Origin of the sequence: Actinosynnema sp. NPDC020468, from assembly GCF_040642015.1 — a bacterium.
Classification (GTDB): Bacteria; Actinomycetota; Actinomycetes; order Mycobacteriales; family Pseudonocardiaceae; genus Actinosynnema.
On the sequence record NZ_JBFAEO010000001.1, the window covers coordinates 256,901 to 314,571 of the forward strand.

Below are 57,671 nucleotides of genomic sequence, written 5' to 3' on the forward strand. Positions count from 1 at the left end.
TCGGGCGCCGAACCTGCCGGGCCGGCGGAGCCCTCCGGGTGGTCGGGTGCGGAACCCGTCGTGCCGGAGCAGGCCTCGTCGTGGTCCGCTGCCCGACCTGTCGAGTCGGCGGAGTCGTCGAGCTGGGCGGCCACCGAACCGGTCGCGTCGGCGGAGGCTTCGGCGTGGGCCGCGGCGGAACCCGTTGTGCCGTCCGAAACCCCGGCGTGGGCGGCGGGTGAACCCGACGTGCCGCGCGCGGGGTGGTCGGCGGAGGTCGGCGCCGGTCGTTCGTGGACGGCCGACTTCCCGAGCCCCGTGTCCGACGTCGACACCTCGCCGATCGTCCCCGCGGCGCCCGAACCCGAGCCCGCGCACGGCATCCCGGCCCAACCCGCTTCCGCCGGGTTCGCCTCGCACTCCGCGGACGCCTCGTTCCTGGCGGACGTCTCGCACTCCGCGGACGTCTCGCGTCCAGCGGACGTCTCGTACTCGGCGGACGTCTCGCGCTTCGCGGACGTCTCGCACTCGGTGGACGTGACGCCGGGAGGAGAAGCGTCGCGCACCGACCACGAGTCGGCGCCGTTCGACGGTGGGCGGGTCCACGAGGCGGCGGACCACCGGGTCGTGCCCGAGGTCGAGCCCCCCGGCGCGCGGTGGCCCGAGGCGGAGTTGACGCCGTTTCCCACGCCCACGCCCTTCCCGACGATGAAGCCCGTGTCGCGCGAGGTCGAGGTGCCCGTCGCGGACAGCGTGCCGCAGGTGCCGGAACCCGACCCGGTGCCGGTGGTGCCCGAGCCGGACCAGGTGCCGGACGTGCCGGAACCGGACCAGGTGCCGTTCCCCGTCGAGCCGGGTGGGCCGGAGACGCCGCCCGGTGGGCTGCCGGTGCGGGGTTCCGGTTTCCTGGGCGCGGCCGACGTCGAGGACGACGGTGAGGAGCCGTTCGTCACCTCCGTCGTGGTCGGCGGGCGGTCGATCGAACTGCCGCCGATCGTGGAGCCGACACCCGTGCCGTCCGCCTCGCCCAGCGCCACGCGGGCGTCCCGGCGGCCCAAGAGCGACCTGTCCCTGGCCGAACTCCTGGCCGAGGCCCTGGTGGCCTACGAGGCGGGTCGGCGGGAGGACGAGGCCGCCGCGTCGGAGCACGAGCGGGACACCGCGCCGATCGTTCCGGTGGGCGCCGAGGAGACCACCGCGCCCCTCCGCCGGGTGGACACCTGGACTTTGCCCGGAACGTGAGAATTCGATTCCGGAGTTTAATGAGGTTGCCTGCCGGTAACCGTGGATCGGCCATCCGGAAAAATCGTCCGACGACTGGGAAAACCACTACTTTCCGGCAAGTTTTTCGATTCAGTCTCCGGTGCCGTCGGACCGCCCGGCACCAGTCTGGTTAAGTGGTGCGCGGACCCGGTACACAGAGGTACCGGATAGTGTGGAGTCGCCTGAACATGACCTCGACTGGAACCCCGACCCGTTCCGGAAACCGCCCCGATGCGGAGACCCGACCGGCCAGTCCCGAACAAGCACGAGACGAATTGATCGAACGGGCCGCGGCCAATGCGCCCGAGCTGGCCGAGCTGATCCGGTTGTACTACCGGCACGTGCCCGCCGAGGAAGTCATCGACGACGACCCGGTGGACCTCGTCGGCGCCGTGCGCGCCAACCAGCAGCTCGCCGAGACCCGCGTCCCCGGTCGTCCCCTCGTGCGCATCCTCAACCCCACACGTGCCCACGACGGCTGGACCTGCCCGGCGACAGTGGTGCAGGTCGTCACCGACGACATGCCCTACCTGGTCGACTCGGTCGCCTCCGAGCTGACCCGGGGCGGCGTCCAGGTCCAGCGCGTGGTGCACCCCATCGTGGTGGTCCGCCGCGACCCGGTGACCGGCGCGCTCCTGGAGGTCCTGCCCACCGCCGACCCGGCCGACCCGCCCTCGGGCACGCTCGCCGAGTCGTGGATGTACATCGAGGTCGACCTCCTCACCGACCCGGACCGGGCGCGTGAGCTGGAGACCAAGCTGCACACGGTGCTCAACGACGTCCGCGAGGTCGTCGAGGACACCGACCGGATGACGGGCACCGCCCGCGCGCTGGCCGACCACCTGGCCGAGAACCCCTGCACGCTGCCGAAGGACGACGTCGAGGACGGCGCCCGGCTGCTGCGGTGGCTCGCCGACGACCACTTCACCTTCCTCGGCTACCGCCAGTACGAACTCGTCCGCGACGACCCGGCCACCGACGGCGAGCCCGCCCTGCGCGCGGTGCTGGCCACCGGCCTCGGCGTGCTGCGGCAGGACAGCCTGGCCGCGCGCAGCCTCACCGCGGGTCCGGACGCGGGCGCGCAGGCGCTGTCGTCGGAACTGCTGGTGCTGACCCAGGCCAGCGCCCAGTCGAGCGTGCACCGCAGCGTCTACCCGTTCTACGTGGGCGTGAAGACGTTCGACGCGGCCGGCGAGGTGACCGGCGAGCACCGGTTCCTCGGCGTGTTCTCCACGACCGCGCTGCACGAGGACGTGCTGGACATCCCGGTGATCGCGCGCCGGGTCCGCGACGTGATCCACCGCGCCGGCTTCCCGCTGCACTCGTACTCGGGTCAGCGGATGCTCGAGGTGATCCAGAACTACCCGCGCACCGAGCTGTTCTCGGTCGACGCGGAAACCCTGTACGCCACGGTCACCGGCGTGATCGCGCTGGCCGAGCGCCGCCGGCTGCGGCTGTTCCTGCGCCGCGACCCGTACGGCCGCTTCTACTCGTGCCTGGTGTACCTGCCGCGCGACCGCTACACGACGACGTCCCGGCTCGCGATGCAGGAGATCCTGATCGGCGAGCTGAACGGCGTGAACCTGGAGTATAGCGCCCGGGTCGGCGAGTCCGCCCTGGCGCGCGTGCACTTCACCGTGCACACCGAGCCGAGCAGGCTGGTCGAGCCGGACACCGCGCGCATCCAGCAGCGCCTGGCCGAGGCCGTGCGCAGCTGGGACGACCTGATGGTCGAGGCGGTGCTCACCGAGCAGTCCGAGGGCGGCGCGAACGGCGGCCTCGGCACGGAGTCCTCCTCGGAGCAGGGCCTGCGGTTCGCCGCGGTGTTCCCCGAGGCCTACAAGGAGGACTTCACCGCGGCCGAGGGCCTGGCCGACTTCCGGCGCGTCGACGCGCTCGGTCCGGGCGAGCTGGACATGCAGTTCTACGTGCCGCGCGACGCGGACCCGGGCGAGCGGCGGTTCAAGCTGTTCCTGTCCGGCGAGCGGATCACCCTGTCCGACGTGCTGCCGATGTTGCAGCGCATGGGCGTGGTGGTGGTGGACGAGCGGCCCTACGAGCTGCTGGACGACGGTTCCGAGCGCTGGATCTACGACTTCGGCCTGCGCATCGACCAGGCGACCCTGGACCGGTTGTCGCAGGAGGACCTGGAGTCGGTCCGGACCCGCTTCCAGGAGGCGTTCGCGGCGGCGTGGCGCGGCGAGGCCGAGGTGGACGGCTTCAACACCCTCGTGCTGCGCGCCGGCCTGACCTGGCAGCAGGCGGCGATGCTGCGCGCCTACGCCAAGTACCTGAGGCAGGCGGGCACCCCGTACAGCCAGGACTACATCGAGGATGCCGTCCTGGCCCACACCGAGGTGGCGCGGGCGCTGGTGCGGCTGTTCGAGACCCGGTTCGACCCGGCGGCCGAGGACGAGCACCGGGCGACCCGGACCGATCACCTGGTCACCGAGATCGCCGCGCTGATCGACGACGTGACGAGCCTGGACGCGGACCGGATCCTGCGCAGCCTGCTGACGCTGGTGCAGGCGACGCTGCGGACGAACTACTTCGTGCGCGACGCCGACGGCCGGCCGCGCCCGTACCTCGCGGTGAAGCTGAATCCGAGGGAGATCCCGGACCTGCCGCAACCGCGGCCGCGGTTCGAGATCTTCGTGTACTCGCCCCGGATCGAGGGCGTGCACCTGCGGTTCGGCCCGGTGGCGCGCGGCGGGTTGCGCTGGTCCGACCGGCGCGAGGACTTCCGCACCGAGGTGCTGGGTCTGGTGAAGGCGCAGGCGGTGAAGAACGCGGTCATCGTGCCGGTCGGCGCGAAGGGCGGGTTCGTGGTGAAGAAGCCGCCGACGCCCACCGGCGACCCGAGCCTGGACCGCGAGGCGTTCCTGGCCGAGGGCATCGCGTGCTACCGCCAGTTCATCTCGGGCCTGCTGGACCTGACCGACAACCTGAACTCGGGCAACGTGGTGCCGGCGCCGCAGGTGGTGCGGCACGACGGCGACGACTCGTACCTGGTGGTGGCCGCGGACAAGGGCACCGCGTCGTTCTCCGACATCGCGAACGAGGTGTCGAAGTCCTACGGCTTCTGGCTGGGCGACGCGTTCGCCTCCGGCGGCTCGGTCGGCTACGACCACAAGGCCATGGGCATCACCGCCAAGGGCGCGTGGGAGAGCGTGAAGCGGCACTTCCGGGAACTGGGCGTGGACACCCAGTCCGAGGAGTTCACCGTGGTGGGTGTCGGCGACATGTCGGGTGACGTGTTCGGCAACGGGATGCTGCTGTCCGAGCACATCCGGCTGGTGGCGGCGTTCGACCACCGGCACGTGTTCCTGGACCCGAACCCGGACGCGGCGGTCGGTTTCCGCGAGCGCAAGCGGCTGTTCGAGCTGCCGCGCTCGTCGTGGGACGACTACGACCGCGCGCTGATCGGCGAGGGCGGCGGCGTGTGGCCGCGCACGGCCAAGTCGATCCCGGTCAGCGAGCAGGTGCGGGAGGCGCTCGGCCTGCCGGAGGGCGTCGCGAAGCTGTCGCCGCAGGAGCTGATGAAGGCGATCCTGCTCGCGCCGGTCGACCTGCTGTGGAACGGCGGCATCGGCACCTACGTGAAGGCCGCGACCGAGACGCACGTCGAGGTCGGCGACAAGGCCAACGACGCGATCCGGGTGGACGGCGCGGACCTGCGGGTCAAGGTGGTCGGCGAGGGCGGCAACCTGGGCCTGACCCAGCGCGGCCGGATCGAGTTCGCCCGCGCGGACGGCAAGGTCAACACCGACGCGCTGGACAACTCGGCGGGCGTGGACTGCTCCGACCACGAGGTCAACATCAAGATCCTGCTGGACGAGCTGGTCCGGGAGGGCGGGCTCGACCAGGACCAGCGCACCGAGCTGCTCGGCCAGATGACCGACGAGGTCGGCGACCTGGTGCTGGCCGACAACTACTCGCAGAACTCGGTGCTGGGCGTGTCCCGCGCGCACGCCGCGCCGATGCTGTCGGTGCACGCGCGCCTGGTGGCCGACCTGGAGCAGCGCGGCGTGCTGGACCGGACGTTGGAGGCGCTGCCGGGCGTCGCCGGGTTCAAGGCGCTGGAGAAGGCGGGCGAGGGCTTGACCTCGCCGGAGCTGGCGACGCTGCTCGCGCACGTGAAGCTGGCGCTGAAGGAGGAGGTGCTGGCGAGCGACCTGCCGTCGATCGACGTGATCGCGCGCAAGCTGCCGGAGTACTTCCCGACCGAGCTGCGCTCCCGGTTCGCCGACGCGATCGCGGGCCACCCGCTGTCCCGCGAGATCATCACCACGGTGCTGGTCAACGAGGTGGTGGACGGCGGCGGCCTGTCGTACGCGTTCCGGCTGGCCGAGGAGATCAGCGCGTCGGCGACGGACGCGGTGCGCGCCTACGCGGTGGTGACGGCGATCTACGACCTGCCGTCGCTGTGGCGGCGGATCGGCGAGCTGGACACCCTGGTGCCCACGGCCGTGCAGGACGACATGGTGCTGGAAACCCGCCGGCTGCTGGACCGCGCGTCGCGGTGGCTGCTGACCAACCGCCCGCAGCCGCTGGCCGTGGGCGCGACGATCAGCCGCTTCGCGGGCGTGGTCGCGGAACTGGCGCCGCGCACGTCGGACTTCCTCCAGGGCCACGACAAGGAGTCGGTGGTCGCGCACACCGCGAAGCTGACCGCGCACGGCGTGCCGGAGGACCTGGCGCGGCGGGTGGCCTCGCTGCTGTTCAGCTACGGCCTGCTGGACGTGACCGAGATCGCGGAGCTGGCCGAGCGCGAGGAGGGCCACGCGCTGGGCGCGGCCGAGCGGACCCACGTGGAGACGGCCGAGCTGTACTTCGCGCTGTCCGAGCACCTGGACGCGGACCGGATGCTCAGCTCGGTGTCCGAGCTGGAGCGCGGGAACCGGTGGCACGCACTGGCGCGGTTGGCGCTGCGGGACGACTTCTACTCGTCGCTGCGGTCGATCACGGTGGACGTGCTGCGCACGAGCGACCCGGGTGACCCGGCCGAGGTCAAGATCGCCCAGTGGGAGCAGACCAACGCCTCCCGCCTCGGCCGCGCGCGCGCCGCGCTGGCCGAGATCAACCGGGTGAGCCGACTCGACCTGGCCACGCTGTCCGTGGCGGCCCGCCAGGTCCGGAGCATGATCCGCTAGTCGCGCGCCACGAGGGCGGGTCCCGGAGCACGTCGGGACCCGCCCTCGTGGCGTCCGGGGGCACCGCCGACGCACCCGACGCGGGCAGCCCGACCACCCGACCCGCGCACCCGGCCCGCACGGCCGACGTGCCCGACCCGCACGTCCGGCGCACCCCGCCCGCACGACTTGCGCACCCCACCTGCACGACCCGCGCACCCGGCCCGCGCGACGCGTGGTCGTGGTGTCGACGTGGGCGGGCAGTGGCCGGCCGTAGAGTCACGCGGTGTGGCAGCGCGGCTCAGTGACATCGCGAACCAGGCGGGCGTGAGCGAGGCGACGGTCAGCCGGGTGGTCAACGGGAAGCCGGGCGTCTCCTCGACGACGCGCCAGGCCGTGGTCGCCGCGATGGACGTGCTCGGCTACGAGCGCCCGCACCGGCTCCGGCAGCGCAGCGCCGGGCTCGTCGGCCTGATCACCCCGGAGCTCACCAACCCGATCTTCCCGGCGTTCGCCCAGGTGGTCGAGCAGGTGCTGACCAGGGACGGGTTCACGCCGGTGCTGTGCACGCAGACGCCAGGCGGGTCCACCGAGGACCAGTTGACCGACATGCTGCTCGACCGGGGCGTGACCGGGATCGTGATCGTGTCCGGCGCGCACGCCGACACGACCGCCGACAAGGACCGGTACGTGAAGCTGGCCGGGCGCGGGGTGCCGTTCGTGCTGGTGAACGGCTACACCGACGAGGTGTCGGCGCCGTTCGTGTCGGTGGACTTCCGGGCCGCGGTCCGGCTCGCCCTCTCCCACCTGGTCGAACTCGGCCACGAGCGGATCGGGCTGGCGGTGGGTCCGCCCCGGTTCGTGCCCGCCCGGCGGATGGTCGAGGGTTTCGTGCTGGCCCGCGGCGACGCGACGTCCGTCGAGCACTCGCTGTTCACCGTCGAGGGCGGTCACGCGGCGGCCGGCGCGCTGCTGGACCGCGGCTGCACGGCCGTCGTGTGCGGCAGCGACCTGATGGCGTTCGGGGCGGTCCGGGCGGCCCGCGAGCGGGGTTTGGCGGTGCCGCGCGACGTGTCCGTGGTCGGGTTCGACGACTCGCCGCTGCTGGTGTTCGCCGACCCGCCGCTGACGACCATCCGGCAACCGGTGGAGGCGATGGGCCAGGCCGCCGTGCACGCGCTGCTGGAGGAGATCGCCGGTACGCCCGCGCCGCACGCCGAGTTCGTGTTCCGGCCCGAACTCGTGGTGCGCGGCTCGACCGGCGCGCGGTGCCGGTGACGGTCCCGGCGGCCCGGATGGCCGCGCAACGGCTGTCCCGCCCGGCCGAGGACCTCGCGTCGCTGCTCGCCGACGTGGTCGCGTTGCAGGCGCAGGACGTGCCGGCGCTCCGGCTGGCCGCACGGGCGCGCGGTGTGCGGGAGCTGACCGGTCCGGTGGTGCGCACGTGGGCCATGCGCGGCACGCTGCACCTGCTGGCCGTCGAGGACCTGTGGGTGGTGGCGCTGCTCGGTCCGGTGTTCCGGGCGGCCGGCCGGCGCCGGCGCGCGCAGCTGGGCCTCGCCGACGAGCTGTGCGCCCGGGCCCTGCCCGCGTTGCGCGAGGTGCTGACCGGACCGCTGGACCGCGCGGCGGTGGTGGCCCGGCTGGCCGAGGTCGGCGTGGTGGTCGACGCGTCGACCCAGGCGCCCGCGCACCTGATGGCGTACGCGGCGTTCTCCGGCGTGCTGAGCCGCGGCCTGGACGACACCTACGCGCTGCTGCCCGACCTGCCGGAGCCGCGCGGTGTGGACGAGCTGTGGCGGCGCTACCGGCGTGCCTACGGCCCGGCGACGCCGGACGACTTCGTGGCGTGGAGCGGCCTGCCGAAGCGGACGGCCCGGGACCTGCCCGATCTCGCGGCCGAGGATTTCCCACCTGATGGGACGGTGCGGATGCTCGGCCACTTCGACCCGTTCCTGCTCGGCTACCGGGACCGGTCGGCGCTGCTGGACCCGGCGTTCGCGAAGCGGGTGCAGACCGGTGGCGGCTTCCTCACACCCCACGTGCTGGTCGACGGCCGGGTCGTGGCAACCTGGCGGCGGGACGGGCGCGTCTTCCGGGTGGAGCCGTTCGGCGCGCGACCCGACGTGTCCGGCGAAGTCTCCGACCTGGGTGTCTTCCTCGGGCTGGACGCGGACTTAACCTGGGTGTAGCACGTCGATAGGGTCACCGTCACCGGATCGATCGCAGGAGGCGCTGTCAGTTGGGTGTGTTCGTCACTGGTGTCCGACCGCGCTGGTCGGACATGGACGCCTTCGGCCACGTCAACCACGCGAACACGGTGACACTGCTGGAAGAGGCGCGCGTCGACCTGCTGTTCACCGAGGCCGCGCGGCACGGGGTGGCGGACATGGCACACGGTGTCGTGGTGGCCAGGCTCGTCGTGGACTACCTCTCGCCGCTGGTGTTCACCGGCGCGGAGATCGTGGTGGAGATGTCGGTGCGGGAGTTGAAGTCCGCGTCGTTCACGCTCGTCTACGCGGTGCGCAACGGCCGGCTGGACGGCAGTCCTGTCGTCGCGACCGCGGAAACCCTTATGGTGCCCTACAACCTGACGGCCGGACGTCCGCGCCGTCTTCTCGAGGCCGAGCGCGACTTCCTCGCGGGCTGGCGTGCCGGAGGTAACGGTGGCTGAACTGGTCCTCGCTGATCCCGCCGAGCGGGACGACCTCGGCGCCTTCGTGGCGCGCGCGGTCCGGCTGGACGCGCAGGTCGCGGTCCGGCTGCGCAACCGCGCGTCGGGCGACCTGCTGGACGCCTGGGTCGCGACCCCGTTCGACACGCTCGCCACCCGGACGGTGCGCGGTGTCGTGACGCCGGGCGACGTGACGGTGTCCGGCGGCGACCTGCTCACCGGCCTCGCGGTGGTGCGCAGCGACACGGTCGACCCGGGCCCGGTCCGCGACCTGCTGTGGCGCTCGGCGCTGCCGCCCACGACGGGGTGGCTGCCGGTGGACCGGCTGCCCGGCGACGTGATCGCGGAGTTGGCCGACCAGGGCGTGGCGGTGGCGCGGGAGAACACCGGCCCGCACGGCACCCCGCCCGCGTCGCTGCTCGACCAGACCGTGCTCACGGTCAGCGGTTCGGGGCTGGACGTGAAGGTGCCGCTGCGCTGCCTGTTCGCCTTGTCCGGCATGGGTTTCCTGGCCGGCGACGACGTCCGCGTCACGGCCACCGACTCGTGGCTGCGCATCGACGCCCGCTACGGCGCGGTGGTCCGCCGCCGGCACTCCATGCTGCCGCTGCTGGTGTGACCCGGCCGGGGTCGGTCAGACCAGCCAGACGGCCGTGTCGGGCGGCAACTGGGCACCGTCCAGCGGCCCGCTGCTCAGCACGGCCTCACCCGGTGGCAGCGGCACGGGCCCGCCCGACGTGTTGAGCGCGCAGATCAGCCCGCCGCCCTTGCGCCGGAACGCGAAGCACCCGGCCGGCGCGCCGTACCACTCCAGTTCGACGCCGCGCATCGACGGGTGCGTCTTGCGCAGCTCCAGGGCGTGCCGGTAGAGCGACAGCATCGACTCCGGGTCCTCCAGCTGGGACTCGGCGGTCGACCCCGCCCACTCGTTCGGCTGCGGCAGCCACGTGCCGGGGCTCGCGGAGAACCCGAACGGCGGGGTGTCGCCCTCCCAGGGCAGCGGGACGCGGCACCCGTCGCGACCGCGCGTGGTGTGCCCGGACCGCTGCCAGATCGGGTCCTGCAACGCCCAGTCCGGCAGTTCCACGTTCGGCAGGCCCAGTTCCTCGCCGTTGTACAGGTAGACCACGCCCGGCAGGGCCAGCTCGACCAGCGCCATCGCCCGCGCCCGCTTGAGCCCGAGCGCGCCGCCGCCGTACCGCGTCACGTGCCGCGGCACGTCGTGGTTGGACAGCGTCCAAGTCGCCGGCGCGCCCTGGGTGCGCACCGCCGCGAGCGAGTGGTCGATCGCGGTGCGCACCGCGTCCGCGTCGAACGGCGCCTCGACCAGCCGGAAGTTGAAGCCCAGGTGCAGCTCGTCGGGCCGGAGGTAGCGGGCGAACCGCTCGTCGTCCTTGACCCAGATCTCGCCGACGGCCATCCGACCCGGGTACTCGTCCACCACCTTGCGGATCATCCGGTGCACCTCGTGCACGCCGTCGTCGTCGAACCTCGGGTCCAGCGCGTTGTCGTGCAGCACACCGGCGCCCAGTTCGGCGCGCGGGTCGAGGTCGGGCAGCCCGGCGGGCTTGGCCATGCCGTGCGCCACGTCGACCCGGAACCCGTCGACGCCCCGGTCCAGCCAGAACCGCAGCGTGCGCGCGAGGTCGGCTGGCACCTCGGGGTTGTCCCAGTTCAGGTCCGGCTGCTCGGGCGCGAACAGGTGCAGGTACCACTGGCCGTCGGGCAGCCGGGTCCACGCGGGCCCGCCGAACACGCTCGGCCAGTTGTTGGGCGGCTGCGAGCCGTCGAAGCCGCGGCCGTCGCGGAACACGTACCGGCCGCGCTCGGGGCTGCCCGGCGCGGACCGCAGCGCCTGCCGGAACCACTCGTGGCGGTCGCTGGTGTGGTTCGGCACGAGGTCGACGGTGACCTTCAGGTTGTGCCGGTGCGCCTCCTCGACCAGCCGGTCGAACGCGGCCAGGTCACCGAACAGCGGGTCCACGTCGCGCGGGTCGGCCACGTCGTAGCCGTGGTCGGCCATCGGCGAGGTGTAGAACGGTGTCAGCCACAGCGCGTCGACCCCCAGCAGCTCCAGGTAGCCGAGCCGGGAGCGGATGCCGTCCAGGTCGCCGACGCCGTCGCCGTTCGCGTCGGCGAACGAGCGCACGTAGACCTGGTAGAAGACGGCGTCACGCCACCAGGCGGACTCGTCGGCGATCTCTGGTTGGAGGTCGGAGGATCGTCGCACGTTGAGTCATCCTGCCATTCGCTCGGACAGCCGAAGCCCCGTTCGGGTGATCAACGATCAGGCCCACGCGTTCATGAGGCTGTTCGCGGCCATCTCCAGGTACGCCCACAGTTGCGCGCGGTGCTCGTCGGACAGCTCGACGGAGTCGACCGCGATCCGCATGCACCGCAACCAGGCGTCCCGCTCGACCGGCCCGATGACGAACGGCGCGTGCCGCATCCGCAGCCGGGGGTGCCCCCGCTGGTCGGAGTACGTGTGCGGGCCGCCCCAGTACTGCATCAGGAACAGCCGGAACCGCTCCTCGGCGGGCCCGAGGTCCTCCTCGGGGTAGAGCGGCCGCAGGATGGCGTCGGTGGCGACCTCTTCGTAGAAGCGGGCGACGATCCGGTGGAACGTCTCGTAGCCGCCCACCGCTTCGTAGAAGTTCTCCGGAGTGGTCACGCCATCATCCTGCCCTGCCGCCCGGAGGCGGTCGACCGGCGGTGGTCCGAATGCGGCGAACCGGCCACAACCGACCGGAGTGGACGACTCGCCCGACCGGGGGGCGCGACCCGGGCGCTACGTGGTGGATTTGACGGTGATGCCCGCTTCGTCCAGCGCCGGCATGAGCTTGGCCCGCAGCGCGCGCTGCACGGCCCACTGCCGGCCGGGCCGCACCTTCACCGTCACGCGCATGGTGATGCCCTCGGGGGTGACCTTCTCCACACCCAGCACGTCCGGCTTGTCGATCACGTCGGCGGCGAGCAGTTCCTCCTCCACCGCCTCGGTCACGGCGGCGGACAGCGCGGCGGAGGCCTCGGGCAGGTTCGCGCCGTAGGCCAGCGGCAGGTCGACCACGGCGATCGCGAAGCCCTGCGAGGAGTTGCCCACCCGCAGGATCTCGCCGTTGCGCACGTACCAGACGGTGCCGTTGGTGTCGCGGATCGTGGTGATGCGCAGGCCCACCGACTCGACCGTGCCGGTGGCCGGGCCGAGGTCGACCACGTCACCGACGCCGTACTGGTCCTCCAGCATCATGAACATGCCGGACAGGAAGTCCTTGACCAGGTTCTGCGCGCCGAACCCGATGGCGACGCCGAGGATGCCCGCCGAGGTGAGGATCGGGGCCACGTTCATCCCCAGCTCGGTGAGCACCTGGATGAACGCGATCCCGAACACCACGAACGTGACCACGGACTTCAGCACCGAGCCGATGGTCCGTGCGCGCTGCTCGCGGCGTTCGGACACCAGCGCGCCCAGGGCCTGCGGCGCGCGCTCGCGCAACGGCCGCAGGATCCCGGGCTTGCGCTTCTCCGACGAGCCGCGGGTCAGTCGGTCGATCAGCCGGCGCAGCAGGAACCGGACCACCACCGCGATCAGCAGCGTGAGCGCGATGCGGAGCGCGCCCTCGGCGATCTTCGGTCCGTTCTCCACCCACCACGACACGGCGAGCGTCGACTTCACGTCCACCACTCAACTCCTAACGGATCTCCAGACCGGTCGCCCAGGCCAGGAAGGCCAGTTGGTCCACCGCGAGCCCGACCGACCGGCTCACCGATCTCCCGGCGTGCCCCACCTCGGTCTCCCGGCGGAGCAGCACGGGGTGCTTCGTCGGATCGCTCGCCGTCGCGTGCTGTAGCGCGGCGCACATCTTGCGGGCGTGGTTCGGATCCACGCGACTGTCCGACTCGAACACCGTGAACAGCACCGAAGGGTACTCAACGCCTTCGCGCACCCGGTGGTACGGGGAGTAGGAGAGCAGCCAACCCAGCTCCTCGGGCACCGACGCGCTGCCGTACTCGTCCGCCCACAGCCGCCCGAGCAGGAAGTTCTCGTACCGCGCCATGTCCAGCAGTGGCGCCGAGCACACCACGGCCGCGTACAGCTCCGGGCGCTGGGTCAGCGCGGCGCCGACGAGCAGGCCGCCGTTGGACCCGCCGGTGATCGACAGCTGCTCCGGCGTGGTCCACCCGTCGGAGATCAGCTTCTCGGCGGCGGCGTGGAAGTCGTCGAACACGTTCTGCTTGCGCTCGCGCCGACCGGCCTGGTGCCACTGCTCGCCCTCCTCGTCGCCGCCGCGCAGCGACGCGTGCGCCCAGACCCCGCCGGCCTCGACCCACGCGAGGGTGGACGCCGAGTAGCCGGGACCGCGGCCGACGCCGAAGCCGCCGTACCCGGTGAGCAGCGCGGGCCGCGGCAGGTCGGGGTCGGCCGCGCCGGAGACGACGAACATCCGCACCGTCGTGCCGTCGGCCGAGGTGTAGGCGACCTGCCGGGTGGACACCTCGGGCAGGGTCACCGCGCCGGGCGCGGCCGCGTGCAGCCGGAGTTCCCGGTCCGCGGTGGAGAACCGGTACACCGACAGCGGCGTGGTGAAGTCCGACCAGCCGAACCACAGCACGTCCCGGTCGGCCTCGGTGCGGGCGTCCACAGTGGACAGACCGTGCACGGACCCGGTGCCGGGCAGCGGGATCGCGCCCCGCGGCGCGCCGTCGAGCCCGTGCAGCGCCAGCTCTGACACCGCGTGCCGGGTCCGCAGCACGACGAGCGCGTCGTCCAGCGGCACGGCCGCGTCGAGCACCGCGTCGGGGTCCTCGGGCACCAGTTCGGTCCAGTCCCGCGGCGCCGTCGGGTCGGCGACGCACAGCCGGAACCGCGGCGCGTCGAGGCTGGTCCGCAGGTAGAGCCGGCCGTCCTCGGCGACCCGGGCCGAGCACTGCGCGCCCTGCTCGGCGGTGATCACCGGCTCCAGCACGCCGGACCCGTGCAGGTCCGCGATCCACACCGAGTCCCGCCGCACGGTCCCGGGCGCGCCGTTGACCAGCAGCCACCGGCCGTCGGCGGACACCGACACGCCGTAGTAGTAGGTGTGGTCCAACCCGTCGCCGTGCACGTTCACGTCGGTCGCCGGGTCCGCGCCCACCCGGTGCCGCCACACCCGCCGGTGGAACTGCCGCTCGTCCTCGGGCACCAGCGCGGGGTCGACCCGGCGCACGTAGAAGAACTCCTCGCCGCCGGGCAGCCAGGCGACGGGCGAGTACCGGCAGCGGTCGATCGGGCCCTCGACCACCTCGCCGGTGGTCACGTCCAGCACGTGCAGCAACGAGTGCTCGTCGCCGCCCACCGACACCTGGTAGGCGAGCAGGTCGCCCTCCTTGGACGGCGCCCAGCGGTCGAGCGTGGTCCGCCCGGAGGGGTCGAGCGCGGCGACGTCCAGCAGCACCCGCTCCACGCCGTCGGGCTCGCGCACGTAGAGCACGGGGAAGTCCCGGTCGGGGTCGCGGCGGGTGTGGAACGACCGGCCGGCGCGCCACGTCGGCGCGCTCACGGACCCGGTGCCGGTGAGCTCGGTCAGCCGTTCGCCGAGGGCGGAACGGCCGGGCAGCGCGTCGAGCCACGACCGGGCGAGGTCGTCCTGCGCCCGCGACCACGCGCGCGTCGAGGGGTCCTCGGGGTCCTCCAGGGCGCGGTACGGATCGGCCACCGCGTGCCCGTGCAGGTCCTCGACGAGGTCGAGCCGTTCGGCGGGCGGGTAGCTGGTCGTCGCAGGCAGCGCTGCGCGGGAAGGCTCGGTCACCCGGCCGAGGGTACCGCCACTGATGAAAACGATGTCCGATAGGCCGCAGTTCACCCAGGATTCGGCGTCGAGTCCGCGACGCGTCCGCTATCACAGGTGATTTTTGGGGGTGTTCTGTGGTCTGCTATGGCTGAACCGGTGGAGGTGGTCGCGTGCCAGACCGACAACCCACCCCGATCGGCGCCCTGGTGAACGCCGGGCTCGCGCCGTTGGCCCCGTCCGGCCAAAAACAGCCCGGTGTGCACACCGTGGTGGACGGGGAAGGGACCGGTCAGGCACTGGTCCTGCCGTGGGGAAGACGCAAGGTCCTGCTGCTGAACGCCACGTTCGAACCCCTGACCGCGCTGCCCCTGCGCCGCGCGGTCGTGCTCGTGGTGTGCGGCAAAGCCGAGGTGGTGCACGGCGACCCGGACGGGTCGGTCGTCCACTCCTCGACGGCACAGGTGGTCGTGCCGTCCGTGATCAGGTTGAGCAACTACGTGCGCGTGCCGTACCGCGGTCGGGTCCCGCTGACCCGCGCCGGGTTGATGCACCGCGACCGGTACCGCTGCGCGTACTGCGGAGGTCGCGCCGAGACCATCGACCACGTGGTGCCGCGCAGTCGCGGTGGTCCCCACACGTGGACCAACTGCGTGGCGTGTTGCGCGAAGTGCAACCACCGCAAGGCCGACAAGCTGCTGTCCGAACTGGGCTGGCGCCTGCGCGTCGTGCCGAACGCGCCCCGAGGGCCGCACTGGCGGCTGCTCGCGGGCGTGACCGAGGCCGACCCGCTGTGGCTGCCCTACCTGGGCGAGCCCGCCGCCTGACACCGCCCGTACCGCCTCACGCCGCGAGCGCGTAGTCGTCGCGGCGCGCGGTGATGCGCACGGAGTCCCGCGCGGTGATGCGGACCGAGTCGCGCGCGGTGATCCGGACCGAGTCGCGCGCGGTGATCCGGACCGAGTCCCGCGCGGTGATCCGCACGGAGTCCCGCGCCGTGATGCGCACCGAGTCCCTGGCCGTGATGCGCACCGAGTCCCGCGAGGTGATGCGCACCGACGCGGTGATCCGGACCGAATCGCGTGCCGTGATGCGCACCGAATCGCGCGACGTGATGCGCACCGAGTCCCGTGCCGTGATGCGCACGGAATCACGCGCCGTGATCCGGACGGAACCCTTCGCGGTGATCCGCACCGAGTCGGCCGCCGGCACGAGCGAACCGGTGATCCGGACCGAACCGAGGGCCGTGATGCGCACGGAGTCCCGCGCGGTGATCCGAACGGAGTCCCGCGCCGTGATGCGCACCGAGCCGAGGGCAGTCGACCGACGCTGAACAGGCGTAACCGGTTCGGCCACCTGGGTGTACGACGAAAGGGTGAGACCGGCGGTCTGGAAGCGGTTCATGGTGCACATGTCGTGTCCTCCGGGACTCATTGGGCGTGAATTAGTATCCAGGTTCGAATGCGCAAGACCCGTACAGGTGAAAAGCTAGAAGCCGACTGGGCGGAGGACAAGACGCCAAACCGGCCGCCATTCGCCTCCTATCGGGGGAAGGCCGTACGGGTGTACCCACTGCGACAGTAGAGCGATTCCACTACGGCTTTCGGCCCGTATGGACACCGTGCGTAGCGTCATGTCCGGCAGCACGTAGTCCAGATCACAGCGAGGGCGCCGCGCGTGGGTAGATCGCTCCAGGGCCCGGGTGTCCGCACCGCCGATTTCCGCCGCCTCACCGCGGCGTGGACGACCTCGCTCGTCGGCGACGGGGTCCGCACCGCCGCCCTGCCCCTCTACACGGCCGTGAGCACGCGCAGCCCCCTGGCGGCGTCCGCGGTGGCCGTCGCCGCGGTGCTGCCGTGGCTGCTCGTGGCACTGCCCGCGGGCGTGCTCGTCGACCGCCTGAGACCCCGGCTCGTGGTGGCCGTCGCGCACGTCTTCCGGGCCCTCGTGACCGGTCTGCTCGCGGCGGCCGTTTTCACGGATAGAGCGGGTGTCGCGGTCCTCTGCGCGGCGGCCTTTCTCCTCACCAGTGCGGAGACCTTCGCCGACGGCGCGTCCCAGATCCTGCTCGTGGAGCTCGCCGGACCCGGTGAACTGGAGCAGGCGAACAGCCGTTTCGTGACCGCCGAGACCCTCGGCCTGGACCTCGCGGGCCCGCTCGCCGCGAGCGCGCTGTTCTGGTGGAACCCGGCCACCTGCTTCGCCCTCGACGCGCTCACGTTCGCGGTCGCCGCCTACTTCGTGCTGCGGTTGCCCGAAGTCCGCGAGGAGCGGTCGGCCGTCACCGGCACCCTGCGCGCCCGGCTCGTGGAGGGCGCCGGCCACCTCGTGCGCGACCCCGGGCTGCGGGTGCTGGTGATCGCGGTCTGCGTGACCGCGCTGTGCGCCGCCGCCGTCAACGCCATGCTCGCGCTCTACGCGATCAAGGTGCTGGGGCTGCCCGAGGCGTTCGTGCCGTGGCTCGTCGTGGTGATGGCGGTGGGCGGCCTGCTGGGCGCCCGGCTCAGCCCCGTGCTGGCTCCCCGGCTCGGCGCGGCGCGGGTGATGGTCGGCGCGTTGGCGCTGCTCGGACTGGCCTTCGCCACGTTCGGCGCGGTGCCCCACCTGGCCGGCGCGATCGCCGCCGCGTTCCTGTTCGGGCTGTGCTCGGCGGGCTGGAACGTGCTGTCCGCGTCCCGCCGCCAACGCCTCACGCCCGCGCCGCTGATGGGTCGGGTCACGAGTGCGTACCGGGTGCTGGCGTGGGGCCTCACGCCGCTGGGCGCGGGCCTGGCCGGGCCGCTGGCCGAGGCCACCTCGCTCGGTGCGGTGTACCTGGTGGCGGGCGGCGTCGTGCTGCTGACGGCGGTGCTCGTCGCACGCCCCCTCGCCCGGACCTGACGGGGACGATCGGTTACCGTAACCGCCGTGACCATCGTGGAGACCGTGCTCGTCTTCGCGCTGATTCCGCTGGCCATCTACGGCGTGATCGCGCTACTGACGCTGAGGCAGAAGGCCACCCGCATCGTGCGCTACCGCCCTGGCCAGGAGTGGGGCTACGCGCCCGTCTGGTGGAGCGCCAACCCGGCGGGTCTGACCGCGCACCACACCGCCGGCGAACCCGCGCCGGCGCAGGGTTCCACCGCCAAGGGAGGTGCCCGTGGCAACTGGTGAGCTCGTGAAGAACGTCGACCCGGCCACGTTGTCCGTCGGCGAGGCCGTGACGAACAGCGGCCGCGTGTCCGCCGCCCGCATGTACACCCCGTCCGCGCCCAGCCTGCCGTTCACCCCGGTGCAGCTGGCGAGCCTGGACGAGGCGCTGACGCTGGCCAGCCGCACCAGCGGCCTGGACTTCAGCGTGTACCTGGGCGAGCTGGGCGACGACCCCCGGGGTCGGGCCGAGCAGCTGCACGCGTCCACCCCGCGCCCGTCGCACGCCGTGGTGATCGCGGTGTCGCCGGGCGAGCGCAAGGTGGAGGTGGTGACCGGCGAGGAGTCCCACCGCCGGCTGTCCGACCGCAGCGCCAAGCTGGCCGTCATGAGCATGGTGGCCTCCTTCAAGGAGGGCGACCTGTCGGGCGGCCTGGTGAGCGGCCTCCGGATGCTGACCGACCAGGCGGGCCACGCGCCCAGGTCCTGACCCGCGACGAACGACGAAGGCCCCGGCTCCCACAGGGAACCGGGGCCTTCGTCTGTCAGCCGGGTGTCACGAGCGGTCGAACTCCTGGGCCGCCAGGGCGCGGACGATGCCCGCGCGGCCCTCGGACACCAGCCGGCGCAGTGCGGGCGGGCGGTCCTGCGCGAGCCAGCGGTCCGCGGCCGACACGGTGTCCTGCGCGATCGACCACGACGGGAACAGGCCGACCACCATGGACTGGGCGCGCTCGGAGGAGCGGCGCTCCCACACGTCGGCCACGTCCTCGAAGTAGCGCACCACGAACGGCTCCAGCAGCTGCTTCTGGCCCGGGTGCTGGATGCCGCCGATGATCGCCTCGCTGACCGCGTTCGGCAGGTCGTCGTCGTTCACCGCCCGGTCCCACGCCTCGACCTTGGCCTGGAGCGACGGCCGCAGCGCGCGGGCCGACTCGGCGCGCCGACGGCCGGTGGCGGTCGGGTCGCGCTCCTCCTCGGCGGTGATCTCGGCCAGGTCGGCGGCGCCGTGCGCGACCAGCGCCTGGAGCAGCCGCCAGCGCAGGTCGGTGTCCACGTCGAGGCCCTCGAGCCCGTCCGACCCGTCGAGCCAGCCGCGCAGCACCGTCACCGACGGCTCGTCGAGCACCGAGCCCGCCAGCGCGTTCACGAACGCGAGCTGGTGGTCCGAGCCCGGCTCCGCGGCGCGGGCCAGCTCCAGCGTCGTCGCGGTGAACCGGTGCCAGCCCTCCTCGCGCCACGTCGAGTCGGCGTAGGAGGACAGCGCGGTCTGCGCCTGGAGCAGCAGTCGCTGCACCACGCCGACCTCGGTCTCCGCGTGCAGCCCGCCCAGCACCAGGTTCACGAAGTCGCGCGCCTTCAGCTCGGCCTCGCGGGTCATCTCCCACGCGGCCGACCAGCACAGCGTGCGCGGCAGCGGCTCGGCGATGTCGCCGATGTGGTCCACCAGGGACGCCAGCGAGTCCGGGTCCAGCCGCATCGTGCAGTAGGTCAGGTCGTCGTCGTTGACCAGCACGAGCTTGCCGCGCGGCACGCCGACCAGCTCGGGCACCTCGGTCCGCTCGCCCGACACGTCCAGCTCGACCCGGTGCGTGCGCACGAGCTTGCCGTGCTCGTCCTGGTCGTACACGCCGACGGCCAGTCGGTGCGTGCGCAGCTCGCCCGCGCCCGGCCGCGCGCCGCCCTGGAGCACGGCGAACTCGGTGAAGCGGCCCTCGGCGTCCACCGCGAACCGCGGCCGCAGCAGGTTCAGGCCGGTCGTCTCCAGCCACTGCGCGCTCCACCACGACAGGTCGCGGCCGGACGCCTCCTCCAGCGCGCCCAGCAGGTCCGCCAGCGTGGCGTTGCCCCAGGCGTGCTTGCCGAAGTACACCCGCAGGCCCGCCAGGAAGTTCTCCAGGCCGACGTAGGCCACCAGCTGCTTGAGCACGCTGGCACCCTTGGCGTAGGTGATGCCGTCGAAGTTGACCTCGACCGCCTGCACGTCGGGGATGTCCGAGGCCACCGGGTGCGTCGAGGGCAGCTGGTCCTGCCGGTACGCCCAGGACTTCTCGATCTTGGCGAACGTGGTCCACGCCTGCCGGTACTCGGTCGCCGACGCCTGCGCCAGCACCGAGGCCCACGTCGCGAACGACTCGTTCAGCCACAGGTCGTCCCACCAGCGCATGGTGACCAGGTCGCCGAACCACATGTGCGCCATCTCGTGCAGCACGGTCTCCGCGCGCCGCTCGTAGAGGTAGCGGGTGACGCGCGACCGGAAGACGTAGTCCTCCAGGAACGTCACGCAGCCGGCGTTCTCCATCGCGCCCGCGTTGAACTCCGGCACGAAGCACTGGTCGTACTTGCCGAACGGGTACGTGACCCCGAAGGCCTGGTGGTAGAAGCCGAAACCCTGCTTCGTCTCGGTGAACAGCCGCTCGTGGTCCATGTGCGGCGCCAGCGACGCGCGGCAGTAGATGCCGAGCGGGATCGTCGTGTCGCCCTCGGTGTACTCGTCGCGCCACTCCGCGTAGGGGCCGGCGACCAGTGCCACGAGGTAGGTCGACATCGGCTTCGTGGTCGCGAAGACGAGCCGGTCCGCGCCGCCCTCGGCGTCGGAGGTGCTCTCGACGGCCGAGTTGGAGATGACCTTCCAGTGCGCGGGCGCGGTGACCGCGAGGTCGTAGACCGACTTCAGGTCGGGCTGGTCGAAGCACGCGAACATGCGCTTGGCGTCGGCGGTCTCGAACTGCGAGTAGAGGTAGACCTCGCCGTCCACCGGGTCCACGAAGCGGTGCAGGCCCTCGCCGGTGTTCATGTACCGGCAGTCCGCCTCGACGGTCAGCTCGTTGACCTCCGCGAGGTCCGCCAGCACGACGCCGTCCTCCTCGCGGTAACCGGAGACGTCCAGTTCCACGCCGTTGAGCACGGCGCGGTGGACGGTCGCGGCCACGATGTCGACCCACGTGGACGCGCCCGGCGTCCGGCTGCGGAAGACCACCGTCGTGGTCGAGCGGAACGTGTCCGAACCGGGCTTGCCGCCACCGTCGGTCAGGTCCAGCTCGACCCGGTAGGAGTCGACTTCCAGCAGTTGCGCTCGCTGCTGCGCCTGGTCGCGGGTGAGGTTGGGTGCCGCCACTGGTCACCTCGTCTGCCGGCGACCGGAGATGCCTGCGCGCCGACGTCGTAGGAATGGGAAACGTGTCGTGTCGGTGAACACGACAGTCGCATCCAATCACGTGGGACCGGGATAAGTGGACCCCGTCGGGGGGAAGACTCCGCGTGGTCGGTTCGTTGCTAGTTGACGGCACGCCGGTTCGGCGCACCACGGACGACATCCGCCTTAGAGGAGCAAGCACCATGTCGGCAGAGGCCTCCACCACGAAGGTCGACTTCTACTTCGACCCGACCTGCCCGTTCGCGTGGATCACGTCCCGCTGGATCCTGGAGGTGGAGAAGCACCGCGACCTCGACCTGTCCTTCCGGGTGATGAGCCTGGGCGTGCTCAACGAGGGCCGCGACATCCCCGAGGAGTACCGCAAGCTGCTGGAGGGCGTGTTCAAGCCGGTGCGGGTCGCGATCGCGGCGGAGAAGCACCACGGCAACGCGGTGCTGCGCGACCTGTACACCGCGCTGGGGACCCGGATCCACAACGAGGGCAACAAGGACTACGACGCGGTGATCAAGCTCGCGCTGGAGGAGGTCGGCCTGCCCGCGGAGCTGGCCGAGGCGGCCGACAGCACCGAGTACGACGAGGAACTGCGCGCGAGCCACCACCGCGGCATGGACCCGGTCGGCGAGGACGTGGGCACGCCCACCATCCACATCGACGGCGTCGCGTTCTTCGGTCCGGTCCTCCAGAGCATCCCGCGCGGCGAGGAGGCCGTGAAGGTGTTCGACGGCGCGGTGCTGCTGGCGGGCTTCCCCGAGTTCTACGAGCTCAAGCGGACCCGCAAGGGGGACCTCGACTTCTCCTGACCAGGCGTTGCGGCACGATTGAGGCATGCGTGCCGTGCTGGTGGGCGCGGCGGCGGTCGTGGTGACCGCCGTCGTCGTCGCCTTCGTCGTGATTCCCGGTGACGAGGAGAAGGGTGGTCTGGGCGCCGTTCCCGGGCTCTGGCCCACTCCCCGCCAGTCCTCGCTGACCGGGGGCGACGTGGCGATACCGGCGTCCGCGCTGGTGCTGGACTCGGTCGGCGACGAGCCGACCCGGCGGGTGCTGGTGGCGGCGCTGAAGGCGGGCGGCGCGACGACCGTGGACGTCGCCGGACCGGACGACAAGCGCGCCGCGGACCTCGTGGTGAAGGTCGTCAAGGGCGACCTGCCCGCCGAGAACTACGAGCTGACGGCGTCCGGCCGCGAGGTGTCGCTGTCCGGCGGTGACGCGGCGGGCGCGTACTTCGGGGCGCAGACGTTCGCCCAGCTGGTGAAGAAGGGCTCGCTGCCCGCCGTGTCGATCTCCGACGGGCCGGGCCTGGGCGCGCGGGGGGTGGTGGAGGGCTTCTACGGCCCGCAGTGGAGCCACCAGGAGGAGCTGGACACGATCGCGTGGTCGGGTCGGGCGAAGTTCAACTCCTACGTCTACGCGCCGAAGGCCGACCCGTTCCACCGGGACGACTGGCGCTCGCCCTACCCGGCGCAGCGGCTGGGCGAGCTCGGCGACCTGGTCCGCGAGTCGGCGGCCAACCACCTGCGGTTCACCTACGCGCTCGCGCCGGGCTTGTCGATCTGCTTCACCGCCGACGAGGACTGGACCGCGCTGACCGCGAAGCTGCGGCAGTTGTACGACGCGGGGGTGCGGTCGTTCTCGCTGCCGATGGACGACATCGACTACAAGGCGTGGCACTGCGACGGTGACGAGGACCGCTACGGGCCGGCCACGCCGAAGTCGGCCGCGGCGGCCCAGGTGGACCTGCTCAACCGGGTGCAGCGGGACTTCCTGCCCTCGCTGGGCAAGGACGTCGCGCCGTTGCAGAGCGTGCCGACCGAGTACTACGACATCGACGACAGCCCGTACAAGGCCGAGTACCGGGCCAGGCTCGACTCGCGGGTGATCATGATGTGGACCGGTGACGGGGTGATCCCGATCCGGATCACCACCGCGGACGCGCAGAAGGCGGACGAGGTGTGGGGCCGCAAGCCCCTGGTGTGGGACAACTACCCGGTGGACGACTTCCCGGAGACCGCCGGGCGGTTGCTGCTCGGTCCGTACGGCAACCGGGAGCCGGGCGTCGCGGGCAGGTTGACGGGGATCGTGGCGAACCCGATGAACCAGGCCTACGCGAGTCGGGTCGCGCTGTACGGGATCGCCGACTTCACCTGGAACCCCAAGGCCTACGACCCCGAGAAGTCGTTGAAGCAGTACGTGGCGGGGGTGGCGGGCGGCGACGCGGTGCTGGCCAAGGCGTTGACGGCGTTCATCGACCTCAACCGGTACGGCCCGGTGCCCGGCGACTCGTGGCAGCCGCAGGCGCCCGCGCTGGCCGGGGAGCTGGACGCGTTCCGCAAGGCGTGGAGCGGCGGCGACCGGCGGGGCGCGGTGGACCGGTTGCGCGCGTACGCGGACGTGCTGTCCTCGATCCCGGAGCAGATCAAGGGCACCGACTTCGCGCGGGACGCCAAGGAGTGGCTGGACGCGACCGCGGTGTGGGCGCAGGCGTTGCAGGCCGCGCTCGACGGGCTGGAGCAGCGGGTCGGCGGCGTCGGCGCCGAGGAGGTCGCGGCGGAGAAGTTCGCCGAGGTGGGTGAGTTGGTCGCGGAGGCGCAGGCGTTGCCGTCGCCTCCCGGGCGGACGAACGTCGAGGGCCCGATCAAGATCGGGGACGGCGTCCTCGACGCGTTCCTGGCCGCGGCGCCCGAGTTGTGACACTCTTGGCCTGAATTGACGTTCAGGTGTCACAACTTCGGGAGTGGTCATGATCGAGGTCGTCAACCCGACCACCGAGGAGGTCGTCGCCACGCTGCCGTCGGCCACGCCCGGGCTGGTGGACGCGGCGGTGACCCGGGCTGTAGCGGCGTTCCCGGGGTGGGCCGCGACGCCGGTGGCCGAACGGGTCGCGGTGGTGCGGGCGGTCGCGGACGGCATCGCCGCCCGGGCCGACGAGCTGGCCCGGACGATGACCACCGAGATGGGCACGCCGATCACGTTCGCCACCAGGGTGCAGGTGCCCAACCCCGTCGGGATCGCCCGCGGGGTCGCGGACGTGGTGGCGGACGGGTACTTCGACGGCGAGGAGATCGGGCACTCGCTGGTGCTGCGCGAGCCGGTCGGGGTGGTCGCGGCGATCACGCCGTGGAACTTCCCGTTGCAGCAGATGGTCGCCAAGGTGGTGCCCGCCCTGGCCGCCGGGAACGTGGTCGTGCTCAAGCCGAGCGAACTCGCGCCGCTGACCGCGGACCTGTTCGCCGAGGTGCTGACGGCGGCCGGGGTGCCCTCCGGGGTGGTCGAGGTCGTGCACGGCGCCGGCTCGGTGGTGGGCGAGGCGCTGGTGTCGCACCCGATGGTCGACATGGTGTCGTTCACCGGGTCGACGCGGGCGGGCCGGCGGGTGTCGGTGCTGGCCGCGGAGACGGTCAAGCGGGTCGCGCTGGAGCTGGGCGGCAAGTCGGCCAACGTGGTGCTGGACGACGCCGATCTCGGGCGGGCGGTGAAGATCGGGGTGGCCAACGCGTTCATGAACAACGGGCAGGCGTGCAGCGCCTGGACCCGGTTGCTGGTGCCCGCGGGGCGGCACGACGAGGCGGTGGAGATGGCGGTCGCGGCCGCCGCCCGGCACCAGCCGGGCGATCCGGCGCTGGCGTCCACCCGGCTCGGCCCGGCGGTGTCCGCGGCGCAGCGGGACCGGGTGCTCGACCACATCCGGCGCGGGGTCGCGGAGGGCGCCACGCTCGCGTTCGGCGGCGTCGACAAGCCGGTGGAGCGCGGGTACTTCGTCGCGCCCACGGTGTTCGGCGACGTGCGCCCGGACCTGGCGATCGCCCAGGAGGAGATCTTCGGGCCGGTGCTGGCAGTGCTGCCCTACGCGGACGAGGACGACGCGGTCCGCATCGCCAACTCGACGGTGTACGGGCTGGGCGGCGCGGTCTTCTCCGCCGACGACGACCGCGCCCTGCGCGTGGCCAGGCGTCTGCGCAGCGGTCAGGTCGACGTCAACGGCGCCGCGTTCAACACCGCCGCGCCCTTCGGCGGCTACCGGCAGTCCGGCAACGGTCGGGAGTTCGGCCGGTTCGGGGTGGACGAGTTCACCGAGGTGAAGTCGATCCAGCGCTGACCGGCGGCTACACCTCGATCACCGCGGGCGGGTCGCCGAGCGACCGCGATTCGCCCGCGTGCCACCGGTGTGCGGACCACGCGGCGGCCAGGGCGTCCAGCACGTCGTCGGTCGACGGCCCCTTCGGCAGGTCCGCCACCGCGGTCGGCACGTCCACGAACGCCTGCAACGCCGCGATCCGCTGGCCGACGCCGCGGGCGGTGCGCTTGCCGTCGGTGACGCGGGGGTCGAGGTGGCGGAACGTCGTCTCCGGGTGCACCTCGACCACGCGCGCCGGCAGCGGCAGCCGCCACTCGCGCATCTTCGGCACGATGAACCACGACTGCTTGCTGATCGCCTTGCCGTGCGACGCGCGCGACACGGCGCACGCCTCCTCGTAGGTCTCGCACGCCAGCACGGCCGCGATCGGCGCCATGAACATCGACGAGCGCGCCGCGCCCAGCAGTTCGCGCGCCGCGACGTCGGAGGCGCGGTACCCGGTTTCCGGTGAGCGCAGCGCCATGTCCACGCCCACGGCCGCGCACCCGGCGGTCACCTCCAGCACGTCGCGCGCGTGCGGCACCACGTGCCAGGTGACCGACGTCCTGCCCTCGACCAGTGCCACGACCCAGCCGCCGGGGGTGCCGTCCACACCGGCGATCATCCGCGCAGGACCCCGTCCACCAGGCGTGGCACGGCGGTGCTGACGTTCACCTGGGAAGCCAGGTCCACGTCGCCCGCGTGGCCGGCGGCGATCAGCTCGCGGCCGGAGACGCAACCCGCGACCACGTCCGGCACCGAGGAGCGGGCGAACATCTCGGCGGCCAGGGTGGCCTCCACCGAGGCGCTGCCGTAGCCCAGGAGCGCGGCGACGACGGCGCCGGCGCCCACCTGGTCCTCGGCGCTGGGCCGCAATGGGCCGAAGTGGGCGGATTTGGGGCTGTACAGGTCGATTCCCCAGCGTTCGCCGCCGGCGATGACGCCGATCGGCGCGCCCGCGGCGAGGGTGCGCGCGGCGGACGCGACCGCCTGGGCGTTGCGCAGGCAGCCGGCCAGCACGTGGGAGCCGGTGGCCGCGGCCGCGTCGCACAGGGTCGCGCCGTTGGGCGAGGGCAGGTCGACCAGCGCGCCCGCCGGGAAGTCCACCAGTGACGACGGGCGCAGGGACCACGACGGGTCGGCCGGCTTCGCGGCGCGCTCCCGGTCGGTCCACCGCACGGGTCTCACCGCGCCGCCCCGTGCCACCACGATGTCCACCGCGGTGCTGAACGACAGCACGTCGACGACCACGAGCACCGCGCACAGACCACCGAGCGCGGACACCCCTTCGCCACCCCATTCCAGCCTGAGCTGGTAGCCCTCTTGTCCGAACACCCGGCCAAGGATGGCAGACTTCCCGGACGTGCGCGTTTACCTGGGATCCGACCACGCGGGCTTCGAGCTGAAGGCCCACCTCGCCGAGCACCTCACCCGAGCGGGACACGAGGTGGTCGACGTCGGCCCCTCGGTCTACGACGCCGAGGACGACTACCCGCCGTTCTGCATCGAGGCGGCCCGGCGCGTGGTGGCCGACGAGGGCAGCCTCGGCGTGGTCATCGGCGGTTCGGGCAACGGCGAGCAGATCGCCGCGAACAAGGTGCCCGGCGCGCGGGCCGCGCTGGCCTACAACGTGGAGACCGCGACGCTCGCCCGCGAGCACAACGACGCCCGGCTGATCGGCGTCGGCGCGCGCATGCACACCGCCGACGAGGCCGCGGCGATCGTGGACGCGTTCCTCGCGACGCCGTTCTCCGACCAGCCGCGGCACGCCCGCAGGATCGCGATCCTGGCCGAGTACGAGCGGACCGGCGAGGCTCCGAAGCTCCCCTGATGATCCGCGAGCTGCTGTTCAAGGACGTCGACGGCGCCTACCACGCCGACCCGCACGTGGTGATCGACGGCGCGGTGGCCCACCCCGGCTACCGCGACCGGATCCCCGCGTTGCGCGCGGTGCTGGAGGACGCCGGAGCCGAGCGCTACCACCGGTTCCTCGCCGTGGTGGCGCTCGCCGCGTGGGGGCACGGCCCGGTGTACGGGTTGATCACCGGGCTGGCCGGGCTCGGCGAGGGGTCGCCGTGGTTCGGGATGCTGGCCGAGGACGGCCGGGACACCACGTTCGCGACCGTCGCCGGCGCGGTGGGGGAGGGCCGGGCGTTCACCGAGGGCGAGGACGAGCGGGCGCGGGTGGCGGCACTCCGGGCGCTGCTGGACCGGGCGGACGTGCTGGCGTTCGGGTGGGAGTTGGCGCACGCGGTGGCGGGGCCGGAGTTCGCTGACGACATCGCGGTGCTGGTGGACCGGGCGGCCGAGACGTCGCCGTTGCCGCTCCAGCTCGCCGACCTGGTCACCGCGCTGGCGCGGCACGACCGGGAGCGGGCCGTGCCGCTGGCCCGTCGGCTGCTGCGCCGCGACTCCGGCCGGTCGCTGCGGATCCACCTCGCGACGGTGGTGCCGTATGCCTGAGGGGCACACGCTGCACCGGCTCGCCCGGTTGCACCAGCGCCGCTACAAGGGCGCGGTGGTCCGGGTGTCCAGTCCGCAGGGGCGGTTCGCCGCGGAGGCCGTGGACGGCCGGGTGTTCGTGCGGGCCGAGGCGTACGGCAAGCACCTGCTGCACTTCTACGGTCCGGACACGACCGTGCACGTCCACCTGGGCCTGTACGGGACGTTCAGCGAGGCCGAGGTGCCGGTGCTCGCGCCGGTCGGGCAGGTGCGGATGCGGCTGGTCGGTCCGACGCATTGGACGGACCTGCGCGGGCCGACGCGGTGCGAGGTGCTGACCGACGTCGAGGTGAAGGCGCTCAAGGCCCGGCTCGGCCCGGACCCGCTGCGCCGCGACGCCCGGCCGGACCTGGCGTACGAGCGGGTCTCGCGGTCGAGGCAGTCGCTGGCCGTGCTGCTGATGGACCAGTCGGTGCTCGCGGGCGTCGGGAACGTGTACCGGGCCGAAGTCCTGTTCCGGCACGGTGTCCACCCCACGACGCCGGGCAACAGGGTCACGCGGGAGCTGTGGGACGCGCTGTGGGCGGATCTGGTGCTGCTGATGCGCGACGGGGTGAAGGTCGGGCGGATCGACACCGTGCGGCCCGAGCACCTGCCCGAGGCGACCGGCCGCGCGCCGCGCGAGGACCGGCACGGCGGCGAGGTCTACGTGTACCGGCGGACCGGGATGCCGTGCCTGCTGTGCGGGACACCGGTCGCGGCCGCCGAACTGGCCGGCCGCAACCTCTTCTGGTGTCCCACGTGCCAGGCCGGGTGACGGCGGTCGGTCAGAAGTCGAACCCGCCGAAGTCCCCGCCGCCGAAATCGCCGCCGCCGAAGTCCCCGCCACCCCAGTCGCCGCCGCCGTCGCCACCGCCCGCGTCGCCGCCGTAATCGCCTCCGGCGTCACCACCGTCGGCGCCCGCGCCGTCGGAGTAGCCGTCCGCGTAGGCGGCGTTCAGGGCGTCCGGCGAGACGCCGTGCATGCCCGAGAACATCGCGTCCATCAGCAGGAACGACCCGACGCCCCAGGCGCCCGCGACCAGCGCGGGCTTCCACCAGGGCTCGCTGTACCAACCCTGCGGCACCGGGCGTCCGGCGACCATGCCGCCGGGGTAGTAGTGCGGGGTGTTCGAGCCCGGCCGGGGCGACGCCTCGTAGGCGTGACCCTCGACGTCGACCTTGCGGTCCTCGGTGACCGTGCCCGCGCGCGCCCGACCGTCGAGGTCCGGCAGCTCGGGACCGGGGTCGAGGCCCATCGCGGTCCGCGCCGCGCGCACGTAGTACAGGCCCTCCATCGCGGTCCTCGTCACGAGGCGGGTCTGCTCGATCGTGCGGGCCTGCTCCATCTGCGACCCGGCGGCGGTGAACCGCTCGGACGCGTCGGCCATCGCCTGCTGCGAGGCCACGTCGGTGCCGGTCAGGTTCATCACCTGGCCGCCGAGCCGCTCGACCCAGCGGCGCGCGTCGGCCTGGGCGTCCTCCAGCTCCCGCTGCCTGGCCGCGGCCCTGGTCTTCGCGAAGAACAAGCCGCCGCCGACCACCACGACGAGCAGCACGAGCAGCACCACGGCGGTGCCCATGGGATCCTCCCGGCTGTCGCGGCGGCACGGTGCCGCCTGCTTGACCGGACAACGGCCCCGGACCGGTCGAGGTTCCCGGAACCGGTCAGAACACCTCCGGGCAGTGGGGGTCGTGGTCGCCGACGAACGCGCGTGACAAGGTCTCGAGCACACCCGGTGTGACCTCACGCACCCGTTGTGCGCGGGCCATCGTGGTCAGCCGCGTGCCGCCGAGGAACGCCGCGCCGAGCGCCTGCACGTCGAGCACCAGGTCCGCGTCGCCGTCCGCCCGCCGCGCGACCGCCTCGCCGCCCCGGGCGGTGAACCGCCACCGGCCCTCGTTCCACGGGCACAGCGGGTCCCGCACCTGGAGCACGGCGTCCGCGTCGGAGGCGTAGTGGCGCAGCGGCAGCGCGCGGTCCACGTCGACCAGTCGCACCCACAGCGAGTCGCCGCGCTGCCGGCGGACCGCGCGCGGGTCGGTCAGCAGGTGGGGCGCGGGGTCGTCGGAGGCGGTCCGGAAGGTGATCTCGCCCACCAGGTCCAGGTCGAGCAGGTACCGGTAGAGCGCGGCGAACGTGACGTCGTCGGCCGCGGTGAGCTCCACGACCTCCAGCCAGTGCCGCGGGCCCCGGTCGGTCCAGTCGCCCTTGACCCGGTAGACCGCGTAGCCGTCGGGCAGCACCACCCAGCGCAGCGCGCTCGCGCCGTGCCGGTCGGCCTCGTCGTCGCCGAACGCGACCTCCCAGTCGCCGGCCGAGCGGTCGAGCCACCCGGTCCGGGTCGTCCGGACCCGCTCGTAGACCTCCGTGACGAGCGGCATCGCCTCGTCCCGCGGCACCTCGCGCGGCCGGTCCGACCCGGTGTCCACCCCGCGCCGGAACGCCGCCCCGCGCGGGATCTCGAACCGGGCCACCTCGGCGGCGGACCCGTACCCGAACCGGTCGTAGATGCCGGCCTCGGACGCCCACAGCGCCGCGACCGGCTCGTGGTGCTCGTGCAGGTCGTGCAACTGCCCGCGCATCAACGCCGTGCCGACGCCGCGCCGGTGGTGCCCGGGCTTGACCCCGACCGACGTCACCGCGGCGACCGGCACGGGCCGTGCCTCGGGCAACGTCATCCGCCGCGGCAGCACCCCCGCCCCGCCGATCATCTCGTCGCCTTCGAACACCCCGTGGTGCCGCTCGGGCGCGAATACCGCCCGCCACCGCGCGATCTCGCCGGGACGGGGGTCGGCGAGGAACGACGCGGTGACGAGCCGCTGGAAGGCGTCGAAGTCGTCGGACGTGAGCGTGCGGACGGTGAACCCCATGAGTCCAGCTTCATACGCCGCCGCCGGCCCGCGCGCGACCGGGTTTCCCCCCGGGCAGCCGCCCTTCGCGTCCCCCGTCCGGACGCACCGGTTCCACCCCCGCGACCGCTGCCCGAAGCGCACACTGTGGCGATGACGAAAGTGCGGCTGGCCGCGAGATGCCTGGTGACCTTCGGCATCGGCTTCCTCATGGTCCTGCTGGCGGTCCGCTTCGGCGAGGCCCTGTGGCGAGCGTCCCTGACCTGGTCGAAGTAATCCCGGGGTCAGCCGTCCACGAAGCAGAACTCGTTCCCCTGCGGATCCCGCAACACCTGGAACGTCCCGTGCTCGTCGACCTGCAACCCCCCGACCACCACGGCGCCCAACCGGGCCGCCGACGCGGTGGCCGCGCGCACGTCATCGGCGAACACGTCCAGGTGCAGCCGGTTCTTGACCCCCTTCCCCTCGGGAACGGGCTGGAACGCCAACACGGGAAACCCGTCGGCCCGCACCTGGGCCCACCCGTCCTCCCGCTCCACCGCCACCCCGCCCAACAGCTCCGCCCAGAACCGCGCGAGCGCACCGGGTTCGAGTGAATCCACCACGATCTGATCGAGTCGCATACCCCATGATGTGCGCCCACCGCGCTCTCCCGAAACCCGCCGACCCTCCCCGCACACCGAATGAATCCACAATGGACACACACGCTCGCACCCACCCCGTGATGCCACCGCAGGCCAAGACCGCTACTGTCCACAGTGGACTTACGCGCGCTGCCTGAAGCCTGGTCCCCGACCGGACGGCGAATCGCGGGGGCGGATCCGAGGATCCTGGCGGGACGGGACCTGCCCCCGACGACTCCATCGACCGGCGTCCGCGTTCTCTTCCCAGGACGACGAGGATTCCGGCCCGTCAAGCGTAGCGGAGCGTTGGGCGCACACTCAAGCTGGTGCGTACACCCGACAGTGTGGTTGTCGGGAACGGCCCGGGGGTGTGACGAGGGCGCGCAGGCCGGTGAAAGCACAAAACCGTCCACAAGGGACGGTCGGAAGGCGTTCTACCAGCGAGGGGAGGCGAGAGCGGGTGACGGGAATCGAACCCGCATGACCAGCTTGGAAGGCTGGGGCTCTACCATTGAGCTACACCCGCGCGCGGCCACCGGGGTGGGCGCGTCGGTAGTTTAGCCGGTCGCGGTAAGCTCTTGTCGACCGGGGCGTGGCGCAGCTTGGTAGCGCACCCGCTTTGGGAGCGGGGGGTCGCAGGTTCAAATCCTGTCGCCCCGACGGTCTGCTGTGGCCCCCTTCCCGGGGGCCACGGCCCGCTCGTCCAGCGCGCCGTTCTTGAGCACACCGCGCCATGGGCGCTCAAGAACGGCATCCCCAGTGTCACGCCGGTGCGGCCACCTGTTCGCTGACCACCTGAGCCGCGGCCGACACCAGTGCGGTGACCGACGGGTTGGTGGCGTTGTCCTGTCGCCACGCGAACTGGGTGTACACCCGGAACGGCGGCACCCACGGCAGTCTGCACAGCCTGCCGTCGGCCAGCTCGGCGGCCACCGTCACCTCGGGGACCAGTGAAATCCCCAAGCCGGAGGCGACCGCGCGCTTCGCGGCGTCGATCGAGTCCAGTGCCAGCACCGGCGACCTCGACTCGGCGTCCTGCAACCCCAGTGCCTGCTCGAAGTGCTCGTAGTAGCTCGCGCCGTTCTCGGCCCGGATGAGCGTGCTCCCGCGCAGCTCGTCCTCGGTGATCACCGAACGCCTGGTGAGGGCGTGGGTCGGCCCGGCGACCATGACCAGTGGCTCCGGGCACAGCACGGTCGTCTCCAGCCCCTCCCGGGGCTCGATCGAACCGATGAAGAACGTGCAGTCCAACCGGCCTTCGCGGACCGACGCCAGGTTCGTCTGCGTGTTGCGCGAGTGCAGTGAGATCTGGACGCTCGGGTAGCGCCAGCACATGTACTCGATCAGTGGTAGCAGACGGTAGTCGGTCAGGCTCTGCGCGCTCCCGATCACCAGCTTGCCGTGCGGTTCGCCGTTCATCGTGATCGCTTTCCTGGCCTTGTCGGTCAGGGTGATGATGTTCCGCGCGAACGGTAGTAGTTCGACCCCCGCCGAGGTCATCTGAATGCCTCGGGGCAGTCGTCTGAACAGGGGCACGCCGAGGGTCTCCTCGAGTGCTTTTATCCTCGTGGTTATAGTGGGCTGCGAGCAATTCAGGGTGGCTGCTGCCTTGGTGAAACTGCCCGTTTGAACCACAGTTGTGAACGCCAAAAGCTGACGCGTCTCCATGGAGCTCCCCAACGGTGCGTGAAAGTGATCCACGAGAGGCCGGTGTGGGACGGCGTCGTGGTTTCCGTCGTGCGTGGCGGCAAAGTTGGTCTAGCTGCTGGTGAGCAGCCGGTCCGTGGTCAACATCGCCGCGCGGCCGTGTGGGGTGTAACCCGATGGTTGCGTTGTGCTGCCAGAACCTGTCGCGGACCGACGGGATCGTGTTCCGAGCCGGCGGCCGGTTCGGGTCCTGGATTGGTGCTGGGCAGCGGCGGAATGGCTCTCATCGGGTCATCGGCACCTTGTCTGGTAGGTGGTTAAGAAGCTCGATGACATTGTCTCGCTCGTTCCTCTGGTCCTGGTTGCCGGTTGCGTCCGCTGCTTGACCCCCCAGAACGTCCGGCAACTTTGGAATTTATTTCATGGCTCAGCGATGCAGGTCCGGGCGTCACGCTACCTGAAACCCACACTAATGGACTACGGCGAGTGGAGTCATCTCGACAAGTGAAACTTTTCTGTCGGAGGCTACTCCAAACGGCCTCAATTCACCCCTTGTGACCAACCCCCTCCGGTGCACGGTCGCCGAACGTAAGTCGTCGTTGCGGCATCCGTGTTACAGGATGTCAGGACGGCTCCGGTGAGTGATCATCGACTTCCGAGAGTCAGCAACCGTCTCGTTCACTCGAACGGACCAGCAATCGTGGCGCTGAGTGGTCCGTTGGGCGGAACGGGTGCCGCCGACTCGCCCCCGACGGCGGCACGCGTATCTCCTTCACGTTAACCGCCGCGCCACGTCCGGCACCACTGCGGTGACGTGCAGACATCCGAACCTCCTATGGCTACCCGGCCGGCGCCGCCCGCCGTCGGAGTCCCTCGCGCGAGTGACCCAGGGAGGCCTGCGGGCCGGACCCCTCAAATGCCCGTCGAGGGGATTGAGGGGTGCATTCGCGCCGACCACGCTCGCAGACGGGTGACGCACATTCGCGAAAGCTGAGAAAAATAGAGTGAATTGTGAATACTCTCGGTAATGGAACGCCGTCACGCCCGTCGCCCACCGCCCGGCACGGGGGCAAGCCCGCCCCGGGATCGGGGACCGCCTAGACTCGTCCGGAATCCCGACGTCCACCACGACGTTCGGGGTGTTCCGCACGTCCTGCCCCAACGAGGAGACCACGTTGAAGAGCACCGTCGAGCACCTGAGCCCGACGCGGGTCCGGATCAACGTCGAGGTGCCGTTCGACGAGCTCAAGTCGGACTTCGACCGCGCGTACCGCAAGCTGGCCAAGCAGGTCCGCATCCCCGGCTTCCGCCCCGGCAAGGCGCCCGCGAAGGTCCTGGAGAGCCGCATCGGCCGCGCGCCCGTCCTGGACGAGGTCGTCCAGGAGGCCGTGCCCGCCAAGTACCTGGAGGCGGTGAACTCCGGCGAGCTGCGCACCCTGGGCCGCCCCGAGTTCGAGGTCACCAAGATCGAGGACGGCGAGGCGCTGGCGTTCACCGCCGAGGTCGACATCCGCCCCGAGATCACCGTGCCCGCCTTCGGCGAGCTGACCGTCACCGTCGACGACCAGGAGGTCACCGACGAGGACGTCACCACCCAGCTGGACGAGCTGCGCGCCCGCTTCGGCACGCTGACCGGCGTCCAGCGCCCGGCGCAGACCGGCGACTTCGTCGTGGTGGACCTGTCCGCCACGGTGGACGGCGCCGAGGTCGAGGAGGCCAAGACCTCCGGCCTGTCCTACGAGATCGGCTCCGGCCAGCTCGTGGAGGGCATCGACGACGCGCTCGTCGGCGCCTCCGAGGGCGAGTCCCGCACCTTCACCAGCACGCTGGTCGCGGGTGAGCACGAGGGCCGCGACGCCGAGGTGACCGTCGTGCTGAACACGGTCAAGGAGCGTCAGCTGCCCGAGCTGGACGACGAGTTCGCCCAGCTCGCGAGCGAGTTCGACACCCTGGACGAGCTGAAGGCCGACCTCCGGGTCCGCCTCGGCCGGGTGAAGAAGATGCAGCAGGGCGTCCAGGCCCGGGACAAGGTGCTCGAGGCGCTGCTCGACAGCGTCGAGGTGCCGCTGCCCGAGGCCGTCGTGCAGGGCGAGGTCGACGCGCGGGCGCACGACGCCGTGCACGCGTTCGACCACGACGAGGCGCGCTTCGCCGAGTGGCTGACCGAGCAGGGTCAGACCAAGGAGGAGTTCGACGCCGAGGTGCGCACGGCGGCCGAGCAGGCCGTCCGGACGCAGCTGGTGCTCGACGCCATCGCCGACGCCGAGCAGCTGACCGTGAGCGACGCCGAGCTGACCGAGCGGATCATCTACCAGGCGCAGCGGTTCGGCATCAGCCCGAACGAGTACGTCGAGCGGGCGCAGCAGTCCGGCCAGCTGGGCGCGATCTTCGCGGACGTGCGCCGCGGCAAGGCGCTGGCCTCGGTCGTGCGCCAGGCGAAGGTGCTCGACTCGGCCGGCGAGGAGCTGGACCTGGACGAGCTTTTCGGCGAAACGCCGTCCACTGAGGAATCCGCGACGGAAGAGTGAAGCCCTGAGCGAACGCGGGCGGTGTCGGGAAGGCGACGCCGCCCGCCTTCGTTAAGGTCGTTGCTACGAGACTCTTTTCGGCACAGTTAGGCAGGCAGACGTGACGCAGCACTCCTTCCCGACGCCCGAGATGCGGTCGTCCTCGGGGATGAACCTCAACGACTCGGTCTACGAGCGCCTGCTCCGAGAGCGGATCATCGTGCTGGGGTCGCAGGTCGAAGAGGGCATCGCCAACCAGATCACCGCGCAGTTGCTCCTCCTCGCGGCGGAAGACCCCGAGAAGGACATCACGCTCTACATCAACTCGCCCGGCGGTTCGGTGACCGCGGGCATGGCGATCTTCGACACGATGCAGCTCATCGAGCCGGACGTGGCCACCTTCGCGATGGGCCTGGCCGCCTCGATGGGGCAGTTCCTGCTCTCCGCGGGCACGCCCGGCAAGCGGCACGCGCTCCCGCACGCGCGCATCCTCATGCACCAGCCCTCGGCGGGCGTCGGCGGCACGGCCGCGGACATCGCCATCCAGGCGGACATGCTCACCCGGACCAAGCACGAGATGGCCGAGCTGATCGCGCAGCACACCGGTCAGCCGGTCGAGCGCATCGTGGCCGACTCGGACCGCGACCGCTGGTTCACCGCCCAGGAAGCCCTGGAGTACGGCTTCGTGGACAAGGTCATCACCCGGGCCAGCCAGGCCGCGACCAACTAGCCGGCTAGCACAGGACCAGGAGAGATCAAGTGAGCCAGTTCCACGCGCCGCAGTCCCGGTACGTGCTGCCGTCCTTCGTCGAGCGCACCAGCTACGGCATCAAGGAGTCGAACCCGTACAACAAGCTGTTCGAGGAGCGCATCATCTTCCTCGGCGTGCAGGTGGACGACGCCTCGGCCAACGACGTGATGGCCCAGCTGCTCGTGCTGGAGTCCGAGGACCCCGACCGCGACATCCTGATGTACATCAACTCGCCGGGTGGCTCGTTCACCTCGCTGATGGCCATCTACGACACCATGCAGTTCGTCCGCCCGGACATCCAGACCTACTGCCTCGGGCAGGCGGCCTCGGCCGCCGCGGTCCTGCTGGCCGCCGGCACGCCCGGCAAGCGCCACGCGCTGCCGAACTCGCGGATCCTGATCCACCAGCCCGCGACCGAGGGCGTCTACGGCCAGGTCTCCGACCTGGAGATCCAGTCGAACGAGATCCAGCGGGTCCGCCGGCTGCTGGAGTCGACGCTGGCCAAGCACACCGCGAAGACCCCCGAGCAGGTGCGCACGGACATCGAGCGCGACAAGATCCTCACCGCGGCGGAGGCCCAGGAGTACGGCATCGTGGACACCGTCCTGCCGTACCGGAAGCTTTCCGCCAAGTAGCTCGCCGGTGGCGTCCGACACGCCGAGCCGACCAGGGGTTCCGGGCAGGCTCGACGTGTCGGGGGCACGCTGGTCCTCCCGCACATGCGGGTAGGGCAGGTACCGTCGAGGGGAACGGGCGGACCCCGCACCCAGCGGGCACTCGCCAACCAAGCAGTCAGGCACCCGTCACCAGGACGCGTGCCGGAGGGGACAGAGGTCAGCGGTCATGGCGCGTATCGGTGACGGCGGCGACCTGCTGAAGTGCTCTTTCTGCGGCAAGAGCCAGAAGCAGGTGAAAAAACTCATCGCCGGTCCCGGTGTGTACATCTGCGATGAGTGCATCGACCTCTGCAACGAGATCATCGAGGAAGAGCTCGCGGAGGCCGGTGACGTCAAGCTCGACGAGCTTCCCAAGCCCGCCGAGATCCACGAGTTCCTCGACCAGTACGTGATCGGCCAGAACGAGGCCAAGCGCACTCTCTCGGTGGCGGTCTACAACCACTACAAGCGCATCCAGGCGGGCGACCGCGGGCGCGAGGGGCGCGACGACGGCGTGGAACTCGCCAAGTCGAACATCCTCATGCTCGGCCCGACGGGTTGCGGCAAGACCTACCTGGCCCAGACGCTCGCCAAGATGCTGAACGTGCCGTTCGCGATCGCGGACGCCACGGCGCTCACCGAGGCGGGGTACGTCGGCGAGGACGTCGAGAACATCCTGCTCAAGCTGATCCAGGCCGCGGACTACGACGTGAAGCGCGCCGAGACCGGGATCATCTACATCGACGAGGTCGACAAGATCGCTCGAAAGAGTGAAAACCCGTCGATCACCCGCGATGTGTCGGGCGAGGGCGTGCAGCAGGCACTGCTGAAGATCCTGGAGGGCACCACCGCGTCGGTGCCGCCGCAGGGTGGCCGCAAGCACCCGCACCAGGAGTTCATCCAGATCGACACGACGAACGTGCTGTTCATCGTGGCGGGTGCCTTCGCCGGCCTGGAGAAGATCATCCAGGACCGCGTGGGCAAGCGCGGGCTCGGCTTCGGCGCCGAGGTGCGCACCAAGGCCGAGGTCGACGCGGCGGACTACTTCGCCGACTCGATGCCCGAGGACCTGATCAAGTTCGGGTTGATCCCCGAGTTCATCGGCCGCTTGCCGATGGTCGCGAGCGTCACCAACCTGGACAAGGAATCGCTCGTCCGCATCCTCACCGAGCCGAAGAACGCGCTGGTCAAGCAGTACCAGAAGCTGTTCGAGATGGACGGCGTGGAGCTCGAGTTCACCAAGACCGCCATGGAGGCCGTCGCCGACCAGGCGATCCTGCGCGGTACCGGTGCGCGCGGCCTGCGGGCGATCATGGAGGAGGTCCTCCTCCCGGTGATGTACGACATCCCCAGCCGCACGGACGTGGCGAAGGTCGTGATCACCGAGCAGACGGTCAAGGAGAACGTGAACCCGACGATCGTCGCCCGGCAGCCCAGCCGTCGCGAGCGCCGCGAGAAGTCGGCCTGAGTTCTTCGCCACCGGCCGTCCCGCAGCACGCGGGGCGGCCGGTGGTGTATCCACAGCACATGTCGTTGCCCTACACGCTGATCCTGCACGGCCTCAACGGCTCGGGTCCCACGCACTGGCAGAACTGGCTGGCCGGGGAGCTGGCCCACCACGGCGGTCTGGTCGACCTGCCGGAGTTCCCCTCGCCCGACGCGCCGGACCTGGCGGTGTGGCTGGCCGGGCTGCGCGCGCACCTCGCGGCCATGCCCACGTCCGCCGAACGGGTGGTCGTGGCGCACTCGTTGGCGTGCCTGCTGTGGCTGCACCACGCGGCGGGGGAGTTCGACCCGGCGCTGCGGGTGGACCGGGTGCTGCTGGTCGCGCCGCCGGCGCCGGACTTCGCCGACGAGCCGCTGATCGCGGACTTCCTGCACCCCGTGACGAGCCCGGCGACCGTGCTCGGCGCCGCCGCGTCCACCCGGCTGGTGCTGGGCGAGGGCGACCCGTACTGCTCGTTGGCGAAGGGCAAGGAACTGGCCGAGGCGCTGCGGGTGGACGTGGACGTGATCGTGGGCGGCCGCCACCTGAACGTGGACTCGGACTACGGCCCGTGGAGCGCGGTGCTCAAGTGGGTGCGCAGCGACCGGGTGCCGCTCACCCCGCGCTGACCGGGACCCGCTTGCCGAGGAACCGCACGACGTCGCCGGTGATCTTGCGCCAGAACGCGTCGTCGTGGCCGCCCGGCAGCACGGAGGCCACGGCGGGCTTGGCGGCGGCGATGAACCTGCGGGTGCCCTCGATGAACTTGTCGTGGTCGCCGATCCACACCCCGATCGGGGCGTCGCCGAGCTTGTCCAGGTTGCGCAACGGGTCCAGCGAGGCCCACTGCTCGGCGCTGCGGAACGCGTCCCGCTTGTTCATCTCCGGCCACGTGGTGATCAGGCCGGGTGACACCGCGGCGATGGCCGTGGTCTTCTCGTGGCGCTCCCAGCGGCGGCGGCCGTAGAGCAGGGCGCCGAAACCGCCCATGGACACGCCCGCGCAGCCGAAGACCGGGCCGAACCCGCGTTCGGCGAGCCAGCCGGGCACCTCCTCCAGCAGGGCGCCCATGGGGTCGTCGCCGGGGTGGTTCTCGTGCCAGTAGTTGTCGCCGCCGTCGATCGCGACGAACCCGAACGCGGGCACCGCCTTCCGGTCGACGGCGCTGACCAGGGCCTCGGGCAGGTTCGCCACGGCGGCGTAGCGGGCGCTGCCGTGCAGGCCGTGCAGCAGCACGGCCATCGGCAGCCCCCGCGTCGGCACGCCCGGCGGCACGAGGGTGAGCAGGTCGATCTCCCGGCCCCGGTACTTCGAGCGCACCCGGTCGACCTGGACGACGGCGCGCTTGACCGTGGGCACCGGACCGAGGACGCCCAGCACCGAGCGCAGCGCGTCGCCGAACGGGGCGTTGCCGCCGTTCAGCGTCGCCGCGACCCCGACCGCGGCCACACCGCTCGCGCCGAGCGCGGCCAGCACCGTGCGCCTGGTGATCATCGACCCCTCCAGCGGAAACCCCTCCTCCAGATCGCGTGCGGGGCGCCCGGCGTTTCCGCTCAGACGACCGCGTTCGCGCGGAACTCCGCGATCCGTCGCTCCGGATAACCGAGCCAGGCCAGGATCCGTTCCGTGTCCCCGCCCACAGCGGGCACCGGCGCGGCGTCCCAGGACCAGGCGGTGGAGTCCACCGGTGGTTTCAGGAGCGTGATGCCACCACCGGGGACGGTCGTGGTGGCCCGTCGGTTGCGCGCGAGGACCTGCGGGTGCTCCGTGAGCTGCGCCACGCTCCGGGTGCGCGCGGCGGGCACGTCGGCGGCGTCCAGCGCGGCGAGCAGCTCCTCGGCCCGCCACCGGGTGACGTCGAGCTCCGCGTGCAGCGCCGGGCGGTGCGCCACGCGCAGGCTCACGGTGGTGAAACGCGGGTCGTCGGCGAGGTCGGTCCGCTTCAGCACGGCGCACAGCCTGCGCCACTGGCCGTCGTTCTGCACGGCCAGGTGCACCGTGCCGTCCGAGCAGGTGAACGGGCCGTAGGGGGCGATGCTGGGGTGGTGCGCGCCGGTGCGCGGCGCGGCCTCGCCGGTGCCCTCGGCGTAGAGCATCGGCTGGTGCATCCACTCCGCGAGCGCGTCGAACAGGGTCAGCCGCAGCGTCGCGCCCTCGCCGGTGCGGGCGCGCTGGAGCAGGGCCGCCAGCACGGCCGCGTGCAGCTGCACGCCGGCGGCGATGTCGGCGACCGAGATGCCCGCCCGCGCCGTCACCGGTCCGTCGCCGGTCAGCTCGACCAGGCCCGCCTCGGACTGCACGAGCGCGTCGAACGCCTTGCGCCCGGCGTACGGGCCCTCGGCGCCGTAGCCGGACAGCTCGCCGACCACGAGGGTCGGGCGGGAGGCCCGCAGCGTCGTCGCGTCCACACCCAGTCGACGTGCCGCGCCCGGCGAGAGGTTGCACAGCACCACGTCGGCGCGGTCCACCAGTCGGGCGAGGACCTCGCGGCCGGACGGCTGCTTCAGGTCCAGCGTCAGCGACTCCTTGCCGACGTTGGTCCAGGCGAAGTAGGACGACACCTCGCCGCACGCGGTGTCGTAGTGCCGGGCGAAGTCGCCGCCGCCCGGTCGTTCGACCTTGACCACCCGCGCGCCGAGGTCGGCCAGGAGTCGGGTGGCGTAGGGCACCGCCACGGCTTGTTCGAGGCTGACGACCAGGACACCGTCGAGTGGTTTCACGCCACGATTCTCGTCGCCCCGGTGTAGACGTTGAACGAGTCGCCGCGCAGGAAGCCGACCAGCGTCAGGCCCTGCTCGTCGGCCAGGTCGGCGGCCAGCGACGAGGGCGCGGACACCGCCGCGAGCACCGGCACACCCGCCATCGCGGCCTTCTGCACGAGCTCGAAGGACGCCCGTCCGGACACCATCAGCACCGCGCCCACCAGTGGCACCCGGCCGGCCATCAGCGCCCAGCCCAGCACCTTGTCGACCGCGTTGTGCCGGCCGACGTCCTCGCGGGCCACCAGGAGTTCGCCCGACGGGGTGAACAGCGCGGCCGCGTGCAGGCCGCCGGTGGAGGCGAACACCTTCTGCCGGGCGCGCAGCGCGTCGGGCAGGCCGGCCAGCACGTCGACGGACACCCGGACCGGGTCGGCGGCGGGGGAGAAGCGGGTTTTGAGCTTCACCGCGTCCAGCGACGCCTTGCCGCACACCCCGCAGGACGACGTCGTGTAGAAGTTGCGCTCGACACCCACCTCGGGCGGGGCCACGCCGTCCGCGAGCGCGACGTCCAGCACGTTGTAGGTGTTGAGCCCGTCCGGGCCGGTGCCCTCGCAGAACCGCGCCACGGAGACGTCGGCGAGCGCGCCGATCACGCCCTCGCCGAGCAGGAAGCCGTGTGCCAGCTCCACGTCGTGCCCCGGTGTGCGCATCGTCACGGTGAGTGCGCGCCCGCCCACCCTCAGCTCCAGCGGCTCCTCGGCGGCGAGCGAGTCCACCTTCGTGCGGTGGGCTCCCCGCGAGTAGGCGACCACTGGGCGACGCACGGTGACCCGCCCCATGGGTGAACTCCTTCGTCGAAGCCGGGTGCTCTCGTCACCCCAGGTTAGGCGCGGCGCGCGGGCGGCCGGGGATCGGGATCCCGACGCGAACCCCACCACGCGCGCCGGCGGGCCGCTAGGTTTGCGCGGGTGGACTCCTACGACGTGGTGGTGGTCGGCGGCGGGCACAACGCCCTGGTCGCGGCGGCGTACCTGGCCCGGGCCGGCAAGTCGGTGCTGGTGCTGGAGAAGCTGCCGCACGCGGGCGGCGCGGCGGTGTCGGAGGAGGCGTTCGCCGGGGTGCCGGCGCGGTTGTCGCGCTACTCCTACCTGGTGAGCCTGCTGCCCGACCGGATCGTCGCGGACCTGGGACTGCGGCTGGACCTGCGGTCGCGGTCGGTCTCGTCGTACACGCCGGAGGGCGACCTGCTGGTGGAACGCGAGCCCGGCGCGGCGACCGCCGAGTCGTTCCGCAGGCTCACCGGCTCGTCCGCCGAGTGGGACGCGTGGACGCGGTGGTACGACGGGATCGCCGCCTTCGCCCGGGTGCTCGCGCCCGGCGTGCTGGAACCGCTGCGCGCCAAGGAGGAGCTGCGCGGCCTGGTCGAGCCCGAGGTGTGGGACCGGGTGGTCGAGCGGCCGCTGGCCGAGTCGCTGGAGGAGCTGTTCGCGCACGACGTGGTGCGCGGCGTGGTCGGCACGGACGGGTTGATCGGCACGCACGCCTCGCTGTGGTCGCCGGCCGCGAACCGGTGCTTCCTCTACCACCTGGTGGGCAACGGGACCGGCGAGTGGCGGGTGCCGGTGGGCGGCATGGCGTCGGTGACCGGCGAGCTGCTGCGGGTGGCGCGGGAGGCGGGCGCGGAGGTCGTGACCGGGGCCGAGGTGTCCACTGTGGACGTCGACGGCACGCGCGCCGAGGTCGGGTACGACGGGCGGCGGGTCGGTGCCCGGTTCGTGCTCGCCGGTGTCGCGCCCCGGACGCTGGACGCGTTGCGGGGCAAGGAGGTCCGGCCGGTCGCCGAGGGGTGCCAGGTCAAGGTGAACATGGTGCTGGAACGGCTGCCGCGGCTGCGGTCCGGAGTGGACCCGAGGGTCGCGTTCGCCGGCACGCTGCACCTGGACGAGTCCTACTCGCGGCTGGAGGAGGCCTACCGGCAGAGCGCGGCGGACGTGATCCCGTCCGTGCTGCCGGCCGAGATGTACTGCCACACGCTGACCGACCCGTCGATCCTGGCGCCGGACCTGGTGGCGCGCGGGTGGCACACGCTGACGTTGTTCGGCCTGCACACCCCGGCCGCGCTGTTCGACGCCGACAACGACGGGCTGCGCGCGGACCTCGTGCGCCGGTACCTGGCGGGCTTGGACGAGCACCTGCTCGACCCGGTCGAGGAGTGCCTGGCGCGGGACGCGGACGGCCGGCCGTGCGTCGAGGCGCGGACGCCGCTGGACCTGGAGCGCGAGCTGGGGTTGCCGCGCGGCAACATCTTCCACGACGCGTTGGCCTGGCCGTTCGCCGAGGACGACGCCGACGTGGGCCGCTGGGGCGTGGAGACCGACGAGCCGAACCTGTTCGTGTGCGGCGCGGGCGCCCGGCGCGGCGGCGGGGTCAGCGGCATCGGCGGCCACAACGCCGCGCGGGCGGTGCTGGAGCGGTCCTGACCCTCGCCGGCGGGTGCTCGTCTCGACTGGTCCGATTCCTTGACAACGCTTGCGGCACAAGCGAATCGTGGGCTCTTTCGATGCCCGGACGCCCTCATCCGAGAAGGAGCAGCGATGCGTCGTCATCGAAGGCCGCCGCGGCGGCGAGCACACCCGTGGCGCGGAATCCCGGCCACCGTCCTGACCGCGATCGCGTGCGCGGCCCTGGTCGCCGGCACCGCGACGGCCGCGCCGCGCTCCGGCCGGCCGTTGACCACCCCGCCCGACGCGCCGGGCGCGACGGCCGCCGCGATCAACGACGCCGGCGTGGTCGTCGGCAGCACGCGGGGCAAGCACGACCGGACCGGCGTCGCGGTGCGGTGGGACGCCGACGGCCGCGTCACCCGGCTGCCCGGCCTGCCCGACGGCGGCGCGAGCGTGGCCTGGGCGGTCGACGACCGGGGCACCGCCGTCGGCGTCACGGCCGGCGGCAGGTTCGACCAGGTGGCGACCCGGTGGGACGCCGACGGCTCGGTCCGGGCCCTGCCGAGCAGCCGCCCGACCGACACCGCGACCTGGGCGTTCGGGGTGAACGACGAGGGGACCGTCGTCGGCGCCGCGCAGTCCGCGCCCCGGGCCGGGCACCGGGCGCTGAGGTGGGACCGCCGCGGCGTCGTCACCGAACTCGCCGCCGAGGGCGAGGCCAGGGCGGTCAACCGGCACGGTGTGGTCGCCGGCACCGCGCGCCTGGCCGGTGCCGACCACGCGGTGCGGTGGGCGCCCGACGGCACCGTCACCGACCTGGGCGTGCCGCCCGGCTTCGGCGGCAGCGAGGCCCTCGCGATCAACGACCGCGGCGCCGTGGTCGGGCGCGTGTTGCCCGCGGACAACGGGGTCATCCACGCGCAGCTGTGGGAGCCGGACGGCCGGGTGACCGACCTGGGCACCCTGCCGGGCGGCGGTTCCGCCTGGGCGACCGGGATCAACGACCGCGGTGTGGTCGTCGGCCACGCCGAGGTCGGCGGCACGGCGCACGCGGTGCGCTGGGACCGGGGCGGCATCACCGACCTGGGCGCGCTGCCGGGCGCCGACGCGGGCGAGGCGACGGGGATCAACGACCGCGGTGTGGTCGTGGGCTGGTCGCTGACGTACTCCGCGTCGATCCCGCAGGCGGTGCGGTGGGACGCCTAGAGGGCGGAAACCCCACGGGTGCGGCCGGTTCCGGTCGCACCCGGTCGCGCCGCCTCAGAGCCCTTCGAGCAGCGTGGCCACCAGCTTGCGCTCCTGCTCCTGGTTCGCGCCCGAGGTGACCGCGACCTCGGTGGAACCCTTGCGCGCCACCACGGTGTGCTGCACGACCTCGCCGGTGCCCAGCGTCGTCGCGTACGCCTCGTCGCCGAGCCCGGTCAGGTCGGTGACCTTCTGCTTCTTGTTCTCGTAGTCGAGCTTGCCCTTGGCGAACCCGGTCGCGTCGACCTTCGAGCGGAAGACGACCGAGGTGACCGCGCCGCCGCCGTCGTAGGAGCACGTGACGGTGTCGCCGTCGACGGTTTGCCTCGGGTGCGACAGCCGCAGCGACAGCGCCGCGCCGACCACGTCCTCCGGCGCCTTGTCGCAGGACAGGCCGGCGGGCGGCGCCGCGGAGGTGGTGCCGCTCGGCGCGGCGGAGGTCGTGGACGTGGGCGCGGGTGTCGCGGTGCACGCCGCCAGTGCCAGCAGGCCCGCGGCCGCGAGGGCGGTTCTGGTGATCACGTTCGTTCCCGTCGTCGACTACCCGGTCGTTCGCGCGACCCGCCGTCGACGTTACCGGACGTCACCACCGGCGGAGCGGGCGCGACCGGTGGTGTCCGCGGTCGCGCCGCCCGCCGCGTCGGGCCTAGTCGCGCAGCCGCTCCAGCCGCACCACGATCGACTTGGACGTCGGCGTGCCCGAGATGTCGGCCGTGGAGTCCAGCGGCACCAACGGGTTCGCCTCCGGGAAGTACGCCGCCGCGCACCCGCGCGCGGTGGGGTAGGAGACCACCCGGAACCGCTCCGCGCGCCGCTCGGTGACACCCGTCGGGTCGTCCGGCCACTCGCTGACCAGGTCGACGTGCTGGCCGTCCAGCAGGTCGAGGTCGTCCAGGTCGGACGGGCTCACGAACACCACCCGGCGACCGTCCTTCACACCCCGGTAGCGGTCGTCCAGGCCGTAGATCGTGGTGTTGTACTGGTCGTGGCTGCGCAGGGTCTGGAGCAGCAGCCGACCCGGCGGCACCCGCAGCACGGTCAGGTCGTGCGCGGCGAAGTGCGCCTTGCCGGTGCGGGTGCCGGTGAACTCGCGGGCGTCGCGCGGCGCGTGCGGCAGCACGAACCCGTCCGGCCGGCGGACCCGCTCGTTGTAGTCGTCGCAGCCCGGCACCACCCGGGAGATGCGGTCCCGGATCAGGTCGTAGTCCTTCTCGAACTCCTCCCACGGCACCGGGTGCGCCGCGCCGAGCACCGCGCGCGCCAGCCGGCACACGATGGAGATCTCGGACAGCAGCACGTCGCTCGCGGGCGCGAGCCGGCCGCGCGACCGGTGCACCACCGACATCGAGTCCTCGACCGTGACGAACTGCTCGCCGGAGTGCTGGAGGTCGCTCTCCGTGCGGCCCAGCGTGGGCAGGATCAGCGCGGTGCGGCCGTGCACGACGTGCGACCGGTTCAGCTTGGTGGACACGTGCACGGTCAGGTCGAGCGACCGCATCGCGCGCTCGGTGACCGGCGTGTCCGGCGTCGCGGAGACGAAGTTGCCGCCCACCGCGAAGAACACCTTCGCCGCGCCGTCGCGCATGGCCCGGATCGACGCGACCGTGTCCATGCCGTGCTCGCGCGGCACCTCGATGCCGAACTCGGTCTCCAGGGCGGCCATGAACTTCTCCGGCATCTTCTCCCAGATGCCCATGGTCCGGTCGCCCTGCACGTTGGAGTGCCCGCGCACCGGGCACAGCCCCGCGCCCGGCTTGCCGATCATGCCGCGCAGCAGCGCCACGTTCGCGATCTCGCGGATGGTCGGCACCGAGTGCTTGTGCTGGGTGAGGCCCATGGCCCAGCAGAAGATGGTGCGCTCCGAGTCGGCCAGCATCCGGGCGAAGTTCTCGACCTGCTCGCGCGGCAGCCCGGTGGCGGTGTCCACGTCGTCCCAGTCGAGCCTGCGGACCTGCTCGGCGTAGTCGGCGAACCCGTCGGTGGACTCGGCGACGAACCGGGTGTCGACGGCCTCCCAGGACAGCAGCAGGTTGCCTGCCGCGGCGAACAGCGCCTGGTCGCCGCCGAGCCGGATCTGGAGGAACTCGTCGGCCAGCTGGGTGCCCGCGCCGATCAGGCCGCGCACGTTCTGCGGGTTCTTGAACCGCAGCAGTCCGGCCTCGGGCATCGGGTTCACCGCGACGATCTTCGCGCCGTTCTTCTTGGCGCTCTCCAGCGCGGAGAGCATCCGCGGGTGGTTGGTGCCCGGGTTCTGCCCCACCACCACGATCAGGTCGGCGCGGTCGAAGTCGGCGATGCTCACCGAGCCCTTGCCGATGCCGGTGGTCTCCGACAGCGCCGCGCCGGACGACTCGTGGCACATGTTCGAGCAGTCGGGGAGGTTGTTGGTGCCGAACGAGCGCACCAGCAGCTGGTAGAGGAACGCGGCCTCGTTGCTGGTGCGACCCGAGGTGTAGAAGACCGCCTCGTCCGGCGAGGCCAGCGCGGTGAGCCGGGACGCGACCAGCCCGAACGCCTCGGCCCACTCGATCGGCTCGTAGTGCGTGCCACCGTCGCGCAGCACCATCGGGTGAGTGAGCCGGCCCTGCTGTCCCAGCCAGTAATCGGTCTTCTCGGCCAGCTCGGCCACCGGGTGGGCGGCGAAGAACTCCGGTCCGACCCGGCGCCTGGTCGCCTCCTCGGCCACCGCCTTGGCGCCGTTCTCGCAGAACTCGGCCAGCTTGCGGTGACCCTGCGGCTCCGGCCAGGCGCACCCCGGGCAGTCGAAGCCCTCGCGCTGGTTGAGCAGCCGGAGCGTGGTCGCGGTCCGCGTCACGCCCATCTGCTCCACGCCGCGCTTGAGCGACACGGCCACGCCGGGGATGCCCGCCGCCCAGCGCTTCGGCGTGCCCACGTCCAGAGCGCCTTCGTCGATGTCCTGCTCGGGTGCCTTGCGGTCCATGACCGCCATTGTGACCCTCGCGGCGCCGCCGGCGCGCCCCGCGCGAGCGCACCGGCGGTATCGCGACCCACCGGCGGGGCACGGCGCGGGTCGGACCGCTGTCACGGGCCCCAAGGGGTTGTCACGGGTCCGTGAATCCGACCGGGCGCCCTGGCGCGACCGGGTGATCACGGTTAATTGTGATCGGCGCCACTCTTGGACAGAATCGTCCGAACGAGTGACCCCCTATGAGGTGCAGCTGTCACCGATTTGCAGCGAGTGCGCCGGGTCGAAGTACGCCTCCCGGGGCTCGGCCGCGGCGGACGGGTCGAGGTCGACCTTCGTCTCGGTGATCCACGGCGCCAGGAAGCCCTGCTCGGCCGCCTTGCACGCCATCGAGTAGGTGTACCCGCCGCTGCGACCCGACCACACGCCGTCGCCGCCGCGCACCGCGTAGATCGAGTCCACCCGGCTGACCACGACCACCTGCATCGGGTCGGTCACCGGCCGGTCGGTGTCGAACGCGTAGGCGAAGACGTAGCTGGTGTGCACCTGGAGGTCGCCCGAGGAGCCCAGGACCACGCTCATCGCGCCCTTGGCCTTGGGTTCGACCGGCAGCAGCCGCTGCCCCGCGGCGACCCGGGTCGCGTACCCGCCCGCCTCGCGGTCGTGCCCGCCGTCGAAGTAGCCCCTGACCTCGTCCCGGATCGCGGGCGCGTAGAGCGCGAGCACCGGCTCCACGTCGTGGTCCTGCACGACCCGCCGGTCCAGCCGGGTGGTGACGACCGCGTTGCGCGCCAGTTCGTAGGCCGCCGCGACCTCCTCCGCGCCGAAGTCGCCGAGCGGCTCGGCCACCGGCGCGACGACGCCCGCCGCGCCGTCCGCCCAGTTCTCCGCCGGCGTGCCGACGAACGGGTGGTCCCGGTCGAACCCGCGGACGTCGGGCAGGGCCTCGGACAGCGCCAGGTCGCCGAACACGCCCTGCCGGTACAGCCCGTACCCGAGTCCCCCGATGGCCAGCAAGGCGACCAGCGACACCACGACGCCGCCGCGCGCCCGCAACCGCGCTCGTCGCCGCGAGGCGCGGATCTCCTTCCGGGCACGGCGGTTCGCCGCCCGGATCCACTTCTCGTCCTTGATGTCCGGGTGGTCGTCGAACTCGTGCACTGCGGTTCCCCCTGGAACGTTCCGGTGTCGGCGGCCGAGGCCGGGTCGGGGGTCGGCAGTCGGCCGGTCGCGCACGTCGGAATCGCGCACGGCGAATCAAGCCCCCCAAGGCACACGTGTCCCCCTGACACGATCGGGCTAAGCGTAGCCGGCCCTACCAGGTATCTGGTTCGAAGTCGACACCTCGGTTTCCGTAGACTCGCCGCGTGACCGAAACCCCCACCGCACCGCAGCGTTCCGAACTCCCGTCGGCGTGGATCCCGGCCGAGGTAGAGGCCGGGCTGTACGAGCGGTGGGTAGAGCGCGGGTACTTCACCGCCGACGCGCACAGCGACAAGCCGCCGTTCTCCATCGTGCTGCCGCCGCCGAACGTCAACGGCAGCCTGCACATGGGCCACGCGCTCAACCACAGCGTGATGGACGCGCTGTCCCGCCGCCGCCGCATGCAGGGTCACGAGGTGCTCTGGCTGCCCGGCACCGACCACGCCGGCATCGCCACCCAGACCGCCGTGGAGCGCGCGCTCGCGAGCGAGGGCGTGTCCCGGCACGACCTGGGCCGCGAGAAGTTCGTGGAGCGGGTGTGGGAGTGGCGCGAGGAGGTCGGCGGCCGGATCCTCGGCCAGATGCGCCGCCTCGGCGACGGCGTCGACTGGTCGCGGGTGCGCTTCACCATGGACGAGGGCCTGTCCCGCTCCGTGCAGACGATCTTCAAGAAGCTGTTCGACGACGGCCTGATCTACCGCGCCGAGCGGATCATCAACTGGTGCCCGCGCTGCCAGACGGCGTTGTCCGACATCGAGGTCGACCACTCCGAGGACGACGGCGAGCTGGTGTCCATCCGGTACGGCTCGGGCGAGGCCTCCATCGTGGTGGCCACCACCCGCGCCGAGACCATGCTGGGCGACACGGCCATCGCCGTGCACCCGGAGGACGAGCGGTACCGGCACCTGATCGGCACCGACGTGGAGGTGCCGCTGACCGGTCGGTTCGTGCCGGTCGTGGCCGACGAGCACGTGGACCCGAAGTTCGGCACCGGCGCGGTCAAGGTGACCCCGGCGCACGACCCGAACGACTTCGAGATCGGCCGCCGGCACGACCTGCCCGCGCTGACCGTCATGGACGGCCGCGGCGTGATCACGGTCAAGGGCCCCTTCGAGGGCCTCGACCGGTTCGAGGCGCGCCCGGCGGTCGTGGCGGCGCTGCGCGACCAGGGTCGGATCGTGGCCGAGAAGCGGCCGTACAAGCACAGCGTGGGCCACTGCTCGCGCTGCGACACGGTGATCGAGCCGCGCCTGTCGTTGCAGTGGTGGGTGAAGGTCGAGCCGCTGGCCCGGGAAGCCGCCGCCGCCGTGCGCGACGGGCGCACCACGATCCACCCGCCGGAGCTGGCCAAGCGCTACTTCGACTGGGTGGAGAACCTCAACGACTGGTGCATCTCGCGCCAGCTGTGGTGGGGCCACCGGATCCCGGTCTGGTACGGCCCCAACGACAAGGTGATGTGCGTCGGCCCGGACGACGAGCCGCCGGGTGAGGGCTGGACCCAGGACGAGGACGTGCTCGACACGTGGTTCTCCTCGGGCCTGTGGCCGTTCTCCACGCTGGGCTGGCCGACGGCGACCAGCGACCTGGCGAAGTTCTACCCGACCAGCGTGCTGTCGACCGGCTACGACATCCTGTTCTTCTGGGTCGTCCGGATGATGATGTTCGGCCTGTACGCGATGGACGGCAAGCAGCCGTTCGACCACGTGTTCCTGCACGGCCTGATCCGCGACCAGCACGGCAAGAAGATGTCGAAGGCCCGCGGCAACGGCATCAACCCGCTGGACTGGATCGACGCCTACGGCGCGGACGCCACCCGGTTCACCCTGCTGCGCGGCGCGAACCCGGGTTCGGACCTGGCCATCGCCGAGGAGTGGGCGGCCGGCTCCCGCAACTTCACCACGAAGCTGTGGAACGCCACCAGGTTCGCGCTCGCCAACGGCGCCACGGTGGCCCGCCCGCTGCCCGCGCGCGAGGAGCTGACCGACGCGGACCGCTGGATCCTGGACCTGCTCGACCGGCTGGTGTCCGATGTGGACGGTCAGTTCGAGGCGTTCCAGTTCGGCAAGCTCTCCGAGGGGCTCTACCACTTCGTGTGGGACGAGTTCTGCGACTGGTACCTGGAGCTGGCCAAGGTCCAGATCGCCGAGGGTCGGGTGGAAGCGACGCAGTCCGTGCTCGGGCACGTGCTCGACGTGGTCCTGCGGCTGCTGCACCCGTTGACGCCGTTCATCACCGAAACCCTGTGGACCACGCTGACCGGCGGCGAGTCGCTGGTGGTCGCGGAGTGGCCGAAGGCGACCGGCGGCGAACGCGACGCGGTGGCGGCGACCCGGATCGAGGGCTTGAAGAAGCTCGTCACCGAGATCCGCCGGTTCCGCTCCGACCAGGGCCTCAAGCCCGCGCAGAAGGTGGCGGGCAAGGTGCGCGGCGCGTGCTGCGTCGACCTGCTCGACCAGGTGCCCGCGGTGCGCACGCTGACCAGGATGACCGAGCCCGGCGAGGAGTTCGCGGTGTCGGCGTCGCTGGAGGTCGGCCTGCCCAAGGGCGCGGTGAAGGTCGAGCTGGACCTGTCCGGCACGATCGACGTGGTGGCCGAGCGCAAGCGGCTCAACAAGGACCTCGCGGTGGCGGAGAAGGAACGCGCCCAGTGCGAGGGCAAGTTGAACAACACCGCGTTCACCGCGAAGGCGCCCGCCGACGTGGTCGCGAAGATCGAGGCGAGGCTCGCGACGGCCAACGCCGACATCGAGCGCATCCACGCTCGCCTCGAGTCGCTGCCGCAGTCGTGAGCACCGTCGAGGGGGTCGAGGAGCTGCGCCAGGTCGAGGCGGAGCTGAACCAGCGCTGGCCCGAGACCAAGATCGAGCCGGACCTGTCCCGGATCCGCCTGCTGGCGGAGTTCCTCGGCGACCCGCAGGCGTCCTACCCGGTCGTGCACGTCACCGGCACCAACGGCAAGACGTCCACCTCGCGCATGGTCGACGCGCTGTTCACCCGCGTCGGCCTGCGCACCGGCCGGTACACCAGCCCGCACCTCCAGCTGGTGACCGAGCGGATCAACGTGGACAACGCGCCGATCCCCGCCGATCGGTACGTCGAGGTCTACCGGGACATCGAGCCCTACGTGGCGCTGGTGGACGGTCGGTCCGAGGTGCCGATGTCGAAGTTCGAGGTGTTGACCGGCATGGCGTTCGCGGCGTTCGCGGACGCGCCGGTCGACGTCGCGGTGCTCGAGGTCGGGCTCGGCGGCCAGTGGGACGCGACGAACGTCGCCGACGGCCGGATCGCGGTGATCACGCCGATCGGGCTGGACCACGTCGACTACCTCGGCCCGACGCTGGAGGGCATCGCGACCGAGAAGGCCGGGATCATCAAGCCCGGCGCGGTCGCGCTGCTCGCCGAGCAGGACCCGGTGGCCGAGCAGGTGCTGCTGCGGCGGATCGCCGAGGTCGACGCCTCCGTCGCGCGCCAGGGCTCCGAGTTCGGCGTGCTCCGGCGCGATGTCGCCATCGGCGGCCAGATGCTGCGGCTGCAAGGGCTCGGCGGCGTCTACGAGGACGTGTTCCTGCCCCTGCACGGCGCCCACCAGGCGGCGAACGCGGCGCTCGCGCTCGCCTCCGTGGAGGCGTTCTTCGGCGCCGGGCCGGACCGGCAGCTCGACGTCGACGCGGTGCGCGAGGCGTTCGCCACGGTGTCCTCGCCCGGTCGGCTGGAGCGCGTGCGGTCCGCGCCGACGGTGCTCGTGGACGCCGCGCACAACCCGCACGGCGCGCAGGCCCTGGCCCAGGCGCTGGACGAGGAGTTCGGCTTCCGCAAGCTCGTCGCGGTGGTCGGCGTGATGGGCGACAAGGACGCCGAGGGCATCCTGGCCGCCCTGGAGCCGGTGTGCGCCGAGGTGGTGCTGACCGCGAACTCCTCGCCCCGCGCGATGGACCCGGACCAGTTGGCGTCGTTGGCGATCCCGATCTTCGGCGAGGACCGGATGGTCGTGCAGCCGCACCTGGACGACGCGCTCGAGGAGGCCGTCCGGCTGGCCGAGGAGGACGACGACGGCGGCCTGGTCTCCGGCGGCGGCGTCATCGTGACCGGCTCGGTGGTCACCGCGGGCGAGGCCCGCGCGCTGTTCGGGAAGGAACCGTCATGACCACGCCCGCACCGACACCGGCCGCGCCGCGCAAGGACCCCATGAAGTCCTTCCGCGGCATCATGGCCGGCACGCTGATCCTGGAGGCGATCGTCGTCGCGCTGGCCCTGCCGGTGGTGGCGAAGCTGGGCGGCGGCGTGGGCACCGGCACCGGGTTCCTGGTGCTGGGCCTGCTGGTGGCGCTGATCGCGGCGTGCGCGTTCCTGCGCCGGTCGTGGATCGTGCCGGTGATCGCGGTGATCCACGTGGTGATGATCGCGTCCTGGTTCCTGCTGACCGCGCTGGGTGGCATCGGCGTGGTGTTCACCCTGGTGTGGGTCTACCTGCTGTGGCTGCGCCGCGACGTGTCCCGCCGGATGGCCCAGGGCCGGTTGCCCAGCCAGCAGGCCTGACCGCTCCGGGTTCGAGCCGGATCGCCCGGGGTCGGTCGTCTCGCGAGCGGTCGTCGTTCACCCGGAGTTCGGCCGGGGCCGTTACAAAGCCCGCCATGAGCGAATTGGTGAACCGGCGGACCCTGCTGCGCGCCGGCGCGATCGGCTCGGCCGCGGCGTTGCTGCCCGGCGTGGCACTGGCGAGGTCCGGCCGGCCCGTGCTGACGCACGGCGTGCAGGCCGGCGACGTGACCGCCGACGGCGCCCTGGTGTGGACCCGGTCGGACCGCCCGGCCCGGATGGTGGTCGAGGTGTCGTCCGACCCGTCGTTCCGGCTGGTGCGCCGGGTGCGCGGCCCGCTGCTGACCCCGGAGACCGGCGGCACGGGCAAGGTGCGCGTGCACGGCCTGCTCCCCGGCCGGCGGACCTACTACCGGGTGGTGGCCGAGGACCTGGACGGCCGCACCCGCAGCGAGGCCGTGCCGGGCTCGTTCCGCACCGCGCCGGTGGTGCGCTCCGACATCCGCTTCCAGTGGTCGGGCGACGTGGCGGGTCAGGGCTGGGGCAGCAACCCGGACCTGGGCGGCATGCCGATCTTCGCCGCCATGGCCGCCCGCAAGCCGGACTTCTTCCTGCACAGCGGCGACACGGTGTACTCCGACGGCCCGCTGAAGGAGTCCGTGACCCTGCCCGACGGCCGGATCTGGCGCAACGTCGTCACCCCGGAGAAGTCCAAGGTCGCCGAGTCCCTGGACGAGTACCGCGGCCAGTTCGCCTACAACCTGCTCGACCCGCAGTACCGGGCGTTCATGGCCCAGGTCGGCAGTTACCTCCAGTGGGATGATCATGAAGTCGTGAACAACTGGTACCCCGGCGAAATCCTGGACCTGCCGCAGTACACCGAGAAGCGCGTCGACGTGCTGGCCGCGCGGGCGTTCCGGGCGTTCCACGAGTGGCAGCCGATCGACCCGCGCGCGGCCGTGGACGGGCGGGTGTACCGGAAGTTCTCGTACGGGCCGAACGTGGACGTGTTCATCCTGGACATGCGCACCTACAAGGACGCCAACACCTCGCCGCGCGACCGGCCCGGCCGGATCCTGGGCGACCGGCAGGCCCGCTGGCTGGTCGAGGGGCTCGACCGGTCGCGTGCCACCTGGAAGATCGTCGCCAACGACCTGCCGCTGGGCCTGACCGTGCCCGACGGCGCGGACATCGAGGGCGTGGCCAACGGCCTGCCCGGCGCGCCCGGCGGCCGTGAGACCGAACTCGCGTGGGTGCTGCGGGAGCTGAAGAAGCGCAAGGTGCGCAACACCGTGTGGCTCACCGCGGACGTGCACTACTCGGCCGCGCACTTCTACTCGCCCCAACGCGCCGTCTTCCAGGACTTCGACCCGTTCTGGGAGTTCGTCTCGGGCCCCTTGAACGCGGGCGCGTTCGGCCCGAACGCCCTGGACCCGACCTTCGGCCCGGAAGCGGTCTTCGTGAGCGCCCCGCCGACCGCCAACACCACCCCGCTCGACGGCTTCCAGCACTTCGGCGAGGTCGAGGTGTCCCGCGCGGGCGAACTGACCGTGTCGTTGCGCGACATCAAGGGCACCGCCCTCTGGACGAAAACCCTCCAGCCGCAGCGCCCCTGACCGGCCGGAGCCCGTCGCCCCCGTATGAGGAGGCGACGGGCTCCGCCGTACCGTCACACGGCGCGCATCCGCCGCGTTGCCGACACCGACTCGTGCCACCGCCGATGCCGAACCGGATCCAGCACCGCCACACCGCACGTCTCACACCCGTCGACCGGCCCGGCCTCGGCACCGAGCGCCACGGCACCCGGAACCCGGTCGGCCAACTCCGGATCGTCCCGGCGTCGGATCTCGTACCAACGACGGCGCCAGCGGGTCAGCCCGTCGTCGTCGACGTCGCACGCGCGCAGGAATCGCTCGACGAACTGCCAGGACGGCAGTTGGCGGCCGCTCAGCGAGCGGGTGATCGTCGCCGGGGCGAGTTCGCCGTAGGTCTTGCGGTGCAACGACCGGTACGACGGTTTGCCCGCCGCGATGTGCTCCTCCCTCAGGTCGAGGACGAACGCGGCGGTCCAGTCCTCGATCCCCGCGGACAGGTCCATGTCATCGGACATGACGTTCCTCCCGTGTCGGGAACGCGTGGGGAGTGTGAACCTCCCGGGGGAGCCGCGCACGGCTCCCCCGGGAGCTGACCGCCTCAGACGAGGCGGCCGGTGTCCGCGGGCCGACCACTCGACGGGCCCTCGGGCCCGTCCAGGAGGCGGCGGGTGATCTCCGCTGCCACGAGACCTGCTCCACCGGCGCCGAGGAGCGCGGTGTCGAGCTGGTAGCCCATGTGCAGCAAGGCGACCACGAACGCGAACACGAACAACAAGATCAGCACCACGGCTTGAACTCGTTGGTTCACCGGTCCCCACTCTCTGTTCAGTTCGGAATGGCCCAGGCGGCTGGAATTGCGACCGTCCGGAGTGTCGCGGGTTCGGACCGCGGCATCCGCCCGAGTCCTTGCAGGGGCTCGAAAGCGGTAAGGACCAGAATGCCCGCTTGTGAACAAGTGCGCAAACCCCCGTGTGCACTCGGAACGGTTTGGTTCGGCACGATGCCGAGGGGCCGGTCCGGTGCCATCGGAAAGAAAGGGAAAGCACCGAAAGGCGAGGGCTCGGTTTCGCGGGCCGATGCCGTTCTCCTTAGGGTAGGACAACTTACCGTCGGCGCGCGCCGGGACAATGAGAAAAAGGCCCCCCGCTGCAACGGGGGGCCTTTCCCGGGCACGCCCGGTCGAGCGCCCCCTCGTGCGTTCCCGACGCCGCCTGGGCCAACAGAGAGACGTCCGGGTTCCTCCCGACCGTTGCGCGGACCGGAGGAGATCGGTGGGGCTGCGAACCGGTCGATGGTACAAGGGCACGATTGAGGAGGCAGTGCTCCGCCGAGCTCCGATCACGCGTTCTTCGCGGTGGACGTGCTCGAGGCGGTCACTGTGATCACGGGAGCCGGTGCGCCGGTACGGGCAGGTCGGCCTGGACGGCGCGGTCCGCGACGTGCCACACCGGGGCCGGGCAGCCCGAAGTCGGCCCGTCGGGGCGATGACGGGACGCGTGCTCCGGTGAAGGGGGGCGGCTCGACGGCAGGAGCCCCCGTGCGCGGCGGCGGAACGTCGAGCGGGACCGTGCGCGTGCCCCCGTGGCGTCCGGCGGTCCCGATCCGATGTCCGGACGGGAGATGCCCGGCACGATCGACCACGACCACGACCACGACCACGGGAACGGGAACGGCCCGACCCTGTTCGCATCGGGGGCGCGAGGGATTTCGAGGTGCTCCGGCGCGCGGCGCGAGGGCAGTCGCCCGCCTCGGCGCAGTTCGGACGACGTGGCGATCAGTCGCTCCCCTCCGGTCGTGGCCCGCGGTCGGTTGTCGGACGTCGCCGCGTCGACCATCATGACGGAATAGAGCATGCCGTTCACCTCCCCGGTTGTCGCGTGGTGGATCGCCCGTCGATGTCGGCGGGGTGGTCCCTGCTATTGCGGATTCATGACGCCCTTGTCTGGTGGATGTCTTCGCCCGGTGGCTCAGGATTCGTCTTCCATCGTGCGAGACGCGCGGAGTTTCCACAAGGCGTTCGGCCGCAAGTGAACGGGATGCGCTCGTGTTCGTGCGATTTGGGCACGTCCTGAGCGCGCGGTGGAACGGTCCGGAACGCGCAACGCGGCTAGTGGTCCGACAATTCGACCCGGGACCGGACGTCGTCGTCGCGCAGGATGCGGAACTCGCGGTCGTCGGCCTGGAGCACCTTGAGGAAGCCCGGGCTCGTTTCCACCACGTAGGCCTCGATGGTGCCGGTCGTGGTCTCGACGCGTTCGCGCGGCAGCCAGGGTGTGGCCACGACCGCCGCGACCACCAGCGCGAGACCGCCGACGATCCAGCCGATGCGGTGCAGCACGAACGACGCCGGGCCGCGTTCGCCCTCGCGGTGCCGGCGGGCGACGACCGCCAGGGCCGCCGCCAGCACGACGGCCGCCGCCGGCACCCACCAGTGGTGGTAGGTCAGCACGTGCGCCACGAGGAACGCCACCAGCACCGTGACGACCAGGGGCACCGCGCGGGACCGGGTGGCCACGCCGTAGAACGCCATCAGCGGCACCAGCAGGACCAGGAGCGCGCTGCTGATCCGCTCGTCGGCCATGAAGGTGCCGAGGAACAGCCCGGGCGCGTCCTCCAGGTCCAGCGTGTGCAGCAACGCGAACGTCGTGTGCCAGTCGTAGTGCGCCACCGCGAGCAGGCGCAGCAGCACGAACAGGACGGCTGCGGCGGTCAGGGACGATCCGACGCCGGCTTTCTCCGCGGTCACGCCCGCGACTATGTCAGGCCGCCCGGAATCGGGCAGCACGGCCGGATCCCGTTCGCGGGC

At 71.9% G+C, this 57,671-nt stretch carries 48 protein-coding genes, 2 tRNA genes and 1 pseudogene; 29 read left to right on the plus strand and 22 right to left on the minus strand.

What is annotated here, in order from left to right; genetic code table 11:
* The 6 genes and pseudogenes from AB0G50_RS01230 to AB0G50_RS01255 form a co-directional block, all read left to right on the plus strand.
* Nucleotides 1-1,221: pseudogene (locus tag AB0G50_RS01230) on the plus strand (hypothetical protein); the annotation flags it as partial.
* Between the two features lie 209 nt (nt 1,222-1,430).
* Entirely contained in the window at nt 1,431-6,395 is a 4,965-nt protein-coding gene (locus AB0G50_RS01235) for an NAD-glutamate dehydrogenase (protein ID WP_360100721.1), read from the plus strand.
* A 267-nt stretch (nt 6,396-6,662) separates the two neighbouring features.
* The gene (locus tag AB0G50_RS01240; RefSeq protein ID WP_360100724.1) at nt 6,663-7,652 is read left to right on the plus strand and encodes a LacI family DNA-binding transcriptional regulator; all 990 of its coding nucleotides are present in this window, start codon (nt 6,663-6,665) and stop codon (nt 7,650-7,652) included.
* Nucleotides 7,649-8,566 carry a crosslink repair DNA glycosylase YcaQ family protein gene (locus AB0G50_RS01245; protein ID WP_360100727.1) on the plus strand — a complete coding sequence of 306 codons (918 nt, stop codon included), beginning with the start codon at nt 7,649-7,651 and terminating at the stop codon, nt 8,564-8,566. Before AB0G50_RS01240 ends, AB0G50_RS01245 begins: the two co-directional genes overlap by 4 nt.
* Before the next feature lie 50 nt (nt 8,567-8,616).
* Complete coding sequence (locus AB0G50_RS01250; RefSeq protein WP_360100730.1) at nt 8,617-9,048, plus strand: thioesterase family protein; 432 nt, start codon at nt 8,617-8,619, stop codon at nt 9,046-9,048.
* Nucleotides 9,041-9,667, plus strand: coding sequence for a hypothetical protein (locus tag AB0G50_RS01255; protein ID WP_360100733.1), 627 nt, complete (start codon nt 9,041-9,043; stop codon nt 9,665-9,667). Before AB0G50_RS01250 ends, AB0G50_RS01255 begins: the two co-directional genes overlap by 8 nt.
* A 15-nt stretch (nt 9,668-9,682) precedes the next feature.
* Here the strand turns inward: AB0G50_RS01255 and AB0G50_RS01260 are convergent, their stop codons facing one another.
* The 4 genes from AB0G50_RS01260 to AB0G50_RS01275 all read right to left on the minus strand — a co-directional run bounded on the left by AB0G50_RS01260 (nt 9,683) and on the right by AB0G50_RS01275 (nt 14,834).
* On the minus strand, nt 9,683-11,278 hold the full coding sequence (locus AB0G50_RS01260; RefSeq protein WP_360100736.1) for a glycoside hydrolase family 13 protein: 1,596 nt from the start codon (nt 11,276-11,278) through the stop codon (nt 9,683-9,685).
* A 57-nt stretch (nt 11,279-11,335) separates the two neighbouring features.
* Nucleotides 11,336-11,719 (minus strand): globin, encoded by a 384-nt coding sequence (locus tag AB0G50_RS01265; protein ID WP_360100739.1) that lies wholly within the window; start codon nt 11,717-11,719, stop codon nt 11,336-11,338.
* A 117-nt stretch (nt 11,720-11,836) separates the two neighbouring features.
* Nucleotides 11,837-12,703 carry a mechanosensitive ion channel family protein gene (locus AB0G50_RS01270; protein WP_360101262.1) on the minus strand — a complete coding sequence of 289 codons (867 nt, stop codon included), beginning with the start codon at nt 12,701-12,703 and terminating at the stop codon, nt 11,837-11,839.
* Between the two features lie 34 nt (nt 12,704-12,737).
* A complete protein-coding gene (locus AB0G50_RS01275) occupies nt 12,738-14,834 on the minus strand; it encodes a prolyl oligopeptidase family serine peptidase (protein ID WP_360100742.1) in 2,097 nt (698 codons plus the stop codon).
* A gap of 152 nt (nt 14,835-14,986) precedes the next feature.
* Here AB0G50_RS01275 and AB0G50_RS01280 point away from each other — a divergent pair, with 152 nt between their 5' ends.
* The gene (locus tag AB0G50_RS01280; protein ID WP_360100745.1) at nt 14,987-15,640 is read left to right on the plus strand and encodes an HNH endonuclease; all 654 of its coding nucleotides are present in this window, start codon (nt 14,987-14,989) and stop codon (nt 15,638-15,640) included.
* Between the two features lie 16 nt (nt 15,641-15,656).
* Here AB0G50_RS01280 and AB0G50_RS01285 read toward each other — a convergent pair whose 3' ends face one another.
* Nucleotides 15,657-16,247 carry a DUF2345 domain-containing protein gene (locus tag AB0G50_RS01285; protein WP_360100748.1) on the minus strand — a complete coding sequence of 197 codons (591 nt, stop codon included), beginning with the start codon at nt 16,245-16,247 and terminating at the stop codon, nt 15,657-15,659.
* Between the two features lie 243 nt (nt 16,248-16,490).
* Between AB0G50_RS01285 and AB0G50_RS01290 the strand changes: the two genes are divergently transcribed.
* The 3 genes from AB0G50_RS01290 to AB0G50_RS01300 are packed head-to-tail and all read left to right on the plus strand — an operon-like array spanning nt 16,491 to nt 18,432.
* The gene (locus tag AB0G50_RS01290) at nt 16,491-17,693 is read left to right on the plus strand and encodes an MFS transporter (protein ID WP_360100751.1); all 1,203 of its coding nucleotides are present in this window, start codon (nt 16,491-16,493) and stop codon (nt 17,691-17,693) included.
* 27 nt (nt 17,694-17,720) lie between these two features.
* Nucleotides 17,721-17,966, plus strand: coding sequence for a hypothetical protein (locus AB0G50_RS01295; protein WP_360100754.1), 246 nt, complete (start codon nt 17,721-17,723; stop codon nt 17,964-17,966).
* Nucleotides 17,953-18,432, plus strand: a complete 480-nt coding sequence (locus AB0G50_RS01300; protein WP_360100757.1) for a DUF5130 family protein — start codon at nt 17,953-17,955, stop codon at nt 18,430-18,432. Before AB0G50_RS01295 ends, AB0G50_RS01300 begins: the two co-directional genes overlap by 14 nt.
* 66 nt (nt 18,433-18,498) lie before the next feature.
* Here the strand turns inward: AB0G50_RS01300 and pepN are convergent, their stop codons facing one another.
* The gene (pepN, locus tag AB0G50_RS01305; RefSeq protein ID WP_360100760.1) at nt 18,499-21,060 is read right to left on the minus strand and encodes an aminopeptidase N; all 2,562 of its coding nucleotides are present in this window, start codon (nt 21,058-21,060) and stop codon (nt 18,499-18,501) included.
* A gap of 221 nt (nt 21,061-21,281) precedes the next feature.
* Here pepN and AB0G50_RS01310 point away from each other — a divergent pair, with 221 nt between their 5' ends.
* From AB0G50_RS01310 to AB0G50_RS01320, 3 genes are read left to right on the plus strand one after another with little or no spacing between them, the layout of a single operon-like run.
* On the plus strand, nt 21,282-21,899 hold the full coding sequence (locus AB0G50_RS01310) for a DsbA family protein (protein ID WP_360100763.1): 618 nt from the start codon (nt 21,282-21,284) through the stop codon (nt 21,897-21,899).
* Nucleotides 21,900-21,924: 25 nt separating this feature from the next.
* Complete coding sequence (locus tag AB0G50_RS01315; protein ID WP_360100766.1) at nt 21,925-23,787, plus strand: beta-N-acetylglucosaminidase domain-containing protein; 1,863 nt, start codon at nt 21,925-21,927, stop codon at nt 23,785-23,787.
* A 49-nt stretch (nt 23,788-23,836) separates the two neighbouring features.
* A complete protein-coding gene (locus AB0G50_RS01320; RefSeq protein WP_360100769.1) occupies nt 23,837-25,192 on the plus strand; it encodes an aldehyde dehydrogenase family protein in 1,356 nt (451 codons plus the stop codon).
* Nucleotides 25,193-25,199: 7 nt separating this feature from the next.
* On the opposite strand, the gene AB0G50_RS01325 is transcribed toward AB0G50_RS01320, so the two are convergent.
* Both AB0G50_RS01325 and AB0G50_RS01330 read right to left on the minus strand, forming a co-directional pair.
* Nucleotides 25,200-25,835, minus strand: coding sequence for a DUF429 domain-containing protein (locus AB0G50_RS01325; RefSeq protein ID WP_360100772.1), 636 nt, complete (start codon nt 25,833-25,835; stop codon nt 25,200-25,202).
* Nucleotides 25,832-26,545, minus strand: coding sequence for a 2-phosphosulfolactate phosphatase (locus tag AB0G50_RS01330; protein WP_360100775.1), 714 nt, complete (start codon nt 26,543-26,545; stop codon nt 25,832-25,834). Before AB0G50_RS01330 ends, AB0G50_RS01325 begins: the two co-directional genes overlap by 4 nt.
* Nucleotides 26,546-26,573: 28 nt before the next feature.
* On the opposite strand from AB0G50_RS01330, the gene AB0G50_RS01335 reads away from it, so the two are divergent.
* From AB0G50_RS01335 to AB0G50_RS01345, 3 genes are read left to right on the plus strand one after another with little or no spacing between them, the layout of a single operon-like run.
* Nucleotides 26,574-27,041: a ribose-5-phosphate isomerase gene (locus tag AB0G50_RS01335; protein WP_360100778.1), complete on the plus strand. Its 468-nt coding sequence runs from the start codon at nt 26,574-26,576 to the stop codon at nt 27,039-27,041.
* Nucleotides 27,041-27,673: a hypothetical protein gene (locus tag AB0G50_RS01340; RefSeq protein WP_360100781.1), complete on the plus strand. Its 633-nt coding sequence runs from the start codon at nt 27,041-27,043 to the stop codon at nt 27,671-27,673. The genes AB0G50_RS01335 and AB0G50_RS01340 overlap by 1 nt, the downstream gene beginning before the upstream one ends.
* The gene (locus AB0G50_RS01345) at nt 27,666-28,469 is read left to right on the plus strand and encodes a DNA-formamidopyrimidine glycosylase family protein (protein ID WP_360100784.1); all 804 of its coding nucleotides are present in this window, start codon (nt 27,666-27,668) and stop codon (nt 28,467-28,469) included. Before AB0G50_RS01340 ends, AB0G50_RS01345 begins: the two co-directional genes overlap by 8 nt.
* Before the next feature lie 10 nt (nt 28,470-28,479).
* On the opposite strand, the gene AB0G50_RS01350 is transcribed toward AB0G50_RS01345, so the two are convergent.
* Nucleotides 28,480-29,274: a hypothetical protein gene (locus AB0G50_RS01350; protein ID WP_360100787.1), complete on the minus strand. Its 795-nt coding sequence runs from the start codon at nt 29,272-29,274 to the stop codon at nt 28,480-28,482.
* An 85-nt stretch (nt 29,275-29,359) separates the two neighbouring features.
* A complete protein-coding gene (locus tag AB0G50_RS01355) occupies nt 29,360-30,565 on the minus strand; it encodes a GNAT family N-acetyltransferase (RefSeq protein WP_360100790.1) in 1,206 nt (401 codons plus the stop codon).
* 132 nt (nt 30,566-30,697) lie between these two features.
* Between AB0G50_RS01355 and AB0G50_RS01360 the strand changes: the two genes are divergently transcribed.
* The gene (locus tag AB0G50_RS01360; RefSeq protein WP_360100793.1) at nt 30,698-30,820 is read left to right on the plus strand and encodes a hypothetical protein; all 123 of its coding nucleotides are present in this window, start codon (nt 30,698-30,700) and stop codon (nt 30,818-30,820) included.
* 8 nt (nt 30,821-30,828) lie between these two features.
* On the opposite strand, the gene AB0G50_RS01365 is transcribed toward AB0G50_RS01360, so the two are convergent.
* Together AB0G50_RS01365 and AB0G50_RS01370 are read right to left on the minus strand one after the other, a co-directional pair.
* Nucleotides 30,829-31,167, minus strand: coding sequence for a VOC family protein (locus AB0G50_RS01365; protein ID WP_360100796.1), 339 nt, complete (start codon nt 31,165-31,167; stop codon nt 30,829-30,831).
* A gap of 455 nt (nt 31,168-31,622) precedes the next feature.
* Nucleotides 31,623-31,693, minus strand: a tRNA-Gly gene (locus AB0G50_RS01370).
* A gap of 60 nt (nt 31,694-31,753) precedes the next feature.
* Between AB0G50_RS01370 and AB0G50_RS01375 the strand changes: the two genes are divergently transcribed.
* Nucleotides 31,754-31,827: transfer RNA gene (locus AB0G50_RS01375), tRNA-Pro, on the plus strand.
* Between the two features lie 102 nt (nt 31,828-31,929).
* Here the strand turns inward: AB0G50_RS01375 and AB0G50_RS01380 are convergent.
* A complete protein-coding gene (locus tag AB0G50_RS01380) occupies nt 31,930-32,835 on the minus strand; it encodes a LysR family transcriptional regulator (protein WP_360100799.1) in 906 nt (301 codons plus the stop codon).
* 1,154 nt (nt 32,836-33,989) lie between these two features.
* On the opposite strand from AB0G50_RS01380, the gene tig reads away from it, so the two are divergent.
* The 5 genes from tig (at nt 33,990) to AB0G50_RS01405 (ending at nt 38,843) form a co-directional block, all read left to right on the plus strand.
* Nucleotides 33,990-35,342 carry a trigger factor gene (gene tig / locus AB0G50_RS01385; protein ID WP_360100802.1) on the plus strand — a complete coding sequence of 451 codons (1,353 nt, stop codon included), beginning with the start codon at nt 33,990-33,992 and terminating at the stop codon, nt 35,340-35,342.
* A 100-nt stretch (nt 35,343-35,442) separates the two neighbouring features.
* Entirely contained in the window at nt 35,443-36,051 is a 609-nt protein-coding gene (locus AB0G50_RS01390; protein ID WP_360100805.1) for an ATP-dependent Clp protease proteolytic subunit, read from the plus strand.
* A gap of 29 nt (nt 36,052-36,080) precedes the next feature.
* A complete protein-coding gene (locus tag AB0G50_RS01395; RefSeq protein ID WP_360100808.1) occupies nt 36,081-36,707 on the plus strand; it encodes an ATP-dependent Clp protease proteolytic subunit in 627 nt (208 codons plus the stop codon).
* A 208-nt stretch (nt 36,708-36,915) separates the two neighbouring features.
* The gene (gene clpX, locus AB0G50_RS01400) at nt 36,916-38,196 is read left to right on the plus strand and encodes an ATP-dependent Clp protease ATP-binding subunit ClpX (RefSeq protein WP_184692995.1); all 1,281 of its coding nucleotides are present in this window, start codon (nt 36,916-36,918) and stop codon (nt 38,194-38,196) included.
* Between the two features lie 59 nt (nt 38,197-38,255).
* Entirely contained in the window at nt 38,256-38,843 is a 588-nt protein-coding gene (locus AB0G50_RS01405; protein WP_360100812.1) for an alpha/beta hydrolase, read from the plus strand.
* Here AB0G50_RS01405 and AB0G50_RS01410 read toward each other — a convergent pair.
* The 3 genes from AB0G50_RS01410 to fdhD are packed head-to-tail and all read right to left on the minus strand — an operon-like array spanning nt 38,830 to nt 41,755.
* Nucleotides 38,830-39,708, minus strand: a complete 879-nt coding sequence (locus tag AB0G50_RS01410) for an alpha/beta hydrolase-fold protein (protein ID WP_360100815.1) — start codon at nt 39,706-39,708, stop codon at nt 38,830-38,832. The genes AB0G50_RS01405 and AB0G50_RS01410 overlap by 14 nt on opposite strands.
* Before the next feature lie 59 nt (nt 39,709-39,767).
* Entirely contained in the window at nt 39,768-40,934 is a 1,167-nt protein-coding gene (locus tag AB0G50_RS01415) for a CaiB/BaiF CoA-transferase family protein (protein ID WP_360100818.1), read from the minus strand.
* The gene (fdhD, locus tag AB0G50_RS01420) at nt 40,931-41,755 is read right to left on the minus strand and encodes a formate dehydrogenase accessory sulfurtransferase FdhD (protein WP_360100821.1); all 825 of its coding nucleotides are present in this window, start codon (nt 41,753-41,755) and stop codon (nt 40,931-40,933) included. Before fdhD ends, AB0G50_RS01415 begins: the two co-directional genes overlap by 4 nt.
* Nucleotides 41,756-41,884: 129 nt before the next feature.
* Here fdhD and AB0G50_RS01425 point away from each other — a divergent pair, with 129 nt between their 5' ends.
* Nucleotides 41,885-43,396, plus strand: coding sequence for an NAD(P)/FAD-dependent oxidoreductase (locus AB0G50_RS01425; RefSeq protein ID WP_360100824.1), 1,512 nt, complete (start codon nt 41,885-41,887; stop codon nt 43,394-43,396).
* A gap of 114 nt (nt 43,397-43,510) precedes the next feature.
* Nucleotides 43,511-44,566 carry a hypothetical protein gene (locus AB0G50_RS01430; protein WP_360100827.1) on the plus strand — a complete coding sequence of 352 codons (1,056 nt, stop codon included), beginning with the start codon at nt 43,511-43,513 and terminating at the stop codon, nt 44,564-44,566.
* Nucleotides 44,567-44,620: 54 nt separating this feature from the next.
* Here the strand turns inward: AB0G50_RS01430 and AB0G50_RS01435 are convergent, their stop codons facing one another.
* The 3 genes from AB0G50_RS01435 to AB0G50_RS01445 form a co-directional block, all read right to left on the minus strand.
* Nucleotides 44,621-45,127 carry a hypothetical protein gene (locus AB0G50_RS01435; protein ID WP_360100830.1) on the minus strand — a complete coding sequence of 169 codons (507 nt, stop codon included), beginning with the start codon at nt 45,125-45,127 and terminating at the stop codon, nt 44,621-44,623.
* Nucleotides 45,128-45,251: 124 nt separating this feature from the next.
* Nucleotides 45,252-47,546, minus strand: coding sequence for an FdhF/YdeP family oxidoreductase (locus AB0G50_RS01440; RefSeq protein WP_360100833.1), 2,295 nt, complete (start codon nt 47,544-47,546; stop codon nt 45,252-45,254).
* 225 nt (nt 47,547-47,771) lie between these two features.
* Nucleotides 47,772-48,692, minus strand: coding sequence for a hypothetical protein (locus AB0G50_RS01445; RefSeq protein ID WP_360100836.1), 921 nt, complete (start codon nt 48,690-48,692; stop codon nt 47,772-47,774).
* Between the two features lie 206 nt (nt 48,693-48,898).
* Here AB0G50_RS01445 and AB0G50_RS01450 point away from each other — a divergent pair, with 206 nt between their 5' ends.
* The 4 genes from AB0G50_RS01450 (at nt 48,899) to AB0G50_RS01465 (ending at nt 54,886) form a co-directional block, all read left to right on the plus strand.
* Complete coding sequence (locus tag AB0G50_RS01450; protein WP_360100839.1) at nt 48,899-51,523, plus strand: valine--tRNA ligase; 2,625 nt, start codon at nt 48,899-48,901, stop codon at nt 51,521-51,523.
* Nucleotides 51,520-52,878 carry a folylpolyglutamate synthase/dihydrofolate synthase family protein gene (locus AB0G50_RS01455; protein ID WP_360100842.1) on the plus strand — a complete coding sequence of 453 codons (1,359 nt, stop codon included), beginning with the start codon at nt 51,520-51,522 and terminating at the stop codon, nt 52,876-52,878. The genes AB0G50_RS01450 and AB0G50_RS01455 overlap by 4 nt, the downstream gene beginning before the upstream one ends.
* Nucleotides 52,875-53,270 carry a DUF4233 domain-containing protein gene (locus AB0G50_RS01460; RefSeq protein ID WP_360100845.1) on the plus strand — a complete coding sequence of 132 codons (396 nt, stop codon included), beginning with the start codon at nt 52,875-52,877 and terminating at the stop codon, nt 53,268-53,270. The genes AB0G50_RS01455 and AB0G50_RS01460 overlap by 4 nt, the downstream gene beginning before the upstream one ends.
* Nucleotides 53,271-53,365: 95 nt before the next feature.
* Complete coding sequence (locus AB0G50_RS01465; protein WP_360100848.1) at nt 53,366-54,886, plus strand: alkaline phosphatase D family protein; 1,521 nt, start codon at nt 53,366-53,368, stop codon at nt 54,884-54,886.
* Between the two features lie 53 nt (nt 54,887-54,939).
* Here the strand turns inward: AB0G50_RS01465 and AB0G50_RS01470 are convergent, their stop codons facing one another.
* From AB0G50_RS01470 to AB0G50_RS01480, 3 genes are all read right to left on the minus strand, one after another.
* Nucleotides 54,940-55,380, minus strand: coding sequence for a helix-turn-helix domain-containing protein (locus AB0G50_RS01470; RefSeq protein WP_360100851.1), 441 nt, complete (start codon nt 55,378-55,380; stop codon nt 54,940-54,942).
* Between the two features lie 83 nt (nt 55,381-55,463).
* Nucleotides 55,464-55,652, minus strand: a complete 189-nt coding sequence (locus AB0G50_RS01475) for a hypothetical protein (RefSeq protein ID WP_360100854.1) — start codon at nt 55,650-55,652, stop codon at nt 55,464-55,466.
* 1,320 nt (nt 55,653-56,972) lie between these two features.
* Nucleotides 56,973-57,611 carry a hypothetical protein gene (locus AB0G50_RS01480; protein WP_360100857.1) on the minus strand — a complete coding sequence of 213 codons (639 nt, stop codon included), beginning with the start codon at nt 57,609-57,611 and terminating at the stop codon, nt 56,973-56,975.
* Nucleotides 57,612-57,671 lie beyond the last annotated feature (60 nt).

Bases quoted from the DNA above. Each gene is read 5' to 3' on its own strand.
- AB0G50_RS01235 (WP_360100721.1), top strand. From the start codon at position 1,431: ATGACCTCGACTGGAACCCCGACCCGTTCCGGAAACCGCCCCGATGCG.
- AB0G50_RS01285 (WP_360100748.1), bottom strand. From the start codon at position 16,247: ATGAGTCCCGGAGGACACGACATGTGCACCATGAACCGCTTCCAGACC.
- AB0G50_RS01310 (WP_360100763.1), top strand. From the start codon at position 21,282: ATGTCGGCAGAGGCCTCCACCACGAAGGTCGACTTCTACTTCGACCCG.
- AB0G50_RS01315 (WP_360100766.1), top strand. From the start codon at position 21,925: ATGCGTGCCGTGCTGGTGGGCGCGGCGGCGGTCGTGGTGACCGCCGTC.
- AB0G50_RS01320 (WP_360100769.1), top strand. From the start codon at position 23,837: ATGATCGAGGTCGTCAACCCGACCACCGAGGAGGTCGTCGCCACGCTG.
- AB0G50_RS01325 (WP_360100772.1), bottom strand. From the start codon at position 25,835: ATGATCGCCGGTGTGGACGGCACCCCCGGCGGCTGGGTCGTGGCACTG.
- AB0G50_RS01340 (WP_360100781.1), top strand. From the start codon at position 27,041: ATGATCCGCGAGCTGCTGTTCAAGGACGTCGACGGCGCCTACCACGCC.
- AB0G50_RS01345 (WP_360100784.1), top strand. From the start codon at position 27,666: ATGCCTGAGGGGCACACGCTGCACCGGCTCGCCCGGTTGCACCAGCGC.
- AB0G50_RS01350 (WP_360100787.1), bottom strand. From the start codon at position 29,274: ATGGGCACCGCCGTGGTGCTGCTCGTGCTGCTCGTCGTGGTGGTCGGC.
- AB0G50_RS01355 (WP_360100790.1), bottom strand. From the start codon at position 30,565: ATGGGGTTCACCGTCCGCACGCTCACGTCCGACGACTTCGACGCCTTC.
- AB0G50_RS01360 (WP_360100793.1), top strand. From the start codon at position 30,698: ATGACGAAAGTGCGGCTGGCCGCGAGATGCCTGGTGACCTTCGGCATC.
- AB0G50_RS01365 (WP_360100796.1), bottom strand. From the start codon at position 31,167: ATGCGACTCGATCAGATCGTGGTGGATTCACTCGAACCCGGTGCGCTC.
- AB0G50_RS01380 (WP_360100799.1), bottom strand. From the start codon at position 32,835: ATGGAGACGCGTCAGCTTTTGGCGTTCACAACTGTGGTTCAAACGGGC.
- clpX (WP_184692995.1), top strand. From the start codon at position 36,916: ATGGCGCGTATCGGTGACGGCGGCGACCTGCTGAAGTGCTCTTTCTGC.
- AB0G50_RS01405 (WP_360100812.1), top strand. From the start codon at position 38,256: ATGTCGTTGCCCTACACGCTGATCCTGCACGGCCTCAACGGCTCGGGT.
- AB0G50_RS01410 (WP_360100815.1), bottom strand. From the start codon at position 39,708: ATGATCACCAGGCGCACGGTGCTGGCCGCGCTCGGCGCGAGCGGTGTG.
- fdhD (WP_360100821.1), bottom strand. From the start codon at position 41,755: ATGGGGCGGGTCACCGTGCGTCGCCCAGTGGTCGCCTACTCGCGGGGA.
- AB0G50_RS01430 (WP_360100827.1), top strand. From the start codon at position 43,511: ATGCGTCGTCATCGAAGGCCGCCGCGGCGGCGAGCACACCCGTGGCGC.
- AB0G50_RS01440 (WP_360100833.1), bottom strand. From the start codon at position 47,546: ATGGACCGCAAGGCACCCGAGCAGGACATCGACGAAGGCGCTCTGGAC.
- AB0G50_RS01460 (WP_360100845.1), top strand. From the start codon at position 52,875: ATGACCACGCCCGCACCGACACCGGCCGCGCCGCGCAAGGACCCCATG.
- AB0G50_RS01465 (WP_360100848.1), top strand. From the start codon at position 53,366: ATGAGCGAATTGGTGAACCGGCGGACCCTGCTGCGCGCCGGCGCGATC.
- AB0G50_RS01470 (WP_360100851.1), bottom strand. From the start codon at position 55,380: ATGTCCGATGACATGGACCTGTCCGCGGGGATCGAGGACTGGACCGCC.